This is a genomic window from Acinetobacter dispersus (assembly GCF_009884975.1).
Taxonomy (GTDB): domain Bacteria; phylum Pseudomonadota; class Gammaproteobacteria; order Pseudomonadales; family Moraxellaceae; genus Acinetobacter; species Acinetobacter dispersus.
In genome coordinates this window covers 1268770-1326440 of sequence record NZ_CP041970.1, presented here as the reverse complement: position 1 = coordinate 1326440, position 57671 = coordinate 1268770, and the positions used below count along the sequence as shown (strand labels likewise).

Below are 57671 nucleotides of genomic sequence, written 5' to 3'. Positions count from 1 at the left end.
AAAAGGAAAGACGCCACCTAATCCACTACCAGATGGCTATGATTTAGCTACCAATTGTGTTGATAAAGATTTCAATGCAATGAATCTAACAGAATATGGTAATGCGTTTGAAGGTACTTTCTTAACCTATATGTTAAATTTAGGTTGGTCTTATAATACATTGAATAGACCAATTTTCCCGACATCGGGTATGTCGCATCGTGTTGGTTTAGAAATTGGTTTACCAGGCAGCGATGTTGATTATCAAAAGTTGACTTATGATGCTCAAGCATTTAAATCACTTTGGGGCGGGTTCGTACTTCGTGGTTATGGTAAGTTAGGTTATGGTAATGATTTACCATTCTATAAAAACTTCTATGCAGGTGGTTATGGCTCAGTACGTGGCTATGATAACAGCTCATTAGGACCTAAATACCCAAGTGTAATTTTCCAAGAGCAAGGGCAAAATGACCCGGATCCTGAAGAAGTTGGCGGTAATGCTTTGGTTCAGTTTGGTACAGAACTTGCCCTTCCTTTACCATTTAAAGGTGATTGGACTCGTCAAGTGCGTCCAGTCTTATTTGCCGAAGGTGCTCAAGTTTTTGATACGAAATGTGACATACCAAAAGGTAAAGTCTACGGTACAAATATTGATATGAAGCAATATTGCAACGATAACAATAAGTTTGATCTCGGCAATATGCGTTATAGCGTTGGTGTTGGCTTCACATGGATTACCATGATTGGTCCATTATCGCTGAGCTATGCATTCCCATTGAATGATAAACCAGGCGATGACACCAAATCTATCCAATTCGAAATCGGTCGTACCTTCTAAGGACGACCTCGTTTAGCGCGGTAAAATATATAAAGGATGCAATAATGAAAAAATTAACAATGTTGATGTTAGGTTTAGGGTTTACGGTTTCTGCAACTGTAAATGCTGCTGGTCTTGCTGTAGTTGATTTAGCTAAAGTTGTTGAAAGCAGTACTTATCTAAAACAACAAAATGCGAGTCTTACTCAGTCAGTAAAACCTACTTCAACTCGACTTGAGCAATTGGGTAAAGAGTTAGAGTCTTTACAGCAAAAAGCACAGACCGACGGTCAAAAAATGAATCAGGCGGATATCCAAAAGCTCACTGCTCAGTATCAGTCGAAGTTAAGTGAGTTTAATAGCACTCAACAAGGTTTACAGACCAAAGTTCAGTCAAGCTTACAAGCAATGAATACAACTTTTGAATCTCGTGTTAAGCAAGCTGCTGAACAATTGCGTAAAGAAAACAACTTTGACTTCATTTTGAATAAAAATTCTACGATAGCCTCTGACGCTCAGTATGATTTAACTGATAAAATGATTCAAAAGGTTAACGCAATTAAATAATCAATGAATAGACGTACTTATCGTTTAGAAGAAATTGCTCACCTTGTCAAAGGTGAGCTTTTCGGTGAAAAAGATTTCCAAATTTCAGATTTGGCAAGTTTTGAATGTGCACAAAAACAGCATATTTGCTTTGTAAATAATGACAAATATTTAGCACAAGCAGAAGCGAGTCATGCGGGTGCATATATCGTTACAGCCGCACTTAAACAACAACTCGCAAGTAAACAAAATTTTATTGTTGTTGACAACCCTTATTTAGCATTTGCTATGTTAACGCACTTGTTTGAAAAAAAGATTTCTCAGCGAGGTATTGAGCGTAGTGCTCAAATTCATCCTTCTGCCATTATTGCCGATGATGCTTATATTGGGCATTACGTTGTTATTGGTGAAAACTGTGTTGTGGGTAGTAATACAATTATCCAAGCACATGCATTCCTTGATGATGATGTCGAAGTGGGTAAAGATTGCTTTATTGATGCACATGTTACGATTACGGGTGCTGCAAAATTAAAAGATCGTGTTCGTATTCATGCCAATACAGTGATTGGTTCAGAAGGGTTTGGCTTCGCACCTTATCAAAATAAGTGGCATCGTATTGCGCAGCTGGGTTCAGTTCGTATCGGAAATGATGTCCGGATTGGTTCTAACTGCAGTATTGATCGCGGTGCATTGGACGATACAATTCTGGCTGATGGTGTCATTATTGATAACCTTGTGCAAATTGCTCACAATGTTCAGATTGGAGAAAATACTGCGATTGCTGCAAATTGCGGAATTGCAGGAAGTGCAAAAATTGGCAAAAACTGTATCATGGGTGGCGCCTCAGGGGTGGTTGGACATCTTGAAATAACCGATAATGTCACTCTTACCGCGATGTCAATGGTCACAAAAAATATTTCTGAAGCTGGAACGTATTCTTCAGGGATGGGGCTTTTTGAAAATAGTCATTGGAAAAAGACAATTGTACGTCTCAGACAATTAGCAGATGTGCCATTGACCCAAATCACTAAAAGGCTTGATCATATGCAAGCTCAATTAGAGTCCCTTGAATCAACCTTTAAGTTACGTAAATAATTTATTATGACTGAGACTACATTACCTGCATTCACGATGCCTGAATTACCCATGGATATTCTTACGATTCGTGAATATTTACCGCATCGTTATCCATTTTTACTCGTTGATCGCGTTACAGAAATTACTGAGAATAGTATTGTCGGTTATAAAAACGTTTCTATTAATGAAGAGTTTTTCCAAGGGCATTTCCCGACCTATCCAATTATGCCTGGTGTACTGATGATTGAAGCATTAGCACAGGTTTCTGGAATTTTGGGTTTTGTCTTAACTAATCAAAAGCCGAAAGCAGGTTCGCTGTTCTTATTTGCAGGTGCAGAAAAAATCAGATTTAAGAAACAAGTTGTTGCAGGTGACCAGCTTGTCTTAAAATCAGAACTTGTGATGCAAAAACGTGGCATTTACAAGTACAATTGTACGGCTAGTGTCGATGGCATTGTTGCTGCGACGGCAGAGATTATTATTTCCCACCAGAAAATTGAGCAGACATGAGTAGTCAAAATTTAATACATCCCACAGCAATTATTGACCCGTCTGCAGAAATCGCATCTGATGTACAAATTGGTCCGTATAGCGTTGTGGGTCCAAATGTAAGTATTGACTCAGGTACAAAATTACATTCACATGTTGTCATTGGTGGATTTACCAGAATTGGAAAAAATAATGATATTTTTCAATTCTCAAGTATTGGGGAAATTTGTCAGGATTTAAAATATCAGGGCGAAGAAACTTGGTTAGAAATTGGTGATCATAACTCGATTCGTGAACATTGTACTTTACATAGAGGCACGGTTCAGGATCATAGCCTGACCAAAATTGGCAGCCATAACTTGTTGATGGTCAATACACATATTGCGCATGACTGTGTGATTGGCAATCATAATATTTTTGCCAATAATGTGGGTGTTGCTGGGCACGTCCATGTGGGCGATCATGTAATTGTTGGCGGTAATGCGGGTATTCATCAATTCTGCCGTATTGATTCCTACAGTATGATTGGCGGAGCAGCCTTAATTCTTAAAGATGTACCAGCCTATATCATGGCTTCTGGTAATCCGGCACGTGCTTATGGTATGAATATCGAAGGCATGCGTCGCAAAGGCTGGTCAAGAGACACTATTCAGGGCTTAAGAGAAGCTTATAAGCTGATCTATAAATCAGGTTTAACTGCTGAGCAGGCAATTGAACAGATTCGTAGTGAAATTCTAGTGAAAACGCCAGAAGCGCAATTGTTTATTGACTCCTTAGAGCAATCAACGCGTGGTATTGTGCGTTAATTGCTAGATTGAAAAAAAAGACACTGAGGTGTCTTTTTTTATGCTTAGTTTTCCTGTTCTACAAATTGTTGCCGATATTGTTTAGGTGAATGCTCAAAAGTACGTTTAAAAGCCTGACTAAAAGCAGTTTCTGATGAGTAACCCACTTTATTGGCAATTTGTTGAACTGAATAATTACTTTTACGTAGATATTGGCTTGCTAGGCGCATACGATGTTGCTGTAAATAAGCGAGCGGTGATTCACCAATCACTTCATGGAATAGACTGGCAAACTTTGAACGTGACATGCAGCATTGTTCTGCCAATGATTCAACCGTCCAAGCATCTTCAGGATGATTGTGAATGGCTGCCAAACTGTTACTGAGCTCAGGATGATTTAAAGCGCTGAGCCAACCATGTTGACTTGAGATTTGTTGAATATGATCTCGAATACATTTGATTAATAAAATATTGACCAAATGATCGATGATGATATCGCGGCCAGCTTGAATATTCTGCGTTTCTAAGGCCAGAAAGTGTAAGCCGATTTGCAGCCATTCAGGTGCATTGGTATCTCCATGTTGGAGATGAATGATTGAAGGTAAGGCCTGAATAAAAGGACGGGCCATAATGGTATCAATCTGGCAACGCACGGTTAGAATGAGGTTTTTCTCAGATGACTGAGTACCGAATTCGATAGCATCTTCTTTATGGCCATCGAACAGCTTTGAAATATCAACGGCATCGACCAGTTTAGTAATCGTATTATCTGCGCCTGTATGTGCTTTTCCTGACGGAATAACCACAATTTCACCCGCATGTGCAGTTAAACTATTTTGTGCGTCAATTTGAATAAAAACAGAACCAACTAAAACAATATGAACAATTAAGGCGGTTTGATCTTGGCAGATAAAACTCCATTCTCCTTGAGTTTTCAAGTAGATATATTCAGTGTGATTTAAATGAATATCAGCAAATATTTTACTTAAAGCATCCATATGATTTTTTAACGATGTATTCATTTAAATTATAGAGAGCTGCGCCAATAACTCAATATGTGTTTATAGGACAAAAACAGGGTGGATGATGCCAAAGACTTTGACATAGCTTTTTTGGACGCTTGCAACTGTCATGAATTTCATAATTCCTCAAAATATACTTATATATACAAAGACATGGATTCGATGATGAATGCGCCAGTAAATGTTGAGCAAGAACTTACGCCAGTAAGCATTCCAAAGTCAAAAACTCAGTTGGATCGGAAACGTTATTTATGGGCGATTAGCCCAGCTTTGCCTGTAATCGGAATTGGTATTTTGGCAGGTTATCAATTTGCACCACGTCCATTGAAAAAAATCTTTGCTTTAGGTGGTCCAATTGTTTTACACATTGTGATTCCAACAATTGATACGATTATTGGGAAAGATGCCAATAATCCAACTGATGAAGATATTAAGCTGTTAGAAAAAGACCCATATTATTCTCGATTGGTAAAAAGCTTTATTCCACTACAATATGCAGCTAATGTCTATGCGTGTTATTTAACCAGCCGTAAAGAAACATCGTTTATGGATAAGATTTTTCTTGGTATTTCAATGGGTGCAATCAACGGGATTGCGATTAATACCGCACATGAGTTAAGCCATAAACATGATCGTATTGACCATATTCTGTCGCATTTAGCCTTAGTGCCAACAGGTTATAACCATTTCCGAATTGAACATCCTTATGGCCACCATAAACGTGCTGCTACACCTGAGGATCCAGCATCTTCACAAATGGGTGAAACATTCTATGAGTTTTGGCCACGTACCGTGATTGGTTCTTTTAAATCTGCAATTGAGATTGAAACCAATCGTCTAAAACGTAAAGGTAAAGAATTCTGGTCAACTGAGAATGAACTATTACAAGGCTGGGGAATGAGTGCAGCTTTTCATGGTTCAATGGTGGGTTTGTTTGGTAAGGGTGTTATTCCTTATTTAGCGACTCAAGCGTTCTATGGCATTAGTTTGTTTGAGATTATTAACTATATCGAACACTATGGTTTAAAACGTCAAAAGGATAAGAATGGTAAGTATGAGCGTACCATGCCAGAACATAGCTGGAACAATAATAATATTGTGACCAATTTATTCTTGTATCAGTTACAACGTCATTCGGATCATCATGCTTATCCAACACGCCCATTCCAAGCTTTACGTCATTTTGATGAAGCACCTGAATTGCCTAGTGGTTATGCAAGTATGTTATTACCAGCTTTGATTCCGCCACTATGGTCAAAAATGATGGATAAACGTGTATTTGATCACTACAAAGGTGATTTAAATAAAGCCAATATTTTCCCGAAACGTCGTGCAAAACTGTTTAAGAAATTTGGTGTGGTTGATCAGTCGCTGACTGAAGTTTCTAGCGAGATGGCAACTACAGCATAATCCAAACTGCTTTGCCAAAGCAGGGCACTGATGAGCAATCGTCAGTGCCTTTTTATTTTCTTGTATAAAAAGCTTAACCAAGTACAGATTTTGAATATTCTTACTGTATATCTATGTATAACTTAAAAATAATCTTGTAATTGGTTTATGAGGCAAAGATGACAAAACATTATGATTATATTGCGATTGGTGGTGGTAGTGGTGGGATTGCATCAGTGAATCGTGCTGCGATGTATGGAAAAAAATGTGCCTTAATTGAAAAATCTGAAATAGGCGGGACTTGCGTCAATGTCGGTTGTGTTCCTAAAAAAGTGATGTGGTATGCCGCCCATGTCGCTGAATCGATTCAGAAATATGGTCCTGATTATGGTTTTAATACTAAAGTTGAGTCATTTGATTGGCAGGTTTTAATCAAAAATCGGCAGGCCTATATTGATAGAATTCATCAATCTTATCAAAGTAGCCTAAGCAAAAATCAAGTCGATCTTATTCAGGGTGCAGCTTATTTCATTGATAAAAATACCATTGAGGTTAATGGTGATCGCTTTACGGCAGATCATATTCTGATTGCAACAGGTACACAGCCCTCTCTACCTAACATAGAGGGAGTGGAATATGGCATAGATTCGAATGGCTTCTTTGGGTTAAGTGCTTTACCAAAAACCACCGCTGTGATTGGTTCGGGCTATATTGCAGTGGAATTGGCAGGTGTGCTGAATGCTTTGGGTTCTCAGGTTGGATTGTTCATTCGTAAGGATTTACCTGTAAGACGCTTTGATTCTTTTTTAAGTGAAACCTTGGTCGAAGTGATGCGAACAGATGGTATTGCTGTACATATCCAAGCTGTTCCTCAAAAGGTTACGAAAAACACAGATGGTAGTGTTGCACTGCATTTGGAAAATGGCGAAACGCATAAAGTGGATTGTCTGATTTGGGCAACTGGTCGAGAGCCAAATACTGCGAGTTTGAATTTGGAGAAAGCCAATGTCCAGTTGGATGAGCGAGGCTATATTCAAGTTGATAAATTCCAGAATACCTCACAGCAAGGAGTTTATGCGGTAGGTGACATTACGGGGAAAATGGAGCTCACACCTGTCGCTGTAGCTGCTGGGCGAAGATTGTCCGAACGACTCTTTAATCATAAGTCAGATGAATATTTAGATTATGACAATATTCCAACTGTAGTCTTTAGCCATCCACCGATTGGCACAGTGGGAATTACTGAGCAAGAAGCAATTGAAAAATATGGTCAAAAAGAGGTTAAGGTCTATAACTCTTCGTTCACTGCTATGTATAGTGCGATTACTCAACATCGTCAACCAACCAAGATGAAACTAGTCTGTGTAGGTGAAAATGAAAAAATTGTCGGTATTCACGGTATCGGTTTTGGGATGGATGAGATTTTACAAGGTTTTGCTGTTGCCTTGAAAATGGGAGCAACCAAGAAAGACTTTGATAATACTGTTGCGATTCACCCAACCTCGGCGGAAGAGTTCGTGACCATGCGATAGTTAATGGTCTGGATATAAAAAGGACGTTATTGCAACGTCCTTTTTTTTGACTCATCAAATTCTTACTTTAATTCACTTGATGATTTACCTAATTCGCGACGGGCAATGATCAGTTGCTGAATTTGTTGGGTACCTTCAAAAATATCCAAAATTTTTGAGTCACGTGCCCATTTTTCCAGTAATTCATCCTCAGCATAACCAACACTTGCAGCAAGTTCGACACATTTCAGTGTGATCTCATTGCATACGCGACCCGCTTTTGCCTTCGCAATCGAAGCTTCTTTAGAGTTTGGCTTTTTATTGTCTGCCATCCAAGTTGCTTTGATCGTTAACAAGCGGGCAGCTTCCCATTCAGCTTCCATGCGATAAATCTGTGCAGCAAGGTTTGAGGTCTGTAAATATGGTGTTTTATAGTCTGCATCAAGCTGATCTTTAAAGAGTTCTTTGATACGTTCCAAAGAGGCTTTAGCACAACCAATGGCCATTGCTGCAACCAGTGGGCGGGTATTATCAAAAGTTTCCATCACGCCTGCAAAGCCTTTGGCAACATCGATTTCTGCATTGCCCAATAAATTAGCAGCAGAAACACGGCAGTCAATAAAGCTAATTACGGCAGTATCCGAGGCTTTAATCCCCAGTTTGTGCTCAAGACGTTCGACTTTCATTCCTGCTGTACCTTTTGGTACAACAAAAGATTTGATTGCAGCACGACCTAGTTTTTTATCCAAAGTTGCCCAAACCACCACAGAGTCAGCACGCTCACCTGAAGTGACAAAGATTTTCTCACCGTTGAGAATGTATTCATCACCATCTTTAGTGGCAGTAGTACGAATTGCTGCAGAATCAGAGCCACAACCAGGCTCGGTAATTGCCATGGCAGCCCATGTATTTTTAAAACGCTCTAGTTGTTCATCATTGGCAACCGCAGCAATGGCTGAATTTCCTAAACCTTGGCGCGGCATAGTAAGTAACAGGCCTGTATCGCCATAGCACATTTCAATCACACCCAGAGCGGTTGACATATTATTGCCATTTTTATTGCCAGATTCAGTTTCACCTCGTTTGCCCACTGCTGCACCAGCATTAATACCTTCACCGCCTTCGTTCATACCATCAATCAAAGAAGCAAGCATATCGAGCTCTTTTGGATAGGCATGTTCGGCTTTATCATATTTGCGTGAGATTGGGCGTAGTACATTCAATGCAACTTCATGTGCTTGATCGACCATCATTTTGAATTTTTTAGGACTTTGTAAGTTCATTGTATTCTCCTTAGGTCGTCAATTAAGCATGTAAGCCAGAATGTAAGACTGCAGTTGCACGTAGATCGCGGTACCAGCGCTCAACAGGATGTTCTTTGGTAAAGCCATGACCACCTAAGATCTGCACACCATCTGTACCGATTTTCATTGATTTTTCTGCACAGAGCAGGCGGGCTAAATAGGCTTCTCGATGAAACGGTTTGCCTACTTCTGCCAAGCTTGCTGCATTGAGCACCAGCATGCGCATGGCATCGATTTCAATGGCCATATCCGCAATCATAAAGGCAACACTTTGACGGTGCGAGATTGGTTCACCAAAGGCAGTACGTTCATTGGCATATTTGATACAGTATGCTTTGATTGCTTCACAGGTCCCAATAGACATGGCACACCACATCAGATTGCCAAGATCAACAAATGCAGTGTAATCAAAATCGCTGTCGCCTAAACGTAAGGCAGGAGTCTGATTGAATTGCAGTGTTGCAGTTTCAGCGGCTTTTAATCCCATTGCAGGGTTGGCTTTAATGGAGATGCTTTCATTAGATTGCACCACGAAAATATCAGGCTGACCATTAAACTCTGCACTCACAAGGAATACATCCGCAGTATCACCTAGAACCACTAAGGTTTTTTCACCGGTGATATAGAATTGTCCATTGGCTTCGGTTGCTGTGGTTTTTAACTGGAATGGATTAAAAGCAGGCGTTGCTTCTTGAAAAGCGAAGCTTGCGGTGACATCAGTATCTTCTGCAAACACAGGTAAATACATCGATTGGACTTGGGTTGAACCCCAACGCGTGATTGCATTAATTATACTGAAACTGCTCAGTAGTCCAGCAGTTAAACTAAAATCTCCCTTAGCAAGACTCTCGGCAATCAGGATATTACTGACAATATTTTGTTCAGCTGCAACACCACCTAAAGCCTCTGGTAATGCATAGTAATTCAAGCCTAAATCGACTAGGTGTTGCCAAAGTTGTTCTGGAAACTGTGCATTATGGTCTGCATCATGCGCCAAAGCATATAAAACTTCTTCAGCAAATTGTGACATCGCGTCAACGGTCATTTGTTGTTCTTCAGTCAGACTGAGATCAAACAGATTTTTATTGACCTGATTTGGCAGACGTTGTTTATCGATCGCTTGTGGCTTAAATGCTTTTTGTGTTTTTGTCAGTACTTTAAAGCCAGTTTTTGAACCTTGATATAATGATTTCTCTACAAATTTTCTTAATTTGAGTTGATCAAGTACTTCGCTTCCTGCGATTTTTGTGATCAAAGATAGCCCAAATCCTTGCGCTTTATTCATCATATTCGACATGGTTTTATCCTAGAGGATGGTTGTAAAATTATGCTGACATGCTCCAATGAAAAAGACTATGTCTTGTTTGACATGCCGATTGGAGAAAGATAAAGGGTAATTTGACTAACTATGCTATTTTATCCATTTGTTTTTTAATGACTTTTAAAAAATAACAAAAAATGAAATTAAAAAAAATTGACCAAACTGACAGACTGCTGATGTTATTGAATCGTTGTATGATCACTGGGTCATATCGGAATGGCTGCCAGTGATCATGATTTCTTCTTAGAAGCGTTTACTATAGTTCACAAACAAACGGTCCTCGCCAAAGTCATTACCGTGTTCCACATCATAGTCAATGCGGATGTATTGCAGTGCAAAGCCTTTGAGATAGGGCTGTTGAAAGGCGTAGTTCAGAATAAGATTGGATTCAGTCTCGTGATTTTTCTCACCATTGGCTGCTTTAAAATCATGACCATAGACATATTTCACCATCGCATTTAGCCCAGGCACGTAGTCCTTAAAATCATAGCCATACATCAGGTGATAAGACTTTTCATTCTTTTTAAAGAAGCCTGTGGCATTCCAGTTAATAAAATAGGTTTCAGGTAGGAAGCCGTCAGGCAGCGGATAAGCGGACTCACCTATAATCTGCTGATAACCTAAACCAAAGGACTGATTATTCGCTTTTAACATTTCCAGAATTCCAATATTTTGGGCATCAATATCAAAGTTATTGCCATCATTTTTGGCATTGAAATACTTGAACTTGGAGTTAAGGCTGAAATTTGGTTGCTTCCATGTATGGTCTAAGCCTAGATAGTGCTTGTTGTATAAGTCTTCTAAATTAGCAAAGTAATATTCTGCTTTAAGGGATGGAGTGAACTGATAGCGTAAATCCAGATAATTTAAACCATCGGAATATTCGGTTTTACCATTGGAAGTAAAGGAGAACTTGCGAAAATCTTCTTCATTGCGAGGAGATACTTTGGTTACTCGGCCTATTTCGGCATAGAGCTGATCAGAAAGTTGTGACTTTAAGTTAGCGCCCCAATAGGAAGCGAGTAACTGGCGGCTGTTGTCAACTGCGGTTACAGGTAGATCAAGCCACAGTTCACCAATACTTAACAAGGTTTTGTCATAACCAAGTTTAAGTGTTGCTCCATATTTTAAAAAGTCAGACGCTTGTGATTGAGTTTGTGTTTCAAATGGTAAGACGGTATCAGCTACATGCTTGTCTTTACTTAAACGCACTGCATATTGAACAGAAGCATCTGCACCAATCGTGATAGGCTTATCTGCGATTTGTAGCGGTGTGTCATGTAGTTGAGATGTATAAAATAACGAAGCTGCCTGTGACCAACTGCCTGTATCTTTAAGGTTTGGGTTGTCATAGTCGCGGTTGATATAGGCATTTTTCAGGGTAAATTTCCACTCTTCCTGAGTAGATTTGCCGTTTTCAGCTGCAACAACTATCGGGCTGGAGCATCCAAGCATGACGAATAAAATTGCTGCTCTTAAGTATAACGGGTTAAATTTATGTACGTGATTCATAATCCATATCCAATTTTAGTACGCCATTCCTCGACGCTATTATTTTAAAATTCAGATTGAGCACCTTCCTTCATACAACTTGAAGGAAGGAGGGTAACAATTTTTAGCCGAGTTGTTCGTGTTTGATACTTTCACGATAATATTTGCAGCCTATGTAGAGCAGAAATACCCCGAGTAAGCCTGCAACTGCATTTACAATTGAGATGGAGTTACCCACCATCAACGTATTTTGAAAATATTTATCCGTTAATAGTGCAACAGCGGTTGTACCTACACCTAAAGCAATCAAATTTGAAACCAGTAGAAATTTCGCTGAGACCTGAGCACGTAACTGGTTTGGGGTAAGCATTTGAGTTGCAGCAGCCGATGCGGGAATCGGAAAGGTTGAGAAAAACATAGCCACAAAAATTAAGGCAAAGGATAAATACATATTATCGACTTGAGTAAACAGCACACTTGGAACAATAAGTGCAGTACAGCCGATCATTCCTGCTCGAATCGCTGCATCGCTATAACCCTTTTTAGAGAAATAATCGATGAGCCATCCACAAAATAGTGCTCCAGCCGTGTTTGCAACCAAAATAATACTGCCGAGAATATAGCCTGTTTGGCTGGCATCTAGGCCAAAGTGTCGCATGTAAAATGCAGGTGCCCATCCAAGCAGTGAATACAACATCATGGTATAGAACGAGAAACCAATAAAGTGACAAAAGAAGGTCTTTTTATGGGTTTTAATAAAGGCAATAGAGTTTTTAAATGATGCTTGGATTACCTGCCCATTTTGATCAACTTTTAAGCCTTTTCGTGTTGGTTCCTTTACCGTTAAAATCATAACTAAAGCGAGTAAAACACCTGGAAGCCCGACGATAAAGAAGGTGAGTTGCCATGTTTTTAATTGACCAATGACTGGCAGGACGACTGAATCAACATTTTTTAAAAGACTAATCACATAACCGCCAATTAAAAAAGCCAAACCAGAGCCAATAAAAGCACCAATCGCATATAGCCCTAACGCACGACCTAGTTTCTCTTTGGGGAATAAATCGGTCACGATGGAGTAAAAAGCAGGGGATAATGCAGCTTCACCAGCACCTACACCTAATCGTGCGAGAAACATCTGAGCAAAGTTTTTACTTAAGCCACATGCGGCTGTTGCTAAGCTCCAGAATGCAATACCAATCGAAATAATCTTAATCCGTGATTTCTTATCAGCGAGTGCGGCAATCGGGATGCCCATAAAGGCATAGAACAAAGAAAAAGCCAAACCTTGCAATAGACTAAATTGGGTGTCGGATAGCATCAGGTCATGTTTAATGGGTTCGATCATCAAGGATAAAATTTGACGATCTACAAATGAAAGAATATAAGCCAACATGCAAATCACGACGACATACCATTGGTAGCCATAACGTTCGCGTTCTAAATGCGGCTCTGGATGTATTTGAATCACTTGTTCAGGCGATAGCTCTGCCTTTTGCTCATTCCTGAGCATACCTTCTGGGTGGTTATCATTCATTCTGCATCTTCCTATGATGACTGTGGATTAAATGATACTAAATAAATTTTATTTTTATAATTTAGTGTCATTTTTAGTCTATTTTATTTTATAGGTTTGATTCAATAGCTATTCTTAAATAAAGCTTAATTTTTAATTTGACTGAAAAAATAGAATGATTTTTACAAGAAATAAGAAATCTATATTTGAGGTTAATTTTATTTTTATTATTGTTATTGTTGTATTTATTTTAATTATTTTATTGAATTTTCATGTTTTTATGAAATGTAAATAAACATGCATTGGCTGTGGGAGATTTTTGGTTTAAAAAAGTATAGGCGTGACTATTTATATTATTGTTAAAATAATTTTTAAAGTGATTCTTAAATTAAATAATTAAAAAAAATATGTAATTTAATTTTGTTTGAATTGTCTAGTTTAATCCTTCAGTCAGAATCACCATATATTCGCCTCCAAGATCTCGGTGTTTTTTAGCTTCTTGATAGGCATCACTGTGATACCAATTTTGAGCTTCCTGCATACTGCTAAATTTAATGATGGCCACGCCGTCGCTTTCGATATTTTCCAAAGCAATAGACTGACCATAAAACACAATCGGTTCAGCATCAAAGCCTTGGCTCGCTTTGCGTGCTAAAGATGTATAGGTTTTCATCTCATCTTTATTTTTCAGTTCTTTACGAATCAAAATGATATATGCGCTCATTTGCTTTCCTGATGGATAGAGACTAAGTGTTGATTTGTTGATGGATACGATGTCATATCCATCAACGCTCATGTATTAAGCTGCGCGAGCGACCAGTGTTAGGATGTCGTAAGTGGCAACCAGTTCGTCGCGTTGGTTTTTCACTTTTATATCCCATACCACCACACCATGTGCAGGTTGTGATAAGTCTTTTTGTGGTTTTGGTGTTTTTTGTTTGCAGGTCAGTTCAACACGGATTGAATCACCAATTTTCACTGGCTCAACAAAGCGTAAGTTGTCCATACCGTAGTTGGCAATCACGGGGCCTTGTGCGGCATCGACGAACAATCCTGCTGCTGCAGATACGATAAAATAGCCATGTGCGACACGTTCACCAAAGAATGAATCTGCTGCTGCAATTTTGTCAGTATGTGCATAGAAATAATCACCACTTAAGCAGGCGAAATTGACAATATCTGCTTCGGTCACTGTACGACGCGCTGTCAGTAAACGTTCACCAATGACCAGTTCATCAAAATCCTTTTTAAAAGGATGTACGCGGTCTTGCTTGATGTTTGAGCCTGCTGTCCATGAGTGGGTAATTTGAGTCAAGCTATTTGGCGAACCTTGAATCGCAGTCCGTTGCATATAATGTTTGACTGCGCGAATGCCACCCAGTTCTTCACCACCACCAGCACGACCAGGACCGCCATGAATCAAATGAGGTAGTGGCGAGCCATGACCTGTACTTTCTTTGGCAGATTCTTCATCCAGAATATGAACTCGACCATGCCAAGGTGCTATTTTCTGAATAATCTGTTCAATGTTTTCATGACTGTTTTTGACAACGGATGCAACCAGACTACCTTCACCACGTGCCACTAAATCGGCAAGCTCATCAATGGATTGATATGGCATAAGCGTACACACTGGACCAAAGGCTTCGGTGGTGTGTACATGCGTGGCTTGCAATGGTTGTTCACAGAGAAGAAGTGTTGGTGGGAAGAATGCGCCATTTTCAGGAGTAGCTGCATTAAATTTAAAATTTGTTGTACCACCAAAAACAATTTTTGCATCTTTAGCCAGTTCTGCAACTTTGTTTGCAACATCCAACTTTTGTTTAGGGCTTGCTAATGCTCCCATTGTGGTGTCTTGTTTCTGTGGATCGCCCACAATCACTTTTTCCAGTTTAGCAATCAGCTTTTGTTGTACTTGCTCAAGTTGTGCTTGTGGTACGAAAGCACGGCGGATGGCCGTACATTTTTGTCCAGCTTTGGTGGTCATTTCTCGGAAAACTTCACGTACAAACAGATCAACTGTGGTTTCATCTGCTTCAGGGCTTAGGATGGCACTGTTGACAGAATCAGCTTCCATACTAAATGGAATTGAATATTTATTGAGATGTGGGTGGTTACGGAGTTTTTGGCCAGTGTAGGCTGAGCCTGTAAAGGTTACACTATCTTGTGGACCTAAATAATCAAAAAGATCATCAATTTGTCCGCAAATGAGTTGTAGTGATCCTTTCGGTAGAAGTTGCGTATCTTCAATCGCTTTAACAACTACTTGGGTGAGTTGAGCACCGTCAGTTGCAGGTTTAACAATACACGGCACGCCAGCCAATAGCGTCGGGGCAATTTTTTCTAACATTCCCCAAATTGGGAAGTTAAATGCATTGATATGAACTGCCACACCCGATTTAGGGCTTAAAATATGCTTGGCGCCAAAAGTGCCATTTTTTGAAAGTTGAATCCAACTGTCTTCGGTAATAATTTTTTCATCATTCAGCTCTCGACGTACCAAACTTGAGTAGGCAAATAAGGTCTGAATTCCACCTTCAATATCAATCCAGGCATCTTTGCGTGTTGCACCTGTTGCATAGGCAAGCTGATAAAAATCTTCTTTATGCTCAAGTAGGTGCTGTGCAATTTGTTTTAAAGCATTGGCACGTTGATGGAAGGTCCAATTTGCCAGTGTTGCACCATTCTGCTTGGCATATTTAACCACTTGCTGCATGTCGATGCCATGACTGCTGACACTATAGATTGGCTCGCCAGTAATGGCATGTACAACCGTGCGTCGATCTTGATGGCTTGAATGCCACGTTCCATATACAAAAGATCCAAGTTGAATCACTTCTGATACAGGCTGTTGTTCTGCTGCTGATTTAGATGTTCCTTCTAAGAGTGCTTGATCAAGCATGAGTAAACTCCATTTTTATGTGATACATCAATTTTTGAAATACTAAAAATATGATTCATAATTTCACGCTGATTGAATAAAAAGTCAACTATATTTTATAAAAAAGAAAGCATGTTGATTTTTATTATTTAAATATAGTTAACAAAAACAATGTCATATCTCTATTTTTTAGAGAAGTTTAAATATGATACATAAAATGTTATTGACTTTATTTTTAATGTATCGAAAAATGGATTTAAGGGTGAGACCTAAAGGGAAGACACAAATGGAAAATAAGTATCAGAAATTTGAGCAAAATATTGCCAATGACATCACGATAGAAGCGAAAGATGAAATGCCAGATGCCTATCGTAAAACTTTGATTCGCCAAATTGGGCAACACGGTCATTCTGAAATTGTTGGCATGTTGCCTGAAGGAAACTGGATTACGCGTGCACCGACTTTAAAGCGTAAAGCGGTTTTACTCGCAAAAGTTCAAGATGAAGCAGGGCACGGACTTTACCTCTACAGTGCAGCAGAAACATTAGGTGCTGACCGTGATGACATGATGGAAAAACTGATTGATGGAAAAATGAAATATTCATCAATTTTCAATTATCCGACGGTGACTTGGGCCGATGTAGCTGCGATTGGCTGGTTGGTAGATGGTGCTGCGATTGTGAATCAGGTAGCGTTGTGCCGTACCTCTTATGGTCCATATGCACGTGCCATGGTACGTATCTGTAAAGAGGAAAGCTTTCATCAACGTCAAGGTTTTGAAGCCATGATGGTACTAGCCGCTGGAACACCTGAACAAAAACAAATGGCACAAGACGCTGTAAATCGCTTTTGGTGGCCAGCACTGATGATGTTTGGGCCAAGCGATGAGCATTCTCCAAACAGCGCGCAAAGTTTGGCTTGGAAAGTTAAACGATTCAGTAATGATGATTTACGTCAAAAGTTTGTCGATAACACGGTTCCGCAAATTTTGCAGCTTGGTTTAGACGTTCCAGATCCTGATTTGAAGTGGGATGAAGAAGCGGGACGTTATATCCACGGTGAAATCAATTGGCACGAATTCAATGAAGTTATTGCGGGTCGAGGTCCATGTAACCACGAGCGTATAGAAGCACGACGCAAAGCTTGGGAAAACGGTAAATGGGTTCGAGATGCAGCTGTTATCTACGCGAAAAAGCAGCAAGCCGTAACGCAAGTCGCTTAAGCAAAATTTATGGACAAAATTGAGGACATCAAAATGGAAGATAAAAATAACTGGTCGCTTTACGAAGTATTTATTCGTAGCAAACAAGGTCTAAGTCATCGTCATGTTGGTAGCTTAAGAGCATCTGATGATGAAATTGCATTGCAACATGCACGCGATGTGTACACCCGTCGTAATGAGGGAATTAGTATTTGGGTGGTTCGTTCTGAATTGATTAAGTCATCACAGCCAGATGAAAAAGCTGAATTTTTCGAACCAGCGCTAGACAAAGTTTATCGTCATCCTACGTTCTATCATATTCCTGATGGCATCGAGCATATGTAAGGGAGTATGGAAATGAATAATCCTATTTTATCTAAGTTCTTATTACATATTGGCGATAGCCAGTTGGTATTTGCGCAGCGTTTAGCGGAATGGTGTGGTCATGCACCAGAGCTAGAGATTGATATTGCCTTGGCAAATATTGGTCTGGATCTGCTTGGGCAATCGAGAAACTTTTTAACCTTAGCTGGGCAATATGAAGAGGCACAGCGTGATGAAGATCAATTGGCTTACTTCCGTTCAGAACGTGAATTTCTCAATTTATTGATTTGTGAACAGCCAAACGGTGATTTTGCTCAAACCATCGTGCGCCAATGGTTAATGGATCATTATCACTTGTTATTAATGACATCTTTAAGCAAAAGTGCAGTAGCCGAGATTGCTGCGTTGGCAATGAAATCATTAAAAGAAGTGAAATACCACATTCGCTTTTCAACCAGCTGGATGGAGCGTCTGAGCTTAAGTACAGCAGAAGCACATCAGCGTGTACAGGTCGCATTAGATAGCTTGTGGCGTTTTAGTGCAGAGTTGTTTGAGTTGACGGCTGAAGAATATGTACTGGTTGAGCAGGGTTTAATCAGTGACTTGTCTGATGAAAAAGCACAATGGGACAAGACAATTGCTGAAGAATTAAAACGATTTGAGCTGACAGTTCCTGTAAATGGTGCTTATCGCCGTGGTGCCAAACAGGGTCTACATACGGAACATTTAGGATATTTGTTGGCTGAAATGCAGGCCATTCAACGCACTTATCCTGAAATGACTTGGTAAGACAAGGAGTTGAGCCATGCAAATGATACGTCATTGTATCGATCAGTGTTGGGATGTTCTGCAAACGGTCAGTGATCCTGAGATTCCTGCTTTATCTGTAGTGGATTTGGGCATGATTCGTGGAGTGGAACTGAATGATCAGCAAGAAATTATTGTTCGATTAACACCTACCTATAGTGGCTGTCCTGCAACTGATTTATTAAAAGCGCAGATTGTCGAGGCGTTGGCAGCAGAAGACCTCACTCCCGCAAAGGTGATTGTTGATTTATCTGAAGCATGGACAACCGACTGGATGTCTGAAATAGGCAAGAAGAAGTTACAAGACTATGGTATCGCGCCGCCAGAGGGTTTAGCACATCAGTGTGGAACACATGTTCATTTAAAAGATGGTGTGGTGTGTCCGCGGTGTAAAAGTCGAAATACCAAGCTGCTCACGGAGTTTAGTTCGACCGCGTGTAAGGCCTTGTACAAATGTCAGGACTGTCTTGAGCCCTTTGATTATTTTAAATGTATTTAAAGTTTTAGATAAGGAAATCAGCCATGAGCCAATTTATTCCCTTAAAAGTAAAAAGTATTACACCTCAGACAGATCAGGCCATTTGTATTGCGTTTGATCTTGTGCCTGAGCAACAAGAACAATTTAAATTTCAGCCAGGTCAACATTTAACGATTCGCCATTTAACTGAGGCAGGTGAGATTCGTCGTTGCTATTCGATCTGTAGTTATGCACCGAAAGAAGATATCAGTATTGCAGTAAAAAAGATGGATCAAGGTCAATTCTCAAATTGGGCCAATGACTATCTAAAAGTCGGCGATGTTCTTGATGTGATGCCACCACAGGGTGTTTTTTCCAAAAAGCAGCCAGATCGGGCGGTCAAGCATTTTTAGGTGTTGCTGCAGGCAGTGGTATTACCCCAATTTTGTCGATTATTAAACAGGTTTTGTTTGAACAATCGACATCGAATTTTACCTTGCTCTATGGTAATCGTTCATGGAAACAGACCATGTTTGCTGAGCAAATTATGGATTTGAAAGATCAATTTAAAGAACGCTTCCAGTTGATCAATATTTTTTCCCGTGAATTCAACGAAAGTGAGTTGATGAATGGTCGAATAGATGAAACAAAATTAAAGCAATTGTTTGATCATGACGTATTAGAAAGCAATTTTGATCATGTTTTTGCCTGTGGCCCAGATGGAATGATGGACACAGTCGAAAGCCTGTTACCGACCTATGGTTTAAGCAAAGACAAGATTCATACTGAACGTTTTAATACCGGTCATGTCCGTAAACGAGCAGTCGATGCCGATGCGAATCGTAAGGAAGAACAAGTCAATATTGTACTGGATGGTCGTGAACTGATCGTGTCAGTGTCTCAAGACGATGAAAGCATTTTAGATGCAGCATTACGTGCAGGTGCAGATTTACCTTATGCATGTAAAGGCGGCGTGTGTGCGACCTGTCGTTGTAAGGTGCTCTCTGGTGATGTTGATATGTTCTTGAACTACAGTCTTGAAGATGATGAAGTCGAAAAAGGCTATGTGTTGAGCTGCCAAACTTTACCTAAAGGCTCAAATGTCCGTTTGAGTTTTGATGAGTAGAGGTGGTTATGCAAGAGCTGATCAAAGCCGAAGTAACAATTGATGGTGTAATGCTATTAACCCTCAATCGTGCTGAAAAACGGAATGCTTTAAATAATGCGACCTTGCAATATTTATGCGAATTGCTCGAAGAGGCAGAACACAATGCCAGAGTCAAAGCCATTGTTCTAACAGGCAATCAATATTGTTTTGCAGCAGGTGCTGATCTTGCTGAGTTAGCAGAAATGGATTCAGTGGCCTTGCAACTCGATATCCGTCCAAAACTATGGCAGAAGATCGATGCGTTTAGTAAACCGATTATTGCAGCTGTGAATGGTTATGCCTTGGGTGCGGGATTTGAACTGGTTTTACACACAGATATCGTACTGTGTGGTGAAAATGCCAAATTCGCCTTGCCAGAAATTGGTTTAGGCATGTTACCAGGTGCTGGCGGCACACAACGTTTAGCACGCTTAGTCGGGCAACAATTGACCATGCGCTGGGCGATGACAGGTGAAATGCTTTCGGCACAACAGGCAGAGCAACACGGTATTTGCAGTGAAGTAGTCCCTACAGCATTAACTGTGGAATATGCCATTCAATTAGCCAAGAAAATTGCTCAACAAGCACCCTTGGCGATTCGGGTAATTAAACAATCGATCAAAAGTATTCATGAAACAACACTGAGTCAGGGATTAAAGCTTGAACGCCAGAATTTTGTTTGGTTGGCGGCAACAAACGATCGAAAAGAAGGAATTAACGCATTCTTTGAAAAAAGAAAGCCTGTATTTAGAGGTGAATGATGGACTATCAAAATATTATTGTAGAAGAAAAGAATGCTGTTGGTTATTTAACCTTTAATCGACCAAAGGCACTGAATAGTTTTAACGTGGATATGCACCGTGAAGTCGCTGAGGTCTTGGGCTTTTGGAGTAAAAACCAAGATATTCGCTGTGTCGTGATTAGTGGTGAAGGCCGTGGTTTCTGCGCAGGGCAAGATCTTGGCGATCGTGTGGTTGATCCAAATGCTGCTGCGCCTGATTTAGGTTACTCGATTGAAACCTACTATAATCCGCTGATCAAAATGATTGTCAATATGCCCAAGCCTGTGATCTGTGCGGTAAATGGCGTGGCAGCTGGTGCAGGTGCAAATATCGCTTTAGCTTGTGATTTGGTTGTCGCAGCGAAATCTGCCAATTTTGTACAGGCATTTTGTCGTTTAGGTTTGGTACCAGACTCAGGTGGAACCTGGTTTCTGCCACGTGCTGTAGGTCAAGCCCGTGCAATGGGTCTAGCTTTGCTGGGAGATAAACTTCCTGCGGAAACTGCAAAAGAATGGGGCATGATTTGGGATGTTGCTGAAGATACTGAGCTGAAATCAAAAGTCACTGAACTGGCAGAACGTTTAGCCAAACAGCCTACCTTTGGTCTGTCACTGATTAAAAAAGCCATCCACCAATCCAGCAATAACAGCTTTGATGAACAGATGTTCTTGGAGCGAGATTTACAACGTATCGCAGGGCGTTCAGAAGATTATCGTGAAGGTGTGCAAGCTTTCATGAATAAGCGTGAGCCTGACTTTCAGGGGCGCTAAGCATGATGAATCTAGATTTGTCTCAAGCTAAAATTGCCGTGATTGGCTCTGGAACAATGGGGATCGGTATTGCTCAATTGGCGATCGTCAATGGTCATTCGACTATTCTCTACGATCTCGATCGTGAAAAGAGCCAGCAGGCGGTTGATGGATTGCATCAGACCTTCGCGAAGTTGACAGAAAAAGGCAAGCTAACCTCTGAGCAGGCACAGCAAGCACTTTCACGTTTGACCATTGCTGATCAAATCGAAGCATTGGCAAGTGTCGATTTAGTGATAGAAGCGGTGGTTGAAAAGCTGGAAGTGAAACAATCTTTGTTTAAGCAGCTGGCGACGATTTGTAATGACCAAACTATTTTAGCCACCAATACCTCATCTATTTCAGTGACAGCAATTGCATCTGCTGTTCCACATCCTGAGCGAGTGGTTGGACTGCATTTCTTTAATCCTGCACCTGTGATGAAGCTGGTCGAAATTGTACAAGGTTTAAAAACAACGGAAGTTTTATGTCAGTCATTAAGAACGCTCATGCTGGCTTGGAACAAAATTCCTGTCTTAACCAAGTCAACGCCTGGATTTATTGTCAATCGTATTGCCCGTCCGTTTTATGCAGAAGCATTTCGAGCCTTGCAAGAACAGGTCACAACCTATGACCAGCTCGACTATGCCCTAAAGCAGTGCGGTGGTTTTGCGATGGGACCGTGTGAGTTAACTGATTTAATTGGGCAAGATGTTAATTTCTCAGTCACTCAAAGTGTTTATGAAGCCTTCTTTTATGAACCGCGTTATCGTCCAAGCCTGATTCAGAAAGAATTGGTTGATGCTGGTACATGGGGACGTAAATCAAAGCAAGGCTTTTATCGCTATGATGAAAAAAATCAGTATGCGACTTTTCAGCCTCAGCTTATTACTGCGCCGTCTTTTCATGCTGATGTTCAAGTCAAAGGTACATGGGCGCAATGTCCGCATTTATTAGAACGTCTGGGCTTAAGTCGTGCTTTAGCAAGCAATGAAAATATCATCCAAATTGATGATGTTGATTTGCGTCTAAGTCATGGAGAATCTGCCAATATCGATTATCCAAGTCGTAAAACGGTATTGATGGATTGGCATCATCATTTTGAACAGGCACAGGCGGTGGTTCTTAGCCATAACCATCTTTGCCAAGCGGATGATCTTGCAACTGTTGAGGATTTCTTTGTCCAATCCCAGATCAAGGTACTTTGGATCAGTGATCATCCAGCACTATTAACCTTGCGTACGATTGTTTTGCTGATTAATGAAGCCTGTGAAGCAAGTCTGCATGGTGTTGCGAGTATGGAAGATATTGATAATGCCATGAAATATGGAGTGAACTATCCTAAAGGGCCGTATCAATGGATGATGCAATTGGGCGCTGAATACGTCTTGGCAACACTTAACAATTTATATGCGATCTATGGCGAAGAAAAATATCGTGCAAGTCTTTATCTCAAACAATACGTGGCGAAGCAGCAGTGTATTCGCGCTGATTATTCAAAAGATTTAAAAGCCTTTGCATAGACAGGAGTCAAAATGGAAGACGTTTTAATTTGCGATTTTATTCGTACCCCAATTGGTCGCTATGCAGGTGCATTAAGTTCAGTGCGTACTGATGATCTTGCGGCATTGCCGATTAAATATTTAAAAGAAAAGCATGCTGATTTACCTTGGCAAGAATTGGATGAAGTGTTTTTAGGGTGCGCCAATCAAGCGGGTGAAGATAACCGTAATGTGGCGCGTATGGCAACCTTATTGGCTGGTTTACCTGAAGCTGTTCCTGCAATCACAGTGAACCGTTTATGTGCATCTGGTTTAGATGCAGTCGGTTTGGCAGCACGCTCAATTAAATCTGGCGAGTCTCAATTTGTACTGGCAGGTGGCGTGGAGTCAATGAGCCGAGCGCCCTTTGTTCAAGCCAAGCCAACAGAAGCATTTGGACGCAGTCCGGAAATATTTGATACCACGATTGGCTGGCGTTTTGTTAATAAAAAGATGAAAGCCGAATATGGCACCGACAGCATGCCGGAAACGGCTGAGAATGTGGCTGAGAAATACCAGATTAGCCGAAAAGATCAGGATGAGTTTGCGATTCGTAGTCAACAAAAAGTGGCAGTGGCGCAACAAAATGGTTTTTTTACAGATGAAATCTTGCCCGTTGAACTGGTCGATCGTAAAAAGAACATCACTATTTTTAGTCAAGATGAGCATCCACGAGCAGAGACTAGCCTAGAGGGTTTGGCAAAACTCAAAGCCCCATTCCGTAAAGAGGGTGGTTCAGTCACTGCGGGCAATGCTTCTGGTGTCAATGATGGTTCGGCATGTGTGTTATTGACCAATCGTCAGTTTGCTGATAGCCACGGATTAAAACCTTTGGCACGTGTGGTCGCGATTGCAAGTGCAGGTGTTGAGCCAAAATATATGGGCATTGGGCCCGTGCCAGCAGTTCAGAAACTTTTAAAACAAACAGGTCTTCGCTTAGATCAAATGGATGTGATTGAGCTGAACGAGGCATTTGCAGCTCAGTCTTTGGCCTGTATGCGTGAGTTGGGTTTAAAAGATGATGATGCACGTGTTAATCCGAATGGTGGTGCGATTGCCCTTGGACATCCACTGGGTATGAGCGGAACTCGTTTGGTGATTACCGCCACCAGAGAATTAAAAAGACGTGGTGGTCAATATGCACTGTGCACCATGTGTGTTGGTGTCGGCCAAGGTGTGGCCCTTATTTTAGAAAATTTAAATTAATGTAGATGGTTCTCGTGTAATAACGACATAGGAGATACGGCAGTGGATAGCCAAATTATAGATAATGTAGAAAAAATGACGCTAGCGGAGTTGCGAGCACTTCAAACCAAACGGTTAAAGGAAACATTGACCTATGTCTATGCCAATAGCCCGGTGTACAAGAAAAAGTTCGATGATGCTGGTGTACATCCCGATGACTTTGTGACATTGGATGATCTCGCAAAGTTTCCATTTACCACCAAACAGGATCTAAGAGATAACTATCCGTTTGGTATGTTTGCTGTGCCGCAGGAACAAATTGTCCGTTTACATGCTTCTTCTGGGACAACAGGCAAACCCACCGTAGTTGGATATACCCAAAAAGATATTCATACTTGGTCGGATATCGTGGCGCGTTGCTTACGTATGGCAGGTCTAAGTGCCAAGGATATGATTCAGGTTGCCTATGGTTATGGTTTATTTACTGGTGGTTTAGGTGCGCATTATGGTGCAGAACGCTTAGGTGCAACCGTGATTCCGATGTCTGGTGGTCAAACCGAAAAACAGGTTCAACTGATTCAGGACTTTAAACCGACAGCGATTATGGTGACGCCATCATACTGTGTGAGCATTATTGAAAAACTAGAGCAACAGTTGGGTAGTGCACGGAATACTTCTTTAAAAGTCGGTATTTTTGGTGCTGAACCTTGGACAAATGAGTTACGTCGTGAAATCGAAGAGCGTTTGAATATCAAGGCATTAGATATTTATGGTTTATCTGAGATCATGGGGCCGGGCGTTGCGATGCAGTGCCTGAATGAAGGTGAAGGCTTAACCATTTGGGAAGATCACTTTTATCCTGAGATCATTAATCCTGAAACAGGTGAAGTGTGTAAGGATGGTGAATTGGGCGAACTGGTATTCACTACCATTACCAAAGAAGGTTTGCCGATTATCCGCTATCGTACCCGCGATTTGACTCGTTTATTGGCAGGTCAGAACATGGCGATGCGTCGTATGGACAAGATTGTAGGACGTAGTGATGATATGCTGATTATTCGTGGGGTAAATGTATTTCCAACTCAAATTGAAGAACAAATTCTTCAAGTGCCAAGTCTAGTGCCGAATTACGAAATTCTGGTTGCGAAGAAAGGGCATATGGATACTTTGCACATACGTACAGAAATGTGTCATAACTGTGATCAGCAAGCACAGCAACTGGCTAAGCAGCTGATGCAACGGATTAAAACCATGATTGGGATTTCAGTCACGGTGGAAGTAGTGAATGAACTGACTTTGCCTCGCTCTGAAGGTAAAGCAAAACGGGTAATCGATATGCGTCAGATTGCTTAACATTATGATCATTCAGGGTATAGAATCTATATCCTGAATCTTAAACGCTAAGACATGGGTATGAGTGTAAAATTACAGCAAATTATTGATTCGATTATTAAGAATGAGACTTTAAGCGGAACTTCGCTGATTTCTACTATTTTTGGAGATTCAGTCCTGCATCGAGGAGGCAACATCAGCCTTGCAAGCTTGATTCAGCTAATGGAGCTTTTTGATTTTAATGATCGTGCTGTAAGGACTTCAGTTTTCCGTCTAGTGAAAAGTGATTGGTTAGGTTCAGATAAAATTGGTAGAACCAGCTTTTATCGGATTACCGATGCCAGTCGAGCAAAATACTTGCAAGCAGAGCAACGGATTTATAATGATCAGATGAAGGAATGGGATCACTCTTGGGATCTGATTCTAATGTCGAGTCTGGATACTGACAATAAAGCATTTTTAAAGAAAGAGTTGGAATGGTTAGGTTTTGCCAATATTTCAACCAATCTTATGGCTTATCCAGGCTTTAATCGACTGCAATTACAAAAGCTATTAATTGATTTGAACATGAGTGAACAGGTGGTGGTGTTTAAGGCAGAGACCTTACAGTTATTTAATAATTCAACTGAAACTATCGCTCGCATGTTAGAGACCAATTGGCCGATTGATGAGTTACGACAACGCTATCTGCAATTTCTAGATATGTTTCGGGAGATTGGCGTGATTTTAATGCAGGACGATGAGAGCATTGAACCGATTCAAGCTTTTCAGATCCGAACCTTACTGATTCATTACTATCGTCGAATTTTACTGAAAGATCCTGCTTTGCCCTTAGAATTGTTGTCAGCAGATTGGCCAGCAGTCAATGCACGTACTTTATCCATGAATATTTATAAGAAGGTATTTGAGGCTGCAGATGACTATTTCTTGTCGGTTGCTGCAACATCAGAAGGACCTATGCCAAATGCAACGGCACATTTTTGGCGCCGTTTTGGTGGTTTGAACCAAAATAATGAGAGAGTGAATGATGCCTTGTTACAGTATTGATGGTGTGATTCCAGTCGTTCATCCCAGTGCATTTGTACATCCTACAGCGGTGTTGATTGGCGATGTGATTATTGAGGCAGGTGTTTATATTGGACCTTTTGCTTCACTGCGGGCTGATTTTGGTCGCATTCATATCAAACAGAATGCCAATGTACAAGACAGTTGCATCATTCATGGTTTTCCGCAAAGTATAACTCTCGTTGAAGAAATGGGGCATATTGGCCATGCTACGACGTTGCATGGTTGTCGTATTGGTCAAAATGCCTTGATTGGCATGAATAGTGTGATACTGGATTATGCTGAAATTGGTGAAAATACCATTATTGGTGCAAATAGTCTGGTGAAAACCAAAGATAAAATTCCTGCCAATGTATTGGCAATGGGCAGTCCAGCAAAAGTTGTGCGAGATTTATCAGAACAAGAACGCGCATGGAAAATCAAAGGGACCCAAGAATATATTTACTTGGCGCAGCGTTGTTTAAACACGATGATAGAGGTGGCACCTTTAGCAGAAGAATCTGCTGAACGGAGGACCTATCAAGCTTTTCAGGCAGAGCATCAGATTAAACCAAACGCAGAATGAAGCCGATATTTCAATGACTTGGCTTATTTATGCTTTCCTGTCAGCTCTAATAACAAATACCGTTTAGTCAAAAAAAGACAACAGCTTCCCATTCAATATCAGCACATGATGAAACTTAAAATATCGTTCAGTGTGAATAAACACAGAGCACTATTAGTAAGAAGCGTTCATCTCATTTTAGGAAAACAAGATGCCTAAATTGAATGTATTGGTTAAGAAAATACAATGAGGTCATGATGTCTATTTTAACAAAAGAAATTTGGGATCAAAAATTATTTCGTGGTACATGGCAATCCGCCAAGAACGGTTATCAAGTGGTTGAAGTTGCAACGGGCGAGTCATTAGGCCAGATCGGCTATGCCTCAGCAGCAGATATTGCAGATGCTGCGCAACAAGCAAAGCTTGCACAAAAGCAATGGTGGGCGCTGAGTTATCAAGAACGTCAGGTGGTGTTCGAACGCGCAGTTCAGATTTTGACGGAGCATCAAGCTGAAATTATTGAATGGTTGGTAAAAGAAAGCGGTTCTCTACAATTAAAAGCAGGTTTTGAGGTTAATATTTCGATACAGGTATTAAAGCATTGTATTGGATTACCTGCGGCTGATCAGGGCACATTATTGCCGACTTCTCAAGGTAAATTAAGTTTAGCAAGACGTGTTCCTCTAGGTGTCGTTGGAGTGATTTCGCCGTTTAATTTTCCATTATATCTTGCACTACGTGCGGTTGCGCCTGCATTAGCACTGGGAAATGCAGTTGTGCTTAAGCCCGATGAGCGCACTGCGGTCTGTAGTGGTTATGCAATTGCCCGAATTTTTGAATTGGCGGGTTTACCACAGGGACTATTACACGTTTTACCTGGTGGTGCAGAAGTTGGTGAAGCACTAACATTGGACAAAAATATTGCCAGCATCCAATTTACTGGCTCCACTCATGTTGGTCGTATTGTGGGTGCCAATGCAGCTAAAACACTGAAAAAAGTATCACTCGAGTTAGGCGGTAAGAACTCTTTGATTATTTTAGATGATGCAGACATTGAACTGGCTGCTGAGAATATTGCTTGGGGTGCGTTTTTGCATTCAGGTCAAATTTGTATGACATCTGGAAAAATCTTGATTCAGGAAAATATCTATCATCAAGTCAAACAACGTGTCATTGAAAAGGTCAAAAATTTTGTCGTGGGTAATCCTTTGCAAAGTGATGTCACGATTGGTCCACTGATTAATGCCAAACAATCGCAACGTGTCGAGCAACTGGTTAAAGATGCGATTGCGCATGGTGCAAAACTGGAAGTCGGTGGGCAGGCGAAAGGGGTTTTCTTTGAGCCAACGGTATTGGCAGATGTAAAGCAAGACAATCCGATTTTTACTGAAGAAATCTTCGGTCCAGTGGCAGTCTTGATTCCTTTTAGCACCGATGAACAGGCAATTGAACTTGCAAATGAAGGCGATTATGGGCTTTCGGCGGGCATTATTACTGCCAATGTTGGCCGTGCTATGCAACTTGGACAACAACTAAATGTTGGTTTATTACATATTAATGATCAAACGGTAAATGATGAAACAGTGAATCCATTCGGTGGATTTGGAGCATCAGGCAATGGTACACGGATTGGTGGACCTGCAAATGCTGATGAGTTTACCCAATGGCAGTGGATGACGATTCAGGCACAAGCACCGCATTACCCATTCTAGATTTTTTAATCTACGAATACACGTTTGCAGTATAAGAGGATTGAGCTAAACATTTGAGTTGGCCAATTTCTAAATGCGCTTATTTGCCCCTTTACACAAGGGGCAAATAGCTGATTCAGTTGATATTGATAAACAATTTAACAGGTGTTAGTTAGAGTCATATTTTGCTTTTTCATCAACTTGTAAATAAATATCAGCAGACCAATAGCCAGCCAACAGCTTCCAAATTTTAAGGCCGATGAGTCTAGATTGATCCAGAGACACAGAATACTGATCACAGAAATAAGAGGTAAAAAGAGATTAAAAAACTTATTTTTAAATCCTAAACGCTGCTTTTCTTTGACATAAAACTTGATGAATACCGAGAAGTTGACCGCGGTAAACGCAACCAGTGCACCAAAACTAATCAGGCTGATTACTTGCGCAAGATTTAAGAAAATAGCGCTTAATGAGATAAATCCGACAAATAATACCGAGAAAAATGGTGTACCTAAAGCCGCATGAAGTGTTCCAAAGTACTTTCTGGGGAAAATATTATCTTTGCCCATGATATAGAGTAGTCGAGATGCACTGGCATGTGATGCGAGTCCTGAGGCCACGGTATTCATAATTTGCCCGCATAAGAAAATCGACTGGAATAAAGCACCACCGACATACAGTACGATTTCTGGAAGTGCCTCAGATGGATGGTGAAAACGGGCATTGGTTGGATAGTACAGTTGAATGAACCATGATGCGGTAAAGAAGATCATGCCGCCAAAAAGTGTGGTGAGAAGGACAGCATAAGGAATCGTTTTGGTGGGATTCTTGGTTTCATTGGAGAGGGTTGTAACTGCATCAAAACCCAAAAAAGAAAAACAGAGTACAGAGGCGCCTGCAACCAGAGGCAATAACTCCTGCGGACCAGTCCACAAAGGATTTAAAGTCAGTACATATTCATAACCTTGCGTATTTCCAATCCCTTGAATGACTAAATACACAAAAATAATCATCAGGATAATAGGGGCGAATACAAAAATCAGGCTGATGTTCGCGAGTAAACGAATACGGAAGCAATTGACTAAAGTGACTAAACCAGCAGATATGACCACCCAAAACCAATAGGGAACACTGGGAATGAGGGCAGTTAAATAAATGGCTGCAAGTAAAACGTTAATTAAAGGCAATAATAAATAATCAAGTAAGGTACACCAACCGACGAACAGACCACTTTTAGGACCAATACTTTCAGTGGTGTAGGTATAGGCAGAACCTGCTTTTTCTGAATGTTTACTAAATCGTGCATAGCTAAATGCAGTTAATAGCATTGTGGTCAGTGCTAATAAATAAGCCAGCGGAACATGGCCGTGGGTGATTCCTGAAACAATGCCAAAGGTATCAAATACGGTCATGGGGGTCATGTAGGCAATACCGATCACAGTGACTTGCCACAATGAAAGCTTTTTAAGAGAGGCAGATTCTTGTTCCATATTCCTTCAACCTGATTTATTGCGCTTTTCTATCCAGAAAAACTTGTAATTTTTAGGCAAAAAACTCCCTTGGCTTATTTTTTTGACAAGCCAAAAAGAAAAAACTTATGCGAAAGAGATGGTTAAGCGTTTAATTTAGAACAAGTGAGTACTAAATCACGACCAACCTTAACGACTGACTGGTAACAGAACTTGTATATTTATCGGTTAAGTTCTTCAATAATGTCCCAGTCCTGATACTGATATCATTTGAGGTAATGACTCGAGCAGTATTATTGGTGATAACCGCTTTTTGCTGGATATTTTTAAGCTTGGGAAGCAGCACTTTCTCCAGTGCAGAGACCAGCACATCAATCGCAATAACGCCAATAAACTGGTCTCGAATCATGACTGGATGGGCCATCGTAATGGTATAAGCGCCGTTACAGATGTAATCGACGTAGGGGCCGTAGAAACAGGGTTGTTTATTCTCGGCAGGTTGATGGAACCATTCAAATGTCCGGAAATCTAAAAAACGTTGCGCGTTTTGGTAGTTTTCGAGTTGTGCTTGCTGTAATTGATTTTCTTTTTTATACCACCATTCTAATGTCCAGTATTCCTGTTCAGTGCTCGTTGCAGCGCTATAACTGGCGAAACCCATACCTTGACAATACTGGCTTTGATGCAGAGCTGCTTTTATTTCCTGTTGGAGCTCTTTACGCTCTGTTGTAGAAAGCTTAATGTCCTTGGTTTTTCCAGCCTTATGTTTAGATAGAATCTGACTTGTTTTATCTGCGAGTATCTCTGCCAGAGAAGTTGTTTCATCTGTTATTTGTTGAAGCAGCTGCTGAAGCTCTTCTATATATGCAAGTTGGGTCATTCCTTATAACTCCTAAAATTCCATATTCTTGCGATCAATGCCTTGATTATCCTTTTATTATTTTTTAATTGATCGATAATTTATATTGCAGCATTTGATCGGTTTGCATGGAAATGATTTTTCTCGTTTGCAAAACGGCTTCATCGCCATTTCCTTGAGTAAATGATGACAAAATTTTGTGGTATTGGCCTACCACAGCTTGATGAAAGTCATCATCTTGGTACAAAACAGCAATAAGTGGGGCCCATTCTGCTTGTAACGCGAGTTCTTGATTTGCCAGCCGTGCGGACTGTGCAAATGAAGTCAAGCTGAGTAAGCAACGCAAATCCAGTTGAGCACGTATATCTGCCTCATGGGCCTGAGTAAACTGTTCAATCAATGTGCTAATTTTATCAAGATCAGCTTCTGTGGTTCTCTGGGACGCCAAATAAGCACTATGACTTAAAATCGCACTATGAAACTCACCTAAATCAGCGAGATACTCTGTCGATGCCTGACGCAATGGATGCAGGCTTAAACGTAAATCAGCAGGTAATTCACAAATAAAGCTGCCACCATTGCGGCCGCGTCGTGTATCAATTAGACCTTTGACGCGTAAAGTTGTTAAAGCTTCACGCACTGTAATCGGTGAAACACCCATTAAACGCGCTAAGTCAGCTTCATTGGGAAGCTGCTCCTGACTTTTGAGCAGTCCTGAGATAATCGCATTCTCTAAACGTTCAACCACTTGTTCAGAGCGAGTTGATTGTGTGATCGGTGCAAAGATTATCGTATATGCTGACATAGCTGGTTCTCTAGAAGCTAAGTTTAAGGACTTCGCTTAATGATACGGATCAGGGATTAAAACACGCCAAAATTGTGAATTGCCATTTCATCCTCTGGAACAGCAGGTATGGCATCCCAGAGCTCGGCAATTTTACCGTTTTCAAGACGCCATAATTCAAAATAGGCGTGTCGATTTCCTGCGATGCTGCCTTCAGAATGAGTCAATACAAACTGACCATCGGCAATGGTTCGGTGTGTTTTGGAGTATACCAAACCTTCTCCTTGATTACGGATTTTGTTCAAGAAATCAATAACCGAGTTTACACCATCACCAATATCTGGACTATGTTGCAAGAATTGATCACCTTCAGTAAAGGCTCTAAAAGTCTCGTATTCTCCATCAATCAAAGCTTTTTGAAAAAAGGATTGAATAATTCTGCGGTTTGTTTCGATATCGGTATTGCTATCAACGAGTGTGGGTCCATCAAGTTGTGTACGGCCACTGATATTTGGCTGAGCTTCGGCAACAAGTCCATCCCAGTGTTCGACGATTTTGTCATCTTTGACGCGGTAAATATCGAATCCAACCAAAGGTGTTTCATCCAGTCCAAGAAAACGGCCATGAATTGCAACTAAATCACCATCACCAAGTACGCGAAACGGTTCGTGCTTGATGTTGGGACAATCCTGAATCAGTTGGCGAAGTCCTGCCAGACCATCAGCAACCAGCGGTGAATGTTCGATAAAGTCTTGAGAAAAATAACGATCTAAAGCACGGGGATCATGTAAATTAAATAATACATGATGGGCCTTGCTAACAAAGCGTTTGGCTTCCTGAGAATTCATTCTATGCTCCTATTTATATCTATTTTTATTATTCATTTGAGCTCATGACATGCTTGATACGCGTGTATTCTTCGAATCCATAACCAGATAGATCTTTTCCATATCCTGATTTTTTGAAACCACCATGGGGCATTTCTGCCGCTAATGGGATATGTGTGTTGATCCAAACTGTGCCGAAATCGAGTTCACGAGAGAGGCGAGTCGCACGGGCGTGGTTGGTAGTCCAGACACTTGAAGCAAGGCCATATTCAACATCATTGGCTTTTTCCACAGCATCATCTTCATTTTTAAATTTTTGTACAGTAATCACTGGTCCAAAAATCTCGTTTTGAATGGCTTCATCCTGTTGTTGTAGACCGCTGATTACGGTTGCTTCAAAATAGAATCCTGGGCGATCAGCATGCTTTCCACCTGTTTCAACTTTGGCGTGAGCAGGGAGCTTTTGAATAAATGTCTGTACATTTTTTAATTGATTGGCGTTGTTTAATGGGCCATAGAGTGCATCTTCGTCATCAGGTTCACCAAAACGCGTATTTTTTGCAGCTGTCACCAGTTTTGCTAAAAATTCATCATGCACAGATTCTTCTACGATGACACGTGTTGCTGCGGTACAGTCTTGACCTGCATTAAAGAAGCCAGTTAAGGCAATCATTTCAACTGCTTTATCAATATCAGCATCTGCAAAGACCAAGACTGGTGCTTTCCCGCCTAATTCGAGGTGCGCTTTGGCTAAGTTCGCTGCAGCAGAAGCAGCAACTTGCAAACCAGCACGAACTGAACCCGTAATAGAAACCAGTGCAGGGGTCTTGTGTGACACCACTTTAGAACCTACATCAGCACGACCTAATACCACATTGAAAGCACCTTTAGGGAAAAATGGCGCTGCAATTTCTGCCAGAAGCAGGGTACTTTCAGGTGTAGTGTCGCTTGGTTTCAAAACCACAGTATTACCAGCTGCCAAAGCAGGCGCGATTTTCCAGACCGCCATCATTAACGGATAATTCCAAGGCGTTACTTGACCGACTACACCGACAGGTTCACGACGGATACTTGAGGTCAAACCTTCTAAATATTCACCTGTTGATGAGCCATTGAGTAGGCGAGCCGCACCCGCAAAGAAACGAATCTGATTTGCACAAATTGCCACTTCTTCAGAGGCGATCAAATGCTTTAATTGTCCCGTATTACGGCTTTGTGCTTCGATTAAACGTTCTGCATTTGCTTCAACCGCATCTGCTAAATCAAGTAAAGCCTTTTGACGAACAGCGGGAGTACTGCGACCCCAGATTTTAAAAGCCTGTTTTGCTGCTGCATAAGCGGCATCTACTTCTGCATCCGTTGCATTGGGTGATGCAGCATAAACTTGGCCTGTTACTGGACTAACCAGATCGAAATAATCCGTTCCTTGTGCTACTACATATTCGCCGTTAATAAAATGTTTTAGTTGAATTTTAGACATCTGTCGTTCCTTGTCTTTAGGTTTTAAAATATAACATATAAAACTATATGTATTATGTTTTAAAATTTCTGTCAATTTTTTTTATGCATGGAATTTGAGCAAAGATTGATATTTTAAAAAAAGAGAATGCTAAGCAGCTGATATTTATTTAAATCTAGCTTGGGGATTTTTTTACTAAAAATGGACGCTTTCCCATTTTGCTTAAAAAGGCTTTATTTGATGTATGAGTAATATTTAGACAAGATTGATGATTCCCAAAAAACTTGATTGGGATTTTTATGAGTAAAGAAAGAAGGGGCCTAAGGATTTGATTTTTATATTACATTGCGTAGCTCATTAGCAGTATTACGCAGCAAAGGCAAAATTTGCTGGACTAAATAATCTTCTTGTACACGATTGGTTTGCGACATACAGTTAAGCGCCGCAATGGCTTTACCTTGTGCATTCAGCACAGGAACTGCAATCGCAATCACGCCGAGCTCATGTTCTTCTTTTGATAGACAATAGTCCGAAAATGAGATGCTTTTCAGCACGTCTATAAACGTATCTTCATCGATAATCGTAAAAGGGGTTAAGCGCTTTAAGCCATAACTTTTGACCCAATCGTGTTGAGCCTGTTCAGGTAGCGCTGCCAATAAAACCTTTCCTGTCGAGGTGGCATGTGCAGGTAGGCGATTGCCTAAATGCATGCCATAAGGACTGACCCGCAAATTGTCGTGTTGAGGAAGATAGCTACGGGCAATCGGGACTACTTCATTGTCATCCAAGACCACCAAAGAAAAGGTTAAAGAGGTTTGGGCACACAAAAGATTCAGAAAAGATTGGGCGATTTTAGGTAGATGGGCAGAACTTAGATAAGAGCTAGAAAGACGTAACACGCGATGGGTTAGCCAAAAATAATGCTCATCTGTTTCCAAATAGCCTAAGTATTTTAAAGTTTTTAAATGTCTACGTGCTGCTGTTCGGCTAATGCCAGTACGTTCAGCCACTTGAGTAACGTTCAAACGTTGACGATCAATTCCAAAAGCTTCAAGTAGAGCCAGACCTTTGGCTAAACCTGCAATATAGTCTTCCTGACGAATACGTTCGTGTGAACTTGGGTGCTCTAAAAAAGCATCGGTAGAGGACATCCTTCCTTCCTTGTTATTTTGCATGTTTTGTCCGCTATTCGGACAAGTAGAATGATAAACGGTTATTTTTGATTTGAATACATCGTATACAAAACTTAAAAGCAGTAGTTTAAAAGTCAGGACATATAACAAGGATGACGTGATGGATATTTTAAAGACACAAGTTGCAATTATCGGTTCTGGCCCAGCGGGTTTATTACTAGGTCAATTGCTATATAAAGCTGGCATTGAACACATCATTATTGAGCAACGCAGTGCTGATTATGTGGCTTCACGTATCCGTGCAGGAATACTAGAGCAGGTATCGGTTGATTTACTCAAACAGGCTGGTGTAGATCAACATTTAAAAGAGAAAGGATTACCGCATTCAGGAATTGAAATATTAACCAATGGGCAGAAACACCGTGTTGATTTGTCTGCACTCACAGGTGGTAAACAAGTCACTGTGTATGGACAAACCGAAGTCACTAAAGATTTAATGGCAGCTCGTGAAGCGGCACAACTGACATCGTTCTATGAAGCGGAAAATGTACAGGTCAAAGATTTTTATGAACGACCTCAGGTTTATTTCGAATATCAAGGACAGGTATTGCAAATTAATTGTGACTTTATTGCAGGTTGTGATGGTTATCATGGTGTGTGTCGTGCCAGTGTTCCAGAAGACCAGATTAAAACCTTTGAGAAAGTCTATCCATTTGGCTGGTTAGGCATATTGGCCGATGTACCACCTGTTGCCGATGAGTTGATTTATGTACAGTCAGAACGTGGTTTTGCATTGTGTAGTATGCGTTCAGAAACCCGTAGCCGTTATTATTTACAGGTGCCATTGACAGATCGGGTCGAGGATTGGTCAGATGAAAGATTTTGGGAGGAACTTAAATCGCGTCTAGATGCTGAAAGTCGAGATAACCTAATAACAGGTGCATCTATCGAAAAAAGTATTGCACCGTTGCGTAGTTTCGTCACTGAACCCATGCGATTCGGAAAGTTATTTTTGGCAGGTGATGCAGCACATATTGTTCCACCGACTGGTGCAAAAGGATTGAATCTTGCCGCCTCTGATATTGCTTATCTCTCAATTGCATTGATTCAATATTTTGTTGAAGGTTCAGATCAGGGCATTAACGAATATTCAGAAAAGTGCTTACAGCGAGTTTGGAAGGCTGAACGTTTTTCGTGGTGGATGACGCACTTGTTACATCGTTTTGAAACCGAAACGGAGTTTGAGCATAAAATTAAACAGGCTGAGCTAAGCTACATTCTTGGGTCTACTGCAGGTAAGACGACCTTAGCCGAAAATTATGTCGGCTTACCTTATGAAATTAAAACAATACCAGAGCCTTGTGCTTAAGCGCGGTATATTGTTTTTGGAAAGTCTTTAATTGATCAATTAGCCTCATATAGAAATAAAAAGACCTGCACAATTAAATTGGGCAGGTCTTTTAAAAAAGATTTACGCTGTATCAAGCAAATTGAGGAATCATTTTGCGGACATTGGTTTTTGCATCAATCACAGTCATGAAGGTATAAGCACCAATGAATTTACGGCTAATGAACATAAACTCTTTTGGTGGAACCGAAAAATAGCGAGAAGCCATGGATTGTCCTGCCTGTTGCATTACACGGCTATGCAATTGGCTTTTTTTCCAGTCATACCGATCTTGATCATCCATAATACCCGCAGGCATATCTGGATTATTGCTTGGGCAGCTAAATGCTTCTGTAGCTATCAAGAATACATCCGCCATACCAGGTTTAACACTTTCTGGCATGCCATCAAAAAATTCATAGCCCGTCATGGCTTTAACCATTGCATTTTTGTCATGGTCATAACCTGCATGAATCAAGTTACGAGCCACGGACAGTAAATTGTTATCAAACTGGCGAATTGCACCAAAGTCGAGTAAAACAATTTTGTCTTTTACTTCATTGCCATCACCTAAACGAACGAGGTAATTACCAAAGTTCGGATCGGTCTGCATTTCGCCCCATTCAAACAATTCGCGTACTGCAATCTCTAAAGATGCTTCACCCAACTGGTTGCGGCGTTCTTGTGGAAGAGAGAGCATCACTGGACTATTGACTGGAACACCGCGCTCAAAGGTCATACAAAGAATTTTTTCAGCACAAAATTCGTCAACAATCTGAGGCACGATATAACGTGGATCATCTTTTAAACGTTCAGCAAAACGTCGTGTGGTCGCAGCTTCAATGCCATAATCGACTTCACGATGCATCATTTCACGGACCTCATCAAACCACTGATCAAATTCGCGCGTTTGTGGCACCATACGTGTCAATTTCAACATATTCTTGAATAGATTCATGTCTGAATCAATTGCTTCAGCAACACCTGGATATTGAATCTTAAGAACTAGCTCTAAACCATCAGATTTACGTGTTGCGCGATGCACTTGAGCAAGTGAAGCTGTGCCAATTGGCTCATGATCAATTGTGAGCTCATCTAATTTAGAGCCTAACTGTTCTTGTAAATGTGCTTTGATAGCAGGCCAAGCCAATGCAACCGTCTGATTATTGAGTGTATTTAGGGCTTGAGTAATTTCTTCAGGCAAGAAGTGCTCACCGTATAAAGCCATCATTTGGCCAATCTTGACGATTGAACCTTTTAATTTCCCAATTTCAGAAACTAAATAATGTGCTTGTTCAGCCATGGCTTTTTTACGTTTCTTCTCTTTTTCTTCTTCGCTTGAGAAAAGAGACGTGGCATTTGCAGTCGCCCAACGAGTTCCAGCAAGTAAAGAAGCTTTTGCAATAGATAAGCGACGATCCACCGACGAGGTTTTTAGATTCTTAAGCTTATCGTTCTGATCTGACATGAAAGAAAAATCCTATGCTGAAACCGGAGAGTTGAAAGCCGAGACTTGAATTGTAGCGAATATTACAGCTTTTGAACGTATTAAAATAGTTCAATCTCTTGAATTATCAGTCTAAATTTGTGCAATAGAGCAGTTGTATAAAAATAGCCTAAGTAAAGATTTCACATTTACTTGATATTTGCTATACATCTGTCCTAAATTTTAAACTGAATTTTGAGTGAAGATTTCCGTATCAACGCTGCTCTATTACTATGTATATGCTTCACTAACATTCGTTTAACTTCACTATGATGAAAGCCAACGGAATAAGCTTTGACAATAATAATACTGGGGAGTGTAAAGAAAAAATACTTGGTGTCGTCTAAAGTCGCATCTTTGAAAATACCTTCAGCGACCAATATTTCTCTTAGAAACTGCTTTTCAGCTTGAATGGTCGTGGATGATTCATCATCCCAATAATTCTGACGCATGGCCATTAAATTATTATGCTTATAACTCATATAGGAATTGAGCCTGTATGTTTCACCTTTAGCCAATATATGAGGTTGTTTGAGTAATTATCAAGAATAGAATTATATCTAAAATAGCCTAAGCAAATTTAATCTTTAATTTTTAAATGTTACACTTATCCCACTTTTATTCCGACATCAAAAATACTGAATAGATATGACACCAGCTTGTAAACTATTGGAAAAAAATAAAATAGCATTCTCAATTCATGAATACGAACATGATGTTAATGCAAAAAGTTTTGGGCTAGAAGCTGCAGAAAAGTTGAACTTAAATGTTGAAGAAGTCTTCAAAACCTTGATGGTGACAGACGAAAAAAATTATTTCATTGCAATTTTGCCTGTAAATCATCAACTCAATCTAAAAAAAGTTGCGGCTGCAGTCGGGTGCAAGAAACTACAAATGGCAAATCCTAAAGATGCCGAACGTTTAACTGGGTATTTGGTTGGAGGGATCAGCCCACTAGGGCAAAAGAAACGCCTGAAGACAGTCATTGATTCAACGGCGGCGACATTTGATAAAATTTATGTGAGCGGTGGAAAGAGGGGATTAGATATTGGCCTTGACCCTCAGGAACTTGCTAAATTGCTGGGTGCAGGTTTCTTTGATCTTTTAGATTAAAACAGGGGCTTGCGTATCATTTTTTATAAGTAATTGTTATCTTTAGTTTTTATAAATCTACAAAAGCAATTGTCATCGAAGGAACGATCATTTTATTTAATGAGAATTATTATTATCTTTTTGTATCTTTCTTAAACGCTATTGATCTCTAAAGCAAATTAATTCAACGGATTAGGTCATCTTTTTCAGGTTCTTTTATGGAATTGAAATCTTAAATGATAATAATTATCATTAGTTTTATCTTAATCATAAGTGTTTTGTGGTTAAGACATGTTTGTGGCCAAAACATTCCGAAAAATAAATTTAACTCTCTCGATAATAGGATACAGTCTGATGCAATCACTTGCCAATCGGTTGGCGATACAACATTTCGTCAATGCATATACGCAAGAAACAGGCAAAGGTAACTTGCTAAATAAAAATCAGCAGAGTCCCCAACAACAAGCGTTTAGCCAAGGTTTGACGCTGTTATCAATTCCTATCCAGTCTATACAAGCACAATGTAATTTCCCTTTATCCTACGTCAGTCGAGTCGGACGACATCGCTTAGCTGATCTCCCTCAAATTGTTATCCAAGGTCAAATCAAGCCATTCAGCCCAGTTGCAATTGTTGGGTTATTACTTGAAGAATTAGTTTGTGAATCCTCTGAACCATTAGATGCGGCATCTTTGGTTGAGAAGTGGATTCAAAGTCGTGATGCATTACAGCAATTTTTAATACAGCGTGAAGCCGATTTTGATGATCTTGTAAAAGCAGGTCAGAATTTTATAGAAACAGAGCAAGCTTTAGTTCTTGGGCACAGTATGCACCCAGCGCCAAAAAGTAGAACAGGTTTTGTTCATGAGGACTGGTTAAAATTTTCACCTGAGCATAAAGGGCAGACCCAACTCCATTATTGGTTTGTACATCAAGATTATATTTCGGAAGGTAGTGCTACAGATGAGAGCATTTCCGCTCAGCTGAAGACAGCTTTACAGTGGTATTTGTCTGAAAATGATCTCAACCTATTAAAAACCCATGCCGAATATAAATTACTGCCTTTACACCCTTGGCAGGCACGTTATTTACAAAGCAAACCGTGGTTTGAGCGTTTAAAGCAAACAGGACAATTGCTTGATTTGGGTTTACGGGGTTGGCAATTTTCACCGACAACGTCTATTCGAACATTGGCGAGTTTTAGCGCACCATGGATGGTGAAGCCTTCATTATCTGTGATGATTACCAATTCAATTCGTGTGAATTTGGAGAAAGAATGCCATCGTGGAGAACTTACACATCGTTTATGGCATAGTGAATTTGGTCAGAATATTTTAAAGCAATGTCCAAGTTTAAAAGCAGTCAATGATCCAGCGTGGATGGCTTTAAAAATTGATGGCGAAGTGGTAAACGAAAGTATTTGTATTTTCAGAGATCAACCATTCCATCCACAGCAGCAGGTAACTTGTATTGCGTCGTTGTGCCAAGATCATCCAAATAAAGCTTTAAATCGATTTAATGCACTATTTGCAAAAATTGCAAAAACGAATCATGAGACAAATCTTTCAGAAATTGCCTTAGATTGGTTCAATCGCTTCCTTGAAGTGAGCTTGCAACCTTTAATGCATCTCTATCATCGTTACGGTATGGCATTTGAATCACATCAACAGAATGTATTGCTAGAACTGGAAGATCATTTCCCAAAAACCTTGTGGTTACGTGACAACCAAGGGTTTTATTATATTGAAGAGTTCGCCACTGAAATTTTACAAGTATTGCCTGAGCTTAAAGAAAAAGCCTTTGCTGTGGGTCCAAAAGACTTTGTAGATGAACGTTTTAGCTATTATTTCTTTGGCAATACCTTGTTTGGAATCATCAATGCCATTGGTGCAACAGGTTCTATTACTGAAGATGAACTATTAGAGCACCTGAAAGGTTTCTTGCAAGATTTATTGCAGCAATATCCTGATAGTACCTTGTTACAGGGTTTATTGTTTAATGAAACTTTGCCGTATAAAGGAAACTTACTCACTCGCTTGCATGAGCTTGATGAGCTAATTGCACCTGTTGAACACCAGTCTGTGTATGTTCAGCTGCAAAATCCGCTGTTCGTAGAGCAGAAGGATGTGAGTTATGCTTGATTTTATTGGTGTGGGGCTTGGTCCCTTTAATTTAAGTCTTGCCAGTTTGCTGCAAGGCAAAAGTGATCTTAAATATCAATTTTTTGAACAGAAACAGAATTTCGATTGGCATGCGGGGATGCAATTACCCAATGCCTTGCTACAAGTACCATTTATGGCGGATCTGGTGAGTTTGGTCGAACCAACCAGTCCCTATAGTTTTCTTAATTATTTGAAGCATCATCAGCGGCTATATAAATTTTACTTCCGTGAAAATTTATTTATTCCGCGGCAAGAGTATAACCACTATTGTCAGTGGGTTGTGCAGCAACTCGGCAATATTCAATTTGGTAGTCAAGTTCTTGATGTGCAGGCGATCAAAGGTGGTTTTGAGGTTGTAATATTATCAAACGGTGAGCAGCAAACTCACCGAGCGCGTCAGCTTGTATTGGGTATAGGTACAGTACCGCATTTGCCTGAAAGCCTACAGCAAGTCTATTCTAAAACTACACAGTGTTTGCATTCTGCTGAATATCTAAAAAATTGTCCTGAGAAGCTAAAAGGAAATGTAGTCCTGATTGGTTCTGGTCAGTCGGCAGCGGAAATTTTTCTAGATTTATTTGATCGACAGTATGCACAAAAGCAGGCAATACCAGACTTTAATTTGCACTGGTTAACGCGTTCTGCTGGATTTTTCCCTATGGAAAATACACCTTTGGGGTTAGAGCATTTTAGTCCTGATTATATGCATTACTTCTATCACTTGCCGCCGTCGTTGAAAGCTGAATTACCTGTTCAGCAGGCGAATTTATATAAAGGAATCAGTAGCAAGACGATTCGTGATATTTATGAACGTTTATATCATCGCAGTATTGGTGGTCATGCTACAGATGTAATGCTAGCAGGGCATCATCAATTACAGCACGCCGAAGTTTTAGAAAATCAAAAAGTCCGATTGCACTTCAATCATAGTCAGCAAGATGAGAATTATCTCGTTGATGCAGATTGTGTGATTGCGGCAACGGGCTATCGCTATCCTAAACCTGCTTTCTTACAAAATATACAATCCATGATTCCACTTGATCGAGCAGAACGTTGGCAAGTGAGTGCTAATTTTGAAGTGAATTATCAGGGTGATGGGCGAATCTTCTTACAGAATATGGAAGTTTTCCATCATGGCGTGGGCACTCCAGACTTGGGGTTGGGAGCATATAGAGCAGCGACGATTGCCAATCAACTGCTGAGTAAAGAGTTATTTAGACTTGATCATGCTCAGTCTTATCAGCAGTTTGGTACTTCTGATCAATCTCATCTAGATCAATCAAGTCGAAATCACGCCCAACTGGCTGATTCAGGCTTATCTCGTGCTGTTCATAAATCTGGACAACTTAGACCTATCTCTACGGGTTTTTATTCACAGTTAAAACTCTCAGAACATATCGACTAGGTTGTACAGAGGAAATATGTATGGAGCAGTCTTCTGTATCAGCAGCTCAATCCGCACAAATCGGATTACAGCGTTATGTCTTGCTGACGGTAATGTTAGGGACCGGTACTGTTAGCTTAAATAACAGTAGTTTCAATCCTGCTATTCCCCAACTGATGCAGTATTTCCAGATTGGGGAGATTTGGGCAAGCTGGGTGGTCGTTGCATTTTTATTAGCAATGAGCATTAGTTTGCCACTCGCTGGTTATTTCAGTCAGCGTTTCGGTAAACGACAAACCTATTTAATCGCCTTATTGTGTTTTGCTTTGGCATCTGCAATTGGCGGTTTGTTTAATCAATTTGAGTCGGTCCTTGTTGCTAGAGCTTTACAAGGTTTTTGTAGTGGACTGATGATTCCATTGTCGTTGAGCTTAATTTTTTCAGTAACACCAAGCGAGCAAAGAGGCAGTGCAACAGGATTATGGGGAGCCATGATTATGTTGACATTAGCAGTTGGTCCAATGTTAGGTGCACTGGTTTTAGTCTGGCTCAATTGGCAAGCGTTATTCTTTATTAATTTACCAATCGCTTTGATTGCATTGGTACTTGGATATCTTTACCTACCTAAAGAAAAAGCAAATACCAGTCAGTCCTTTGATTGGGTGGGTTTTATTTATCTTGGTGTAAGTATTGTTCTGCTTTTGGGAACATTAAGCCAGATTCATCATTTGGAAGACTTATACCAACCAGTGTATTGGCTTTTCCTGACAATAGCGGGGTTAACATTTTGGCAATTTTTAACAAGCCAAAAACGTCAAACTAGTCCATTAATTGAACCAGCACTTTTTTCAACACAAGGGTTTCGATTCAGTCTAATTATTTGTGTTGTTCAAACAGTTGGCTTGTTTATCGGTATGTTGCTGATTCCTTTATGGATTCAACATGGCCTAAAGCTCAGCCCACTTTGGACGGGTTTTGCACTGATGAGCAGTGCTCTGGTTACTGGTTTATGTAGTCAACCCGCTGGCAAATATTTAGATCGTTATGGCGCAGCCAAACTCATGAGTTTAGGTATTGTGATTACCGCGTTGTCATTTGCTTTATTGGCATGGGCACCCGTGCAAAATGTATGGTTCATCATTTTTTGTATGTTGCTGCATGGACTTGGCATGGGCCTGTCATATATGCCTTCTACAACAGCGGGTCTCAACAGCTTACGCCAGCAACAGCAGCACTTGGTGACTCAGGCCGCTGCATTGAACAATCTATTTCGTCGGCTTTTTGCTGCGGTTGCCGTTGTACTGGCAGCTTTATATTTGCAATTACGCCAAGATATTTTTCAAACCAGTGTCCATACACATACGGATTCCTTTAGGGCGACTCAGGAAATCTTTATCTTTTGTACTGTCCTTATATTGTGCGCTTTGCCTTATGCATGGCGTTTTCCAGACCAGCACAAAACCAATGAATTAAATAAATAGGATTATTATTATGGGACAATTACATCCAGTTCTATCAAATACGCATATTGTTCAAAATACTTTTCAAGCATGGCAGAAACCACAACCTGAGCAAGCGAAGCAAGTAGAGCAAAGAGTCATTAAACAATTACTTCAAGCACTCATTTTTGAAGAAATTATATCGGCTGATTTTGATGAGAAAAACTTCAACATAGAGGTACGAGATCGTCAACAACAAACGATTCGATATATTGCACCAGGTCAGCGAAAATACAGTTACAAAATGGTCCGCCTTGATCGTCATCAAGATGTTTTACGCCTAGATGAACAGGGCAATCTGCAACCTGCACGTTTAAATCAGGTTATTGATGAAGTCTTGCGCTCTATTCCTGAGGCAGCAAAAGTTGAAGATTTCATTTTTGAGTTAAAACGTACCTATATTCATGACTTACAGTCTCAAGTTTGTTTTGAAAACTATGCATTGCCGGCAATTCAATATCCATACGATGTTTTAGAGTCGTACTTGATGGATGGTCATCCATATCATCCTTGTTATAAGTCTCGTGTAGGTTTTAGTTTACAAGACAATGTTCGTTACGGCGTTGAATTTGCTCAGCCTATCGCTTTGGTATGGTTGGCCGTACACAAAGATATCACTGCTGAAAATCATTCTAACAGTATTGAGACCAAGGAATTCTTTAAGAAGCAGATCAACACGCAGGATTTAATCCAATTTCAGCAACAGCTTAAAAAGCAGGGTGTAGATACATCGCAGTATATTTGGATTCCTGTACATCCTTGGCAGTGGGAAAATCATTTAATTTCAATTTTTGCAGAAGAAATTGTAGACAAGAAAATTATTTATTTAGGGCAAAGTCAGGATCGTTATTTGGCTCAGCAGTCCTTACGCACGGTCACTAATTTGCAGCACCCAGAAAAACCATATATCAAACTTTCGATGAGTTTGACCAATACGTCTAGCTCAAGAGTCTTGGCAAAACATACGGTCATGAATGGGCCAATTATTACAGACTGGCTGCAACGTTTGATTGAACAGAACGAAACTGCAAAACAATTAGATTTTGCTGTTCTACGTGAAGTATATGGCTTGAGCGTTGATTTTACTCGCTTGCCAGCTTCACATGCGCATCAGGCGTATGGCACGATCGGCTGTTTATGGCGTGAAAGTGTGCACCAATATTTACGTCATGGTGAAGATGCAATTCCATTGAATGGTGTCAGTCATATCCAAAAAGATGGTCAGGCGTTAATTGCACCGTGGTTACAACAATACGGCGTTGAACAATGGACACGTCAGCTTCTGAAAGTTGTGGTTACTCCGTTGATCCATTTGCTTTTTGCAGAAGGCATTGCAACTGAATCACATGGTCAAAATATCATTTTGGTGCATCAGCAAGGTTGGCCAACGCGTATTTTATTAAAAGATTTCCATGATGGCGTACGTTACAGTCCAGCACATTTGGCTCATCCTGAGTTGGCACCTGAGCTGGATCAGTTACCGCCAGAACACGCTAAAACCAACAGTATGTCTTTTATTTTAACGGATGATTTAGACGGTATTCGCGATTTTAGCTGCGCTTGTTTGTTCTTTGTTGCTTTGACGGATATTGCAATTTTCCTTAATCAAAACAGTGACGTTGCAGAACAAGATTTCTGGAAATGGGCAGCAGAAGTCATTCAAGACTATCAATTACAACATCCTGAACACAATGCGCGATACCAGATTTTTGATGTATTTGCCGAGAAACTCCGGATTGAGTCTCTGACCAAACGTCGCTTATTCGGTGATCGTAGTATGCAGATCAAATTCGTGGATAATCCTTTGGCACCTTTCAAAGCACAGGTGAAGTGAGGTTATTTATGAATGCACTTCAACCTGTCTATCAGTTAGTAGACAGAACAATTTTACAAGATTTTATCAATGCTTTATTGGTTGAATCACTCATTCCAGCGTCATTTATTGTTGATTTTAAAACAGCACAATCTGAATTTGATGTGTTCGGTTTAGACTTAAAACAGCATTATAAGGTAGCACTTGAACAGCACTACTTTGTACTACTGCCTGAGCAAAATTTGCAGCGGTTGACTATTTTTGAGGTCAAGAAGGGAATTGCTCAACCTTGGAGTATTGTTACTGATTCAGAGGTTTTACTGGTTGAACGAAGCAGTGATCAGAGTCAAGTTCATTCAATTGAATTATTTGAACTGTTTGAATATTTACAAGCCACGGTGGTGTTTCAACATTGTCAGACTGAGAAACTTGAAAAGTTTTCAGCGCAAATCAAGCAATGTTTAAAGCAATATAGTTTGTTGCCGCAACACCAAGTTGAGGCGCACGATTTACTTGATCAAAGTTCTGCACGAGTATTTCGAATTTTAGAACAATATGCGGGCTATAGAGACAGACCTTATCATCCCTTGGCGAAACTTAAGGAGGGATTAAGTCAACAGGAATATCTACAATATTGTCCTGAATTTGCACAAGAACTTTGTATTCACTGGGTTGCAGTACATAAAGACAAAATGATGTTTGGTGCTGGTGTGGAGGATATCTTTACCCAGCAGCCAAGCCAGATTTTTATCAATCGTACTGAGCGGCATCAGTTAAAACAGGAAATGTTTCAACGTGGTTTGAGTGAAACGCATATCGCAATGCCAGTACATCCATGGCAATACCAACATCTATTTCAGCAATTCTATGCAGAGGATGTTGCAGCAGGGATTTGCCAGCCTTTAAACTTCATATCTAAAGGCATGTATGCCAGTGCTTCGATGCGTAGTCTGTTATCGGAGGATATTCCACAAGAGAGTTTAAAACTGCCCATCGGGATTAAGGCCTTGGGATCACTTCGGTTTCTGCCAATCGTGAAAATGATTAATGGAGAAAAGAACCAGAAGTTATTGTTACAAGCGCAGCAAAAAGATCCCGTTTTAAAGCAAAAATTGTGGCTATGTGAAGAGACGCAATGGTGGTCTTATTTGCCTGAAAAACAGCAAGATAGAACAGCGGATAATGAGTGGTTATTTGTGGAAAAACCAACACATCTGGCTGCACAACGCCGTCATATTCCATTTGAATTGTTGCAGGATCCTTATCAACTTATTCCTATGGCAAGTCTAGGACACATTATTCCAGGACAACCTGCGATTTTTGAATATATTCTGCAATTACAGAAACGAGAAACCAATGCGGAAAATGTGCTGAATCAGTTTGCGCAGCTATGTTCATGCTTTTTTGAGGTCAATTTACGCTTATTTCGTCTAGGTCTTATGGGCGAAATTCATGGGCAGAATCTGTGTCTCGTCCTTAAAAATGGTCAGTTCGATGGTTTGATGTTCAGAGATCATGATTCATTACGTATTTACTTACCTTGGGTTCTTCACAATGGTTTGGATGATCCAGATTATTTAAGTCCACATGATTTTAGAAATACGCTTTACCATGATTCAGTCGAAGAGCTACTGTTTTATATCCAGACTCTGGGGATACAAGTCAACTTAGCTTGCATTATCGATACTTTGGTCAGCCATTATAAAATTGCAGCAACACAAGTTTGGCAAGTGCTGGCAGCCGAGTTGCAACATCAACTGGAAAATCTCAATTTTGCAGAAGAAATTCGGGTTCAGTTACAGCTTTTACTATTTGAGTCGCCGCAATGGCCTTATAAACAGTTACTGCGACCTTTGCTTGAACAGGATACCCGCATCGGGAGTATGCCTTCTGGAATAGGGCAAACCCAAAATCCACTTTGGCACGTTTTGGGTCAGTAAAAGTAAATATGAATATGTGTCGTGATGTTCAAGCAGAGTTAGTCACTACTTTCTCAGTTTTACAGCAAAATCTAAAACTGGAAATATCCAATTTCCCAATAGGTACAACAACATTGGTTGATTTGCTGGATGATGAGGTTTGTAAAAACACACTGCAAAATTTTGCGACACGTATTCATGCCAAAAACTTAAGGTGTGCGACATCACTGTTTGTTAAATATTGGTCAACCCTTTGGATATTACCTTCCTTATATTGTCAGGCTGCAGCGTTGCCCTTTGTTCAATGGCAAAGTTCAACATTAGCGGTTGAATTAACTAACAACTGGTATTGGGATAGAACTTTACAACTGATTGATTCGGCTTATTCATCTTTTCAGGTTTTGTCTTTCCATGATATTGAGTTCATGTTGAACCAATTAAGCGTATTGTTTTCACAATTTGCCAAAGTTGGCCGTGTTTCTTATGTATTGCTTTGGGAAAATGCTGCTGTACGAGTCGTGCAATTTTACCGAGCTTTGCAACAGCAGAATTTAAGTAAAGAAATGCAGCAACGACTATTAAAGCAACAAGAATGGTTGAGCGCGAAATCAGCACAAAGTTTTAATTTACAGGAAAATCCGTTTGCAAAGCTTTGGAGAAATTGGCATCCAGAATTAAAAACTTATATGCGACAAAAGTGCTGTTTCTATTTTCAGCTTGAAGAAGCAGGGCAAGAGCTATGTCGAAATTGCCCGTTACAGCCAAAACAAATCAAAGAGATGAGCTTATGAATCAAATCGATAATTTAGCGTTACTGGTCGATGCTTATAAAGAGATTGCAAGCTCTACAATTGGCCATGTTTTAGATTTAGGTCATATCCCACATGTTTTTCCCATGTCACCTGAACAGCAGGTGGTAGGCATTGTAAGGACAGCACGGCTTGAATCAACAAATGCAAGCAAATTAAGACAGGTTCTAATGAGCTGTCAGCCCAATGAAGTACTGTTGATTGATGCGCGACATGATTTGCAACGCGCATGTTGGGGGGAGCAAAGAAGTGTTGCTGCAATTCATTGCGGTCTGGCTGGAGTCGTTGTACTCGGAGCAATCACAGATCGTCAGGCTTTATTAAAACTGAAGTTACCTATTTTTGCGCATGCGGTTAGTTGCTTAACCACTCGGAACGAAGGAGAAAGTCTTGTAGAGCTAAATGCCGATATCTATATCAATGGATGTACGGTGCAATCAGGTGACTTGTTAATTGCTGATGCTGATGGGGTGTTTGTTCTCAAATTAGACGTTGCTCATGCCTATTTGGAGCAGTTTCAGCTCATTGAACGAGAAGAAAAAAACAAGAAAGACAATTTCTTTTTACATGAAAGGATAGATGAATACTATTTTTAATAAAAATCATTCTCATTAATATTTAAATTTAGTATGATGGCCTGCCTTTTGGATATTTTTTGAGTGATATTAGGGCTCTGGAGAAACGAGAAAATGAAAGTCAATAATGAGTTTAGGGCAAAACAAGTACTGTTTAAAATGACACCATGTTGTCTTGCTGTCATGGCCATGTTTGCGCAGCAAGCATATGCAGAAACTGTGTCGGGAGAGGCTACTGTAACCACAGAATCATCACAGAAACCTGTTGCTCAGTTAGAAAAGATAGTTGTAACTGCGACCCGAACACCAAAGAATATTTCAGAAATTGCAGGGACTGTTCAGACGATTGATCGTACGCAAATCGCACAACAGGCAACGGCTGGACGTAAAGTTGCAGATGTCTTAGCGCAGCTTGTTCCTTCACTTGCTCCAAGCAGCGGTACAACTAGTAATTATGGTCAAACGATGCGTGGTCGTAATGTTTTGGTGATGATTGACGGCGTTTCTCAAACAGGTTCTCGAGATGTTTCTCGTCAGCTGAATAGTATTAGCCCAAGCATGATTGAGCGTATTGAAATTATCTCTGGGGCAACCAGTATTTATGGTTCAGGCGCAACTGGCGGCATTATCAATATCATCACCAAACGTGCCGATACTTCAAAACCTTTAAGCTTTGAAAGCAAAGTCGGAATTACCTCATCAGATACATTTCGTGGAGATGGTTTAGCGTATGAGGTTGGACAGTCAGTTTCCTTTAATAAAGGTAATGTAGATGGCTTTTTAGGCGCTAATTTTACAAGTCGTGGTTCGCAGTTTGATGGTGACGGTAACCGAATTTCTTTAAGTCCTTGGCAAGGTAGTACCATGGACACTGATACCATTGATGTGAATGGGCGGCTGAATTTCAATTTAACGGATAAACAAAGCTTAAGTTTTGGTGCTCAATACTATAAAGATAAACAAGATACGGATTACGGTCCAGATTATTCATATTTGCCTACAACAGGCACAAGTAATGATATGAGTGAGCCTAGCTATAAAGCAATTAAAGGCTTGAAGCTGAGTGATCACTTATTTACAGAACGTTATGCTATAAATTCACAGTATCAAAACCAAGATTTCTTAGGCCAAGTACTGAATGTTGAAGCTTATTACCGTAATGAGAAAGCAAGATTTTTCCCATATGGTTTAACAACAAAAGCCGTAACCTCTGTGAACCAGTCTCAATCGGAAATTAAGGTTGCAGGTTTACGCTCAACTATGCAATCAGACTTTAATGTTGCAGACAGAGATCTAAAATTAACTTATGGTCTTGATTACGACTGGGAAAAAGACGAGCAATATATTGATATTCTTGCGACAAAATACCCTTATTTAGTTTATACACCTACAGGTGTACGTAAGGGATATGGTCCTAATACAGAAGTTCAAAATATTGGTACATTTGTTCAAGGTGATTATGCTGTTAGTGATCAATTGAACATTCAAGCTGGTATTCGTTATCAATATATTCAAGCGGAAACAGATGCCTATATTCCTAGCAGAGAGTCAGTAGCAGTTCCTGCTGGTTCAACGCACGATGATAAACCATTATTTAACCTAGGTGCTGTTTATAAACTTAGTGACGCACAGCAAGTGTATGCTAATTTTTCTCAGGGTTTCAGCTTCCCAGACGTACAACGTATGCTGCGTGATGTATCGACTTATACAGTTTCAACCTCAAACCTTCAGCCGATTACTGTAAATAGTTATGAGCTAGGTTGGCGTTTAAATCAAGATGATGGATTAAATCTTGGTTTAACTGGTTTCTATAACACCTCTGATAAGACAGTGCAGTTTAATAACCGAGCAGCTAAAATCGTAGATACGGATCAACGTGTCTATGGTGCAGAAGCTACGATTAGTTATCCATTCATGGATAACTATAAGGTGGGTGGCACTTTAGGTTATACCAGTGGGCAGTATAAAGATGCGGCAAATAAGTGGCATGAGCTAAATTCATTTGCAGTTTCACCAATGAAAGGAACGCTTTTTGCTGAATGGGACAATGATGAGGGTTATGGTGTTCGTGTCCAAATGCAAGCAATTAAAGGGACAAACAAGGCCTATAATGATGATCGCGAATTAGTCGCAGCAGCGGCTGCAAGTTCAGATAAAGCATTTCAGGCTGCCGTGAAAGCTGATGCGAATACTGCAGCAAAAATTAAGGGCTATGCCACCATGGATGTGTTGGGACATGTCCCTGCATGGAAAGGTCGTGTAGATTTTGGTGTATATAACGTTTGGGGACTTCAATACAATACTGTATTTGCACAGCAAGCTGCAGTATCGAACGGGAACCCATTATTGGCAATCCCAGCTGAAGGCCGTACCTATGGTCTAAGCTACACGATCAGCTACTAATATTTAGCTGCTAATGTAAACGAGGAAGAAATATTTATAATTTAAAAAAGATATTTCTTCCTTTCTATATGAGCTTTCGATATTTAGGGTGAAACCGATGGGTCAGTTAGAAAAACAAGAAAAATTTAACTTTACTTATCGCAGAGTGTTTTTTATCTGTTTTGCAGCCTATTGTTATAGCGCATGGCTGAGTCTGGTTTTGGCTGAATGGTTGCCTTTTCCCAAAGCTGAAAATGTTTATCTTGCCGTTTTTATTAGTTTTATCTTTTTTATCTTCTACGTTGTTTTTACGAGTGCAATCATTTCTAAACGGTGGTTTTGGACAATAAATATTGTCGGTATATGCTTACTTGCAGGCTATTGGTTACTCAACGTATGGGGAGTGACTTAAAATGAATTTTCGTCAAATCCAAGCCATTTTACATAGCTGGTTTGGCATTATCGTGTTGTGGGTCATCTTTTTTATTTTCTTAACAGGTTCAATCGCTTATTTTCGGACAGAAATTAATGTTTGGGCTCAACCTGAAGTACTTAGCCAAACTGAAAAAATCCCCTCAACCCAACACTCAGCGCAAATAGCTTTTAATTATTTAAAGCAAACTGCTCCTGATGCGAAACGCTGGCGTGTGACGGTAGCGAATGAACGTATGCCAGTCAACGTGTTGGAGTGGCAAGATCAGGATGGTAAGTATCAAAAGCTGCAAGATCCAAACACAGGGAAATTACTAGAACCTGTTCGAAACACCTTAGCAGGGGATTTCTTCTTTAAGCTGCACTATACCCTGTATCCACTGCCAAGCAAGATAGGTAGTTCTATTGTTGCAATAGTCTCTCTAATCTTATTGATTAGTTTAATCACTGGCGTAATCACCCATAAAAAAATTATAAAAGAGTTTTTTGTGTTTAGGGCTTTTAAGGGCCAGAGATCTTTACTTGATTTGCATCATATTACGGGCGTGATTACTTTTCCTTTTTATTTGATGATGGCTTTTACAGGCTTATTGATTCTATTTTATCTGGTTTTACCTTGGGGTTTATCACAACAGTATGGTAAAGCTGGAATTCCGCAATTTTATAATGAAATGCAATTTCTGGAGTTGGCAAAGCCAAAGCAATCACAATCTTCAGCAGCAATCATGCAACCTATTGAAAGTTTTATTAAAAAAATACCAGAGACGACCGAATCAGGGGCGATCTTAGATAAATTTGAAGTGCAGAAACCGAATACAGCCGAGGCGATGATTACGTTTGAATATAACTATAAAAACATTATTACCTTAAATACACCCCAGTATATTTTTTCTGCTAATACGGTTGAACTATTGGCTCAACCTCGAAATCTCAGTGCGATCGCACAGTTGGCATCATCTTCATATGGTATTCATCTGGGGTATTTTGCATCGAATTGGATACGTTTTATCTTGGCGATTATGGGGGTGGTCGGTTGTGTCATGTTGGCCGCAGGCGCATTGCTATGGCAGAAAAAAAGGCTTAAGGAGCAGTATCGTTTCAGCTACAAGCTAATACAGCATCTCAACTGTTTTACTTTCCTAGGGTTGCCTCTTGCCTGTGCCAGTTACTTATTGGCAGGGCGACTGTTACCTGCAGCATTTGAACCAAGGGGGAGTTATGAAGTCTCAGTGTTTTATCTCACATGGCTGTTGAGTTTGCTGATCAGTCTGGTATTGAGTACCCGAGCTACTGTAATACTTTTACTGACAGCGACCGTTGCGGTTCTATTCTTGATCCCTCTGAGTAGTTTTGTGATGGTGCCTGAGGCGTCTTTGTGGCAGAGCATCACCCATTCACGCTGGTCGCTGGCAGGAGTTGATCTCTCATGTTTATTGATTGGCATGCTTTATATCGGGGCAATTCATTTTTATCTGTCTCAGTATCAGCCTGCAGGGGCTCCAAAATGAGTTTTGCCGCGCTCTTCTGGGCCTTTTCCGCATTTATACAAGCTTGTATGCTCAGTCAATATGGACAGAAACAACTGCAATATGCTTGGCTAAATACTGCTCGTAGAAAGCTATTATCCTTTTCTGCCCTTATATTCTTAGCATGCTCTTTTGGATTGAATTACTGGCATGAGGGCAGTTCTGTTGGCCCGCTAAGCTGGTTATTTGTCATTTTGCCAGCCGCTTTCTTTTTACAGGTCTTGGGTTTCTATCTGTTAAGAAAATACTTTGTACAGATCTGGTGCGGTGCAATGCTCGCTGCCTTAATTTTTACCGTGGCTGGCAGTTAAATTTTAGATTATTTAATGGCTGTTCGCGATTTTGTTAGATGCGATTCATTAACAAAAAACAAGAAAAAGAATGCTTCCTGTTTTAATAAAATTGATTATCATTATCATCTAAAACCTAGAGCAAGGACCTCCTAAATGCTTACATTGTCACAAAAACTCCCAGATTATTTTGAATATTATGAAGACGGCACTCAATATTACTTACGCCAAGTACAATATCCTCAAGATATTCCTTTGTTACACCAATGGATGCATGAACCACATGTCATTCCACAGTGGCAATTAAATAAATCAGAACTCGATCTACAAGTTTATTTTGACAAAATGTTGGCAGATGACCATCAACGTTTACTTATTGTAGGTGTAGATGGCAAAGATGTTGGGTATACCGAAATTTATGAAGGCAAACGTGATCGTTTAGGTCGTTATTATGAAGGTGATGATAATGACTTGGGCTGGCATTTACTTTTTGGGGATAAATCAGTTTTTGGTAAAGGTTTTTTAAGACCCACCATCCGATTATTAAGCTTTTATATTTTTGAAAATTCTGAAGCGAAAAAAATTGTAGGTGAGCCAGACCATACCGTAAAACCTTATGCAGCAGTGGTGGCTGATCTTTGTTACGAAAGCCAGCGTTTAATTCCGATGCCGGAAAAAACAGCAATGCTGTATTACTGTTTTAGAGAAACGTTCTACGACAAGTTTGGTGAATATTATAGTGCTTCGCAACAACAGCGTATTCAGCAACAGTCTCAAGATTTAAGCCTGACTTAAACAGAATTACAGACTTAAATGCAATATAAACCTCAACGTGTGTTGAGGTTTTTTTATTGAGAATGCTTCACTTTAAAAATAAATAATATATTGATGTGTAGTATTAAAAAGTGTTTGCAGTAACAAAATAAGATATTGTTATAAGTTTAATTTACGAATAATATAATTGAATTACGAATTAAGTAATAATAGGTTGTAAATAATATCTAAGCAACATGGAGAAGGAATCACCATGAAAGAAGTTGCATTAAATGATTTGATTGACCAGCAACGTGTAGGGCCGTATCAAAAATTTATCCTATTTACCTGCTTATTACTGATGATCATGGATGGCTATGATATTCAGGCCATGGCGTATGCAGCCCCAATGATTATAGAAGCATGGGGTGTCGAAAAAACCATGTTGGGTGTGGTGTTTAGCGCCAGTCTGTTTGGATTGTTTGTTGGATCCTTTGTCTTAAGTTCACTCTCAGATCGCTTTGGTCGCCGTCCGATCTTATTGATTTCTACGCTGGTTTTCTCTGTGTTGATGTTATGGACACCGCATGTCGCAGATATTGAACAGCTTGCTGTCATACGTTTTATCACGGGCATTTTCTTAGGCGGAATCATGCCGAATGCTATGGCCTATAGCTCTGAAATTGTACCCAATAAATATCGCATTTTGACCATGATGGTAATTTCTTGTGGCTATACCGTCGGCGCCATGTTGGGAGGTGCTATCTCAGCTTTACTTACACCTATAGGTGGATGGCAGGCTATTTTCTATTTTGGGGGCATCATTCCTTTAATCATTTTTTTTATTATGCTGTTTAAGTTGCCAGAATCTCTATATTTTTTAGATGAAAATAAAAAAAATGAGAAAACAATTATATTCTGGTTGAATAAATTTTATCCTGCATTACAACTCAATGCAGCAACAAAAATAATCGGCAACGCAGGCCCTAAAATCAAAAAGTCGCCTTTGGAGTTATTTAAAAATAAGCGTGCTTTTTTTACCTATTCGATCTGGGTGATCAGTATTCTAAATATGATCAGTCTATATTTTCTTGCCAACTGGTTACCGACCTTATCGAAAGAGTCAGGTCTTTCTTTGAATCAGGCGCTGATGGTTGGCTCAACCTTACAGTTAGGCGGTACTATCGGCAGTATTGTGATGGGTTTAAAAATTGACAAGATTGGTTTTTATAAGGTTTTAGTGCCAGTCTTTATGGTGGCTGCCGTAAGCGTTGCCTTGATTGGTTATTCAGTCAGTCATATTACTTTGCTGTTTGTGGTTATCTTTATTGCTGGCTTCGCTATTGTCGGTGGGCAGCCTGCGATTAATGCGCTATCTGCAAGTTATTACCCAGTTTCATTGCGTACAACAGGTGTGGGCTGGAGTATTGGCATTGCACGTTTGGGTTCAGTGATCGGACCGTTATTTGGCGGATATCTGGCTAAATCTCTGGTCATCACACATTTATTTGTGATTGCGGCAATTCCATCACTATGTGTGATTCTGATGTTGCTGATTCAGGCAAAATATAGGGTAGAAGTTTGAATGTTGAGGCCGCATTCTGCGGCTTTTTAAATTCTGATGTAGCCAATCGCTGATATGCAATTGGATTTTGATAATTCATTAAAAATATTATACTTTTCCACTTTATCTATCTATTTTATGATTGATGATTACTCAGGTAGATTGCATTTTACAAATAGATATTGGATGAAAAACAATCACTGTTTTATTGGGGATGCAAGTAATCTTTACAAATTTAGTAAACTATAGGCTGAAATAAATAATTTAAGGTTGTTTTTTAGTCAAATTTATTTCATTTATTGACGTTTTGGATTTTAACGGGATTTTTTATGTACCCTATAAAACGTCATAACAAGATAGATAAAGGAGTAAAGATGCTTATTTTTCATGATTATCCTGTTCAAGGAGCACTTTTTGACATGGATGGAACAATGTTTGATACCGAGCGCTTACGCTTTCAGACATTGAAACAGGCATCAAAAGAGCTGATTGGACAGGAATTTTCAGATGAATATTTGATGCAGTGTCTCGGCTTAAGTGCCAAAGCATCGGAGCAGCTGGCACAAAAGTTTTATGGGATGGATGTTCCTTATGCTGCCATTCGCAAACGTGCGGATGAAGTGGAATTGGAGTCAGTACGTAAAAATGGTGTCCCGATTAAAAAAGGTTTGGTTCAAGTTTTAGAACGTTTAAGAAAGTCTGGTCTAAAAATGGCAGTTGCGACCTCAAGTCGTCGAGCAATTGCAGAAGAATATCTAATTAATGCCAATGTTTATAAATTTTTTGATTTGTTGGTTTGTGGGGATGAAGTTGAAAAAGGTAAACCGCATCCAGAAATCTTTTTAAAAGCGGCACAAAAACTAAATTTACAACCGCAACAATGTCTAATGTTTGAAGATTCGGAAAACGGGATTTGTTCAGCCTATGATGCTGGCGGTATCACGATTTTATTCAAAGATATTAAAGAACCCAATGATCATATGCTCTCTAAAGCAAATTTTTACTATCAGGACATGTATGAGTGCCTGAATGCTTTGGATCAATATATTCCTGAAATGGGCATGCCACAATTACAAGA

50 protein-coding genes and 1 pseudogene (2 of these 51 only partly in view) are annotated in these 57671 nt (G+C 40.1%); 36 read left to right on the top strand and 15 right to left on the bottom strand.

What is annotated here, in order from left to right:
• The 5 genes in view from bamA to lpxA are tightly spaced (at most 44 nt apart) and all read left to right on the top strand, a layout consistent with a single transcriptional unit that may run on beyond the window.
• Positions 1-817 carry the end of an outer membrane protein assembly factor BamA gene (gene bamA / locus FPL17_RS05990; protein WP_159883937.1) on the top strand. 1751 nt of this gene lie to the left of the window's left edge, so 817 of the gene's 2568 nt are visible here — the last part of the coding sequence; its start codon lies off the left edge, out of view; it ends in the stop codon at positions 815-817.
• Between the two features lie 44 nt (positions 818-861).
• Positions 862-1362, top strand: coding sequence for an OmpH/Skp family outer membrane protein (locus FPL17_RS05985; protein WP_005212145.1), 501 nt, complete (start codon positions 862-864; stop codon positions 1360-1362).
• A 3-nt stretch (positions 1363-1365) separates the two neighbouring features.
• Complete coding sequence (lpxD, locus tag FPL17_RS05980; RefSeq protein WP_159883935.1) at positions 1366-2436, top strand: UDP-3-O-(3-hydroxymyristoyl)glucosamine N-acyltransferase; 1071 nt, start codon at positions 1366-1368, stop codon at positions 2434-2436.
• Between the two features lie 6 nt (positions 2437-2442).
• The gene (fabZ, locus tag FPL17_RS05975) at positions 2443-2928 is read left to right on the top strand and encodes a 3-hydroxyacyl-ACP dehydratase FabZ (RefSeq protein ID WP_005152665.1); all 486 of its coding nucleotides are present in this window, start codon (positions 2443-2445) and stop codon (positions 2926-2928) included.
• Entirely contained in the window at positions 2925-3713 is a 789-nt protein-coding gene (lpxA, locus tag FPL17_RS05970; RefSeq protein WP_159883933.1) for an acyl-ACP--UDP-N-acetylglucosamine O-acyltransferase, read from the top strand. The genes fabZ and lpxA overlap by 4 nt, the downstream gene beginning before the upstream one ends.
• A gap of 44 nt (positions 3714-3757) precedes the next feature.
• Here the strand turns inward: lpxA and FPL17_RS05965 are convergent, their stop codons facing one another.
• Positions 3758-4690 carry an AraC family transcriptional regulator gene (locus FPL17_RS05965; protein ID WP_159886807.1) on the bottom strand — a complete coding sequence of 311 codons (933 nt, stop codon included), beginning with the start codon at positions 4688-4690 and terminating at the stop codon, positions 3758-3760.
• Between the two features lie 189 nt (positions 4691-4879).
• On the opposite strand from FPL17_RS05965, the gene FPL17_RS05960 reads away from it, so the two are divergent.
• The gene (locus tag FPL17_RS05960) at positions 4880-6124 is read left to right on the top strand and encodes an alkane 1-monooxygenase (protein WP_159883931.1); all 1245 of its coding nucleotides are present in this window, start codon (positions 4880-4882) and stop codon (positions 6122-6124) included.
• Between the two features lie 158 nt (positions 6125-6282).
• A complete protein-coding gene (gene gorA / locus FPL17_RS05955; protein WP_159883929.1) occupies positions 6283-7635 on the top strand; it encodes a glutathione-disulfide reductase in 1353 nt (450 codons plus the stop codon).
• A gap of 62 nt (positions 7636-7697) precedes the next feature.
• Here gorA and FPL17_RS05950 read toward each other — a convergent pair whose 3' ends face one another.
• From FPL17_RS05950 to paaZ, 6 genes are all read right to left on the bottom strand, one after another.
• A complete protein-coding gene (locus FPL17_RS05950) occupies positions 7698-8897 on the bottom strand; it encodes an acyl-CoA dehydrogenase family protein (protein WP_159883927.1) in 1200 nt (399 codons plus the stop codon).
• 22 nt (positions 8898-8919) lie between these two features.
• Positions 8920-10206, bottom strand: a complete 1287-nt coding sequence (locus tag FPL17_RS05945) for an acyl-CoA dehydrogenase family protein (protein WP_171519534.1) — start codon at positions 10204-10206, stop codon at positions 8920-8922.
• Positions 10207-10482: 276 nt separating this feature from the next.
• Positions 10483-11751, bottom strand: a complete 1269-nt coding sequence (locus FPL17_RS05940; protein WP_159883923.1) for an OprD family outer membrane porin — start codon at positions 11749-11751, stop codon at positions 10483-10485.
• 103 nt (positions 11752-11854) lie between these two features.
• Positions 11855-13267, bottom strand: coding sequence for a spinster family MFS transporter (locus FPL17_RS05935; protein ID WP_159883921.1), 1413 nt, complete (start codon positions 13265-13267; stop codon positions 11855-11857).
• A 412-nt stretch (positions 13268-13679) separates the two neighbouring features.
• Entirely contained in the window at positions 13680-13970 is a 291-nt protein-coding gene (locus FPL17_RS05930; RefSeq protein WP_159883919.1) for a DUF1330 domain-containing protein, read from the bottom strand.
• 75 nt (positions 13971-14045) lie between these two features.
• The gene (gene paaZ / locus FPL17_RS05925) at positions 14046-16148 is read right to left on the bottom strand and encodes a phenylacetic acid degradation bifunctional protein PaaZ (RefSeq protein WP_159883917.1); all 2103 of its coding nucleotides are present in this window, start codon (positions 16146-16148) and stop codon (positions 14046-14048) included.
• A gap of 265 nt (positions 16149-16413) precedes the next feature.
• Between paaZ and paaA the strand changes: the two genes are divergently transcribed.
• The 13 genes and pseudogenes from paaA (at position 16414) to FPL17_RS05860 (ending at position 29012) form a co-directional block, all read left to right on the top strand.
• Positions 16414-17349, top strand: coding sequence for a 1,2-phenylacetyl-CoA epoxidase subunit PaaA (gene paaA / locus FPL17_RS05920; RefSeq protein ID WP_005188895.1), 936 nt, complete (start codon positions 16414-16416; stop codon positions 17347-17349).
• Positions 17350-17382: 33 nt separating this feature from the next.
• Entirely contained in the window at positions 17383-17673 is a 291-nt protein-coding gene (gene paaB, locus FPL17_RS05915; RefSeq protein ID WP_005188892.1) for a 1,2-phenylacetyl-CoA epoxidase subunit PaaB, read from the top strand.
• Between the two features lie 12 nt (positions 17674-17685).
• On the top strand, positions 17686-18441 hold the full coding sequence (gene paaC / locus FPL17_RS05910) for a 1,2-phenylacetyl-CoA epoxidase subunit PaaC (RefSeq protein WP_159883915.1): 756 nt from the start codon (positions 17686-17688) through the stop codon (positions 18439-18441).
• 16 nt (positions 18442-18457) lie between these two features.
• Positions 18458-18958 (top strand): 1,2-phenylacetyl-CoA epoxidase subunit PaaD, encoded by a 501-nt coding sequence (gene paaD, locus FPL17_RS05905; protein ID WP_005188886.1) that lies wholly within the window; start codon positions 18458-18460, stop codon positions 18956-18958.
• Positions 18959-18981: 23 nt separating this feature from the next.
• Positions 18982-20042: pseudogene (locus tag FPL17_RS05900) on the top strand (2Fe-2S iron-sulfur cluster-binding protein).
• A gap of 8 nt (positions 20043-20050) precedes the next feature.
• Entirely contained in the window at positions 20051-20824 is a 774-nt protein-coding gene (locus tag FPL17_RS05895; protein WP_159883913.1) for an enoyl-CoA hydratase-related protein, read from the top strand.
• Positions 20824-21615 (top strand): 2-(1,2-epoxy-1,2-dihydrophenyl)acetyl-CoA isomerase PaaG, encoded by a 792-nt coding sequence (gene paaG / locus FPL17_RS05890; RefSeq protein WP_159886805.1) that lies wholly within the window; start codon positions 20824-20826, stop codon positions 21613-21615. Before FPL17_RS05895 ends, paaG begins: the two co-directional genes overlap by 1 nt.
• A gap of 2 nt (positions 21616-21617) precedes the next feature.
• Entirely contained in the window at positions 21618-23156 is a 1539-nt protein-coding gene (locus tag FPL17_RS05885; protein WP_159883911.1) for a 3-hydroxyacyl-CoA dehydrogenase, read from the top strand.
• Positions 23157-23168: 12 nt separating this feature from the next.
• A complete protein-coding gene (pcaF, locus tag FPL17_RS05880; RefSeq protein WP_159883909.1) occupies positions 23169-24380 on the top strand; it encodes a 3-oxoadipyl-CoA thiolase in 1212 nt (403 codons plus the stop codon).
• Between the two features lie 42 nt (positions 24381-24422).
• Positions 24423-25712, top strand: a complete 1290-nt coding sequence (paaK, locus tag FPL17_RS05875) for a phenylacetate--CoA ligase PaaK (protein ID WP_151717145.1) — start codon at positions 24423-24425, stop codon at positions 25710-25712.
• A gap of 54 nt (positions 25713-25766) precedes the next feature.
• On the top strand, positions 25767-26738 hold the full coding sequence (locus FPL17_RS05870; RefSeq protein WP_151717144.1) for a PaaX family transcriptional regulator: 972 nt from the start codon (positions 25767-25769) through the stop codon (positions 26736-26738).
• The gene (locus tag FPL17_RS05865; RefSeq protein WP_151717152.1) at positions 26719-27321 is read left to right on the top strand and encodes a DapH/DapD/GlmU-related protein; all 603 of its coding nucleotides are present in this window, start codon (positions 26719-26721) and stop codon (positions 27319-27321) included. The genes FPL17_RS05870 and FPL17_RS05865 overlap by 20 nt, the downstream gene beginning before the upstream one ends.
• Positions 27322-27557: 236 nt before the next feature.
• Entirely contained in the window at positions 27558-29012 is a 1455-nt protein-coding gene (locus tag FPL17_RS05860) for a benzaldehyde dehydrogenase (protein WP_151717143.1), read from the top strand.
• Positions 29013-29149: 137 nt separating this feature from the next.
• Here FPL17_RS05860 and FPL17_RS05855 read toward each other — a convergent pair whose 3' ends face one another.
• The 6 genes from FPL17_RS05855 to pobR form a co-directional block, all read right to left on the bottom strand.
• Positions 29150-30481, bottom strand: coding sequence for an APC family permease (locus FPL17_RS05855; RefSeq protein WP_151717142.1), 1332 nt, complete (start codon positions 30479-30481; stop codon positions 29150-29152).
• 151 nt (positions 30482-30632) lie between these two features.
• Positions 30633-31340 carry a PDC sensor domain-containing protein gene (locus FPL17_RS05850; protein WP_151717141.1) on the bottom strand — a complete coding sequence of 236 codons (708 nt, stop codon included), beginning with the start codon at positions 31338-31340 and terminating at the stop codon, positions 30633-30635.
• Positions 31341-31404: 64 nt separating this feature from the next.
• Positions 31405-32124, bottom strand: a complete 720-nt coding sequence (locus tag FPL17_RS05845; RefSeq protein WP_151717140.1) for a FadR/GntR family transcriptional regulator — start codon at positions 32122-32124, stop codon at positions 31405-31407.
• Between the two features lie 56 nt (positions 32125-32180).
• Complete coding sequence (locus FPL17_RS05840) at positions 32181-32951, bottom strand: nuclear transport factor 2 family protein (RefSeq protein ID WP_159883907.1); 771 nt, start codon at positions 32949-32951, stop codon at positions 32181-32183.
• A gap of 28 nt (positions 32952-32979) precedes the next feature.
• Positions 32980-34410: a gamma-aminobutyraldehyde dehydrogenase gene (locus FPL17_RS05835; protein WP_159883905.1), complete on the bottom strand. Its 1431-nt coding sequence runs from the start codon at positions 34408-34410 to the stop codon at positions 32980-32982.
• Positions 34411-34724: 314 nt separating this feature from the next.
• Entirely contained in the window at positions 34725-35540 is an 816-nt protein-coding gene (pobR, locus tag FPL17_RS05830) for an IclR family transcriptional regulator PobR (RefSeq protein WP_069579810.1), read from the bottom strand.
• Positions 35541-35682: 142 nt separating this feature from the next.
• Here pobR and pobA point away from each other — a divergent pair, with 142 nt between their 5' ends.
• Positions 35683-36891, top strand: a complete 1209-nt coding sequence (gene pobA, locus FPL17_RS05825) for a 4-hydroxybenzoate 3-monooxygenase (RefSeq protein ID WP_159883903.1) — start codon at positions 35683-35685, stop codon at positions 36889-36891.
• A gap of 112 nt (positions 36892-37003) precedes the next feature.
• Here the strand turns inward: pobA and FPL17_RS05820 are convergent, their stop codons facing one another.
• A complete protein-coding gene (locus tag FPL17_RS05820; protein ID WP_151716766.1) occupies positions 37004-38377 on the bottom strand; it encodes an ABC1 kinase family protein in 1374 nt (457 codons plus the stop codon).
• Between the two features lie 194 nt (positions 38378-38571).
• On the bottom strand, positions 38572-38877 hold the full coding sequence (locus tag FPL17_RS05815; RefSeq protein WP_005188827.1) for a hypothetical protein: 306 nt from the start codon (positions 38875-38877) through the stop codon (positions 38572-38574).
• Positions 38878-39043: 166 nt separating this feature from the next.
• Here FPL17_RS05815 and ybaK point away from each other — a divergent pair, with 166 nt between their 5' ends.
• From ybaK to mtlD, 15 genes are all read left to right on the top strand, one after another.
• Entirely contained in the window at positions 39044-39508 is a 465-nt protein-coding gene (ybaK, locus tag FPL17_RS05810) for a Cys-tRNA(Pro) deacylase (RefSeq protein WP_005188825.1), read from the top strand.
• A 333-nt stretch (positions 39509-39841) separates the two neighbouring features.
• Positions 39842-41626: an IucA/IucC family protein gene (locus FPL17_RS05805; RefSeq protein ID WP_159883901.1), complete on the top strand. Its 1785-nt coding sequence runs from the start codon at positions 39842-39844 to the stop codon at positions 41624-41626.
• Positions 41619-43052: a lysine N(6)-hydroxylase/L-ornithine N(5)-oxygenase family protein gene (locus FPL17_RS05800; protein WP_159883899.1), complete on the top strand. Its 1434-nt coding sequence runs from the start codon at positions 41619-41621 to the stop codon at positions 43050-43052. Before FPL17_RS05805 ends, FPL17_RS05800 begins: the two co-directional genes overlap by 8 nt.
• Positions 43053-43072: 20 nt before the next feature.
• Complete coding sequence (locus FPL17_RS05795; RefSeq protein ID WP_159883897.1) at positions 43073-44512, top strand: DHA2 family efflux MFS transporter permease subunit; 1440 nt, start codon at positions 43073-43075, stop codon at positions 44510-44512.
• A 10-nt stretch (positions 44513-44522) separates the two neighbouring features.
• A complete protein-coding gene (locus FPL17_RS05790) occupies positions 44523-46364 on the top strand; it encodes an IucA/IucC family protein (RefSeq protein ID WP_159883895.1) in 1842 nt (613 codons plus the stop codon).
• 8 nt (positions 46365-46372) lie between these two features.
• Positions 46373-48283, top strand: coding sequence for an IucA/IucC family protein (locus FPL17_RS05785; RefSeq protein ID WP_159883893.1), 1911 nt, complete (start codon positions 46373-46375; stop codon positions 48281-48283).
• Positions 48284-48291: 8 nt separating this feature from the next.
• Positions 48292-49053 carry a (2Fe-2S)-binding protein gene (locus FPL17_RS05780; RefSeq protein WP_159883892.1) on the top strand — a complete coding sequence of 254 codons (762 nt, stop codon included), beginning with the start codon at positions 48292-48294 and terminating at the stop codon, positions 49051-49053.
• Positions 49050-49667, top strand: coding sequence for an RraA family protein (locus tag FPL17_RS05775; protein ID WP_032857670.1), 618 nt, complete (start codon positions 49050-49052; stop codon positions 49665-49667). The genes FPL17_RS05780 and FPL17_RS05775 overlap by 4 nt, the downstream gene beginning before the upstream one ends.
• Positions 49668-49760: 93 nt before the next feature.
• Positions 49761-52049, top strand: a complete 2289-nt coding sequence (locus tag FPL17_RS05770; protein ID WP_159883890.1) for a TonB-dependent receptor — start codon at positions 49761-49763, stop codon at positions 52047-52049.
• Between the two features lie 97 nt (positions 52050-52146).
• The gene (locus FPL17_RS05765; RefSeq protein ID WP_151716757.1) at positions 52147-52440 is read left to right on the top strand and encodes a hypothetical protein; all 294 of its coding nucleotides are present in this window, start codon (positions 52147-52149) and stop codon (positions 52438-52440) included.
• Position 52441: 1 nt separating this feature from the next.
• Positions 52442-53968: a PepSY-associated TM helix domain-containing protein gene (locus FPL17_RS05760; RefSeq protein ID WP_159883888.1), complete on the top strand. Its 1527-nt coding sequence runs from the start codon at positions 52442-52444 to the stop codon at positions 53966-53968.
• Complete coding sequence (locus tag FPL17_RS05755) at positions 53965-54297, top strand: hypothetical protein (protein ID WP_159883886.1); 333 nt, start codon at positions 53965-53967, stop codon at positions 54295-54297. The genes FPL17_RS05760 and FPL17_RS05755 overlap by 4 nt, the downstream gene beginning before the upstream one ends.
• Before the next feature lie 135 nt (positions 54298-54432).
• On the top strand, positions 54433-55071 hold the full coding sequence (locus tag FPL17_RS05750) for a GNAT family N-acetyltransferase (protein WP_159883884.1): 639 nt from the start codon (positions 54433-54435) through the stop codon (positions 55069-55071).
• 232 nt (positions 55072-55303) lie between these two features.
• The gene (locus tag FPL17_RS05745; RefSeq protein ID WP_159883882.1) at positions 55304-56614 is read left to right on the top strand and encodes an MFS transporter; all 1311 of its coding nucleotides are present in this window, start codon (positions 55304-55306) and stop codon (positions 56612-56614) included.
• A 353-nt stretch (positions 56615-56967) separates the two neighbouring features.
• A protein-coding gene (gene mtlD, locus FPL17_RS05740; RefSeq protein WP_159883880.1) for a bifunctional mannitol-1-phosphate dehydrogenase/phosphatase crosses the window boundary here: on the top strand, positions 56968-57671 show its 5' end (the start). The gene runs 1420 nt beyond the window's last position; the window shows 704 of its 2124 coding nt (coding positions 1-704); the start codon lies at positions 56968-56970; its stop codon lies beyond the right edge, outside the window.

Excerpts from the sequence above, each read along its gene's own strand:
- FPL17_RS05985 (WP_005212145.1), top strand. The coding sequence starts at position 862 with ATGAAAAAATTAACAATGTTGATGTTAGGTTTAGGGTTTACGGTTTCT.
- lpxD (WP_159883935.1), top strand. The coding sequence starts at position 1,366 with ATGAATAGACGTACTTATCGTTTAGAAGAAATTGCTCACCTTGTCAAA.
- fabZ (WP_005152665.1), top strand. The coding sequence starts at position 2,443 with ATGACTGAGACTACATTACCTGCATTCACGATGCCTGAATTACCCATG.
- lpxA (WP_159883933.1), top strand. The coding sequence starts at position 2,925 with ATGAGTAGTCAAAATTTAATACATCCCACAGCAATTATTGACCCGTCT.
- FPL17_RS05965 (WP_159886807.1), bottom strand. The coding sequence starts at position 4,690 with ATGGATGCTTTAAGTAAAATATTTGCTGATATTCATTTAAATCACACT.
- FPL17_RS05960 (WP_159883931.1), top strand. The coding sequence starts at position 4,880 with ATGAATGCGCCAGTAAATGTTGAGCAAGAACTTACGCCAGTAAGCATT.
- gorA (WP_159883929.1), top strand. The coding sequence starts at position 6,283 with ATGACAAAACATTATGATTATATTGCGATTGGTGGTGGTAGTGGTGGG.
- FPL17_RS05950 (WP_159883927.1), bottom strand. The coding sequence starts at position 8,897 with ATGAACTTACAAAGTCCTAAAAAATTCAAAATGATGGTCGATCAAGCA.
- FPL17_RS05945 (WP_171519534.1), bottom strand. The coding sequence starts at position 10,206 with ATGATGAATAAAGCGCAAGGATTTGGGCTATCTTTGATCACAAAAATC.
- FPL17_RS05940 (WP_159883923.1), bottom strand. The coding sequence starts at position 11,751 with ATGAATCACGTACATAAATTTAACCCGTTATACTTAAGAGCAGCAATT.
- FPL17_RS05935 (WP_159883921.1), bottom strand. The coding sequence starts at position 13,267 with ATGAATGATAACCACCCAGAAGGTATGCTCAGGAATGAGCAAAAGGCA.
- FPL17_RS05930 (WP_159883919.1), bottom strand. The coding sequence starts at position 13,970 with ATGAGCGCATATATCATTTTGATTCGTAAAGAACTGAAAAATAAAGAT.
- paaZ (WP_159883917.1), bottom strand. The coding sequence starts at position 16,148 with ATGCTTGATCAAGCACTCTTAGAAGGAACATCTAAATCAGCAGCAGAA.
- paaA (WP_005188895.1), top strand. The coding sequence starts at position 16,414 with ATGGAAAATAAGTATCAGAAATTTGAGCAAAATATTGCCAATGACATC.
- paaB (WP_005188892.1), top strand. The coding sequence starts at position 17,383 with ATGGAAGATAAAAATAACTGGTCGCTTTACGAAGTATTTATTCGTAGC.
- paaC (WP_159883915.1), top strand. The coding sequence starts at position 17,686 with ATGAATAATCCTATTTTATCTAAGTTCTTATTACATATTGGCGATAGC.
- paaD (WP_005188886.1), top strand. The coding sequence starts at position 18,458 with ATGCAAATGATACGTCATTGTATCGATCAGTGTTGGGATGTTCTGCAA.
- FPL17_RS05895 (WP_159883913.1), top strand. The coding sequence starts at position 20,051 with ATGCAAGAGCTGATCAAAGCCGAAGTAACAATTGATGGTGTAATGCTA.
- paaG (WP_159886805.1), top strand. The coding sequence starts at position 20,824 with ATGGACTATCAAAATATTATTGTAGAAGAAAAGAATGCTGTTGGTTAT.
- FPL17_RS05885 (WP_159883911.1), top strand. The coding sequence starts at position 21,618 with ATGATGAATCTAGATTTGTCTCAAGCTAAAATTGCCGTGATTGGCTCT.
- pcaF (WP_159883909.1), top strand. The coding sequence starts at position 23,169 with ATGGAAGACGTTTTAATTTGCGATTTTATTCGTACCCCAATTGGTCGC.
- FPL17_RS05870 (WP_151717144.1), top strand. The coding sequence starts at position 25,767 with ATGGGTATGAGTGTAAAATTACAGCAAATTATTGATTCGATTATTAAG.
- FPL17_RS05865 (WP_151717152.1), top strand. The coding sequence starts at position 26,719 with ATGCCTTGTTACAGTATTGATGGTGTGATTCCAGTCGTTCATCCCAGT.
- FPL17_RS05860 (WP_151717143.1), top strand. The coding sequence starts at position 27,558 with ATGTCTATTTTAACAAAAGAAATTTGGGATCAAAAATTATTTCGTGGT.
- FPL17_RS05855 (WP_151717142.1), bottom strand. The coding sequence starts at position 30,481 with ATGGAACAAGAATCTGCCTCTCTTAAAAAGCTTTCATTGTGGCAAGTC.
- FPL17_RS05850 (WP_151717141.1), bottom strand. The coding sequence starts at position 31,340 with ATGACCCAACTTGCATATATAGAAGAGCTTCAGCAGCTGCTTCAACAA.
- FPL17_RS05845 (WP_151717140.1), bottom strand. The coding sequence starts at position 32,124 with ATGTCAGCATATACGATAATCTTTGCACCGATCACACAATCAACTCGC.
- FPL17_RS05840 (WP_159883907.1), bottom strand. The coding sequence starts at position 32,951 with ATGAATTCTCAGGAAGCCAAACGCTTTGTTAGCAAGGCCCATCATGTA.
- FPL17_RS05835 (WP_159883905.1), bottom strand. The coding sequence starts at position 34,410 with ATGTCTAAAATTCAACTAAAACATTTTATTAACGGCGAATATGTAGTA.
- pobR (WP_069579810.1), bottom strand. The coding sequence starts at position 35,540 with ATGTCCTCTACCGATGCTTTTTTAGAGCACCCAAGTTCACACGAACGT.
- pobA (WP_159883903.1), top strand. The coding sequence starts at position 35,683 with ATGGATATTTTAAAGACACAAGTTGCAATTATCGGTTCTGGCCCAGCG.
- FPL17_RS05820 (WP_151716766.1), bottom strand. The coding sequence starts at position 38,377 with ATGTCAGATCAGAACGATAAGCTTAAGAATCTAAAAACCTCGTCGGTG.
- FPL17_RS05815 (WP_005188827.1), bottom strand. The coding sequence starts at position 38,877 with ATGAGTTATAAGCATAATAATTTAATGGCCATGCGTCAGAATTATTGG.
- ybaK (WP_005188825.1), top strand. The coding sequence starts at position 39,044 with ATGACACCAGCTTGTAAACTATTGGAAAAAAATAAAATAGCATTCTCA.
- FPL17_RS05805 (WP_159883901.1), top strand. The coding sequence starts at position 39,842 with ATGCAATCACTTGCCAATCGGTTGGCGATACAACATTTCGTCAATGCA.
- FPL17_RS05800 (WP_159883899.1), top strand. The coding sequence starts at position 41,619 with ATGCTTGATTTTATTGGTGTGGGGCTTGGTCCCTTTAATTTAAGTCTT.
- FPL17_RS05795 (WP_159883897.1), top strand. The coding sequence starts at position 43,073 with ATGGAGCAGTCTTCTGTATCAGCAGCTCAATCCGCACAAATCGGATTA.
- FPL17_RS05790 (WP_159883895.1), top strand. The coding sequence starts at position 44,523 with ATGGGACAATTACATCCAGTTCTATCAAATACGCATATTGTTCAAAAT.
- FPL17_RS05785 (WP_159883893.1), top strand. The coding sequence starts at position 46,373 with ATGAATGCACTTCAACCTGTCTATCAGTTAGTAGACAGAACAATTTTA.
- FPL17_RS05780 (WP_159883892.1), top strand. The coding sequence starts at position 48,292 with ATGAATATGTGTCGTGATGTTCAAGCAGAGTTAGTCACTACTTTCTCA.
- FPL17_RS05775 (WP_032857670.1), top strand. The coding sequence starts at position 49,050 with ATGAATCAAATCGATAATTTAGCGTTACTGGTCGATGCTTATAAAGAG.
- FPL17_RS05770 (WP_159883890.1), top strand. The coding sequence starts at position 49,761 with ATGAAAGTCAATAATGAGTTTAGGGCAAAACAAGTACTGTTTAAAATG.
- FPL17_RS05765 (WP_151716757.1), top strand. The coding sequence starts at position 52,147 with ATGGGTCAGTTAGAAAAACAAGAAAAATTTAACTTTACTTATCGCAGA.
- FPL17_RS05760 (WP_159883888.1), top strand. The coding sequence starts at position 52,442 with ATGAATTTTCGTCAAATCCAAGCCATTTTACATAGCTGGTTTGGCATT.
- FPL17_RS05755 (WP_159883886.1), top strand. The coding sequence starts at position 53,965 with ATGAGTTTTGCCGCGCTCTTCTGGGCCTTTTCCGCATTTATACAAGCT.
- FPL17_RS05750 (WP_159883884.1), top strand. The coding sequence starts at position 54,433 with ATGCTTACATTGTCACAAAAACTCCCAGATTATTTTGAATATTATGAA.
- FPL17_RS05745 (WP_159883882.1), top strand. The coding sequence starts at position 55,304 with ATGAAAGAAGTTGCATTAAATGATTTGATTGACCAGCAACGTGTAGGG.